General features: G+C 65.9%; 62 protein-coding genes, 1 tRNA gene and 1 pseudogene (1 of these 64 running past the window's edge). 35 read left to right on the top strand and 29 right to left on the bottom strand.

The window, feature by feature from the left end; all coding sequences use genetic code 11:
* From LDH66_RS11615 to LDH66_RS11580, 7 genes are all read left to right on the top strand, one after another.
* Positions 1-573, top strand: the 3' portion of a protein-coding gene (locus LDH66_RS11615) for an inositol monophosphatase family protein (protein ID WP_226481238.1). Its footprint begins 222 nt before the window's first position; 573 of the gene's 795 nt are visible here — the last part of the coding sequence; the start codon falls outside the window, past its left edge; the stop codon is at positions 571-573.
* A gap of 222 nt (positions 574-795) precedes the next feature.
* Positions 796-2,130 carry an extracellular solute-binding protein gene (locus LDH66_RS11610; RefSeq protein ID WP_226481237.1) on the top strand — a complete coding sequence of 445 codons (1,335 nt, stop codon included), beginning with the start codon at positions 796-798 and terminating at the stop codon, positions 2,128-2,130.
* A 28-nt stretch (positions 2,131-2,158) separates the two neighbouring features.
* Positions 2,159-3,064: a carbohydrate ABC transporter permease gene (locus LDH66_RS11605; RefSeq protein WP_226481236.1), complete on the top strand. Its 906-nt coding sequence runs from the start codon at positions 2,159-2,161 to the stop codon at positions 3,062-3,064.
* Between the two features lies 1 nt (position 3,065).
* Complete coding sequence (locus LDH66_RS11600) at positions 3,066-3,980, top strand: carbohydrate ABC transporter permease (RefSeq protein WP_226481235.1); 915 nt, start codon at positions 3,066-3,068, stop codon at positions 3,978-3,980.
* Positions 3,981-4,116: 136 nt separating this feature from the next.
* Positions 4,117-5,265, top strand: a complete 1,149-nt coding sequence (locus LDH66_RS22955; RefSeq protein WP_264182374.1) for an ABC transporter ATP-binding protein — start codon at positions 4,117-4,119, stop codon at positions 5,263-5,265.
* A gap of 150 nt (positions 5,266-5,415) precedes the next feature.
* Positions 5,416-6,933, top strand: a complete 1,518-nt coding sequence (locus tag LDH66_RS11585) for an RICIN domain-containing protein (RefSeq protein ID WP_226481234.1) — start codon at positions 5,416-5,418, stop codon at positions 6,931-6,933.
* A gap of 170 nt (positions 6,934-7,103) precedes the next feature.
* The gene (locus tag LDH66_RS11580) at positions 7,104-7,475 is read left to right on the top strand and encodes a HalOD1 output domain-containing protein (RefSeq protein ID WP_226481233.1); all 372 of its coding nucleotides are present in this window, start codon (positions 7,104-7,106) and stop codon (positions 7,473-7,475) included.
* Between the two features lie 50 nt (positions 7,476-7,525).
* Here LDH66_RS11580 and LDH66_RS11575 read toward each other — a convergent pair whose 3' ends face one another.
* Positions 7,526-8,356 (bottom strand): SAM hydrolase/SAM-dependent halogenase family protein, encoded by an 831-nt coding sequence (locus tag LDH66_RS11575; RefSeq protein ID WP_226481232.1) that lies wholly within the window; start codon positions 8,354-8,356, stop codon positions 7,526-7,528.
* A 93-nt stretch (positions 8,357-8,449) separates the two neighbouring features.
* On the bottom strand, positions 8,450-8,968 hold the full coding sequence (locus LDH66_RS11570; RefSeq protein ID WP_226481231.1) for a nicotinamide-nucleotide adenylyltransferase: 519 nt from the start codon (positions 8,966-8,968) through the stop codon (positions 8,450-8,452).
* A gap of 294 nt (positions 8,969-9,262) precedes the next feature.
* Here LDH66_RS11570 and lonB point away from each other — a divergent pair, with 294 nt between their 5' ends.
* Genes lonB through LDH66_RS11555 form a run of 3 tightly spaced genes read left to right on the top strand, consistent with a single transcriptional unit; the run spans position 9,263 to position 12,827 of the window.
* Complete coding sequence (gene lonB, locus LDH66_RS11565) at positions 9,263-11,419, top strand: ATP-dependent protease LonB (RefSeq protein WP_226481230.1); 2,157 nt, start codon at positions 9,263-9,265, stop codon at positions 11,417-11,419.
* Entirely contained in the window at positions 11,420-12,457 is a 1,038-nt protein-coding gene (locus tag LDH66_RS11560; protein ID WP_226481229.1) for a CPBP family intramembrane glutamic endopeptidase, read from the top strand.
* Positions 12,458-12,482: 25 nt separating this feature from the next.
* Positions 12,483-12,827, top strand: coding sequence for a hypothetical protein (locus LDH66_RS11555; RefSeq protein WP_226481228.1), 345 nt, complete (start codon positions 12,483-12,485; stop codon positions 12,825-12,827).
* Positions 12,828-12,861: 34 nt separating this feature from the next.
* Here the strand turns inward: LDH66_RS11555 and LDH66_RS11550 are convergent, their stop codons facing one another.
* Positions 12,862-13,515, bottom strand: coding sequence for a trimeric intracellular cation channel family protein (locus tag LDH66_RS11550; protein WP_226481227.1), 654 nt, complete (start codon positions 13,513-13,515; stop codon positions 12,862-12,864).
* A gap of 91 nt (positions 13,516-13,606) precedes the next feature.
* Positions 13,607-14,278, bottom strand: a complete 672-nt coding sequence (gene rnhB / locus LDH66_RS11545; protein WP_226481226.1) for a ribonuclease HII — start codon at positions 14,276-14,278, stop codon at positions 13,607-13,609.
* Between the two features lie 108 nt (positions 14,279-14,386).
* On the opposite strand from rnhB, the gene LDH66_RS11540 reads away from it, so the two are divergent.
* Together LDH66_RS11540 and LDH66_RS11535 are read left to right on the top strand one after the other, a co-directional pair.
* Positions 14,387-14,689: a hypothetical protein gene (locus tag LDH66_RS11540; protein ID WP_226481225.1), complete on the top strand. Its 303-nt coding sequence runs from the start codon at positions 14,387-14,389 to the stop codon at positions 14,687-14,689.
* Complete coding sequence (locus LDH66_RS11535) at positions 14,690-15,199, top strand: PIN domain-containing protein (protein WP_226481224.1); 510 nt, start codon at positions 14,690-14,692, stop codon at positions 15,197-15,199.
* A gap of 20 nt (positions 15,200-15,219) precedes the next feature.
* On the opposite strand, the gene LDH66_RS11530 is transcribed toward LDH66_RS11535, so the two are convergent.
* Entirely contained in the window at positions 15,220-16,593 is a 1,374-nt protein-coding gene (locus tag LDH66_RS11530; protein ID WP_226481223.1) for a tRNA pseudouridine(54/55) synthase Pus10, read from the bottom strand.
* Entirely contained in the window at positions 16,590-16,733 is a 144-nt protein-coding gene (locus LDH66_RS11525) for a hypothetical protein (RefSeq protein WP_226481222.1), read from the bottom strand. The genes LDH66_RS11530 and LDH66_RS11525 overlap by 4 nt, the downstream gene beginning before the upstream one ends.
* On the opposite strand from LDH66_RS11525, the gene LDH66_RS11520 reads away from it, so the two are divergent.
* The 4 genes from LDH66_RS11520 (at position 16,732) to LDH66_RS11505 (ending at position 18,785) form a co-directional block, all read left to right on the top strand.
* A complete protein-coding gene (locus tag LDH66_RS11520) occupies positions 16,732-17,844 on the top strand; it encodes a S1C family serine protease (protein ID WP_226481221.1) in 1,113 nt (370 codons plus the stop codon). The two genes, LDH66_RS11525 and LDH66_RS11520, sit on opposite strands and share 2 nt — an antisense overlap.
* Positions 17,845-18,115: 271 nt before the next feature.
* Positions 18,116-18,307: a DUF7511 domain-containing protein gene (locus LDH66_RS11515; RefSeq protein WP_226481220.1), complete on the top strand. Its 192-nt coding sequence runs from the start codon at positions 18,116-18,118 to the stop codon at positions 18,305-18,307.
* A gap of 7 nt (positions 18,308-18,314) precedes the next feature.
* Positions 18,315-18,503 (top strand): DUF8028 family protein, encoded by a 189-nt coding sequence (locus tag LDH66_RS11510; protein ID WP_226481219.1) that lies wholly within the window; start codon positions 18,315-18,317, stop codon positions 18,501-18,503.
* A 108-nt stretch (positions 18,504-18,611) separates the two neighbouring features.
* Positions 18,612-18,785 carry a hypothetical protein gene (locus LDH66_RS11505; protein ID WP_226481218.1) on the top strand — a complete coding sequence of 58 codons (174 nt, stop codon included), beginning with the start codon at positions 18,612-18,614 and terminating at the stop codon, positions 18,783-18,785.
* A 62-nt stretch (positions 18,786-18,847) separates the two neighbouring features.
* Here the strand turns inward: LDH66_RS11505 and LDH66_RS11500 are convergent, their stop codons facing one another.
* Positions 18,848-19,033 carry an HVO_A0556 family zinc finger protein gene (locus tag LDH66_RS11500; protein WP_226481217.1) on the bottom strand — a complete coding sequence of 62 codons (186 nt, stop codon included), beginning with the start codon at positions 19,031-19,033 and terminating at the stop codon, positions 18,848-18,850.
* 109 nt (positions 19,034-19,142) lie between these two features.
* Here LDH66_RS11500 and LDH66_RS11495 point away from each other — a divergent pair, with 109 nt between their 5' ends.
* The 3 genes from LDH66_RS11495 (at position 19,143) to LDH66_RS11485 (ending at position 20,551) form a co-directional block, all read left to right on the top strand.
* Positions 19,143-19,700, top strand: coding sequence for a metal-dependent hydrolase (locus LDH66_RS11495; protein ID WP_226481216.1), 558 nt, complete (start codon positions 19,143-19,145; stop codon positions 19,698-19,700).
* Between the two features lie 72 nt (positions 19,701-19,772).
* Positions 19,773-20,375, top strand: a complete 603-nt coding sequence (gene trmY, locus LDH66_RS11490) for a tRNA (pseudouridine(54)-N(1))-methyltransferase TrmY (RefSeq protein ID WP_226481215.1) — start codon at positions 19,773-19,775, stop codon at positions 20,373-20,375.
* A 103-nt stretch (positions 20,376-20,478) separates the two neighbouring features.
* Positions 20,479-20,551: transfer RNA gene (locus LDH66_RS11485), tRNA-Pro, on the top strand.
* 315 nt (positions 20,552-20,866) lie between these two features.
* Here the strand turns inward: LDH66_RS11485 and LDH66_RS11480 are convergent.
* The 4 genes from LDH66_RS11480 to LDH66_RS11465 all read right to left on the bottom strand — a co-directional run bounded on the left by LDH66_RS11480 (position 20,867) and on the right by LDH66_RS11465 (position 25,649).
* Positions 20,867-21,091, bottom strand: coding sequence for a hypothetical protein (locus tag LDH66_RS11480; protein ID WP_226481214.1), 225 nt, complete (start codon positions 21,089-21,091; stop codon positions 20,867-20,869).
* Between the two features lie 133 nt (positions 21,092-21,224).
* Entirely contained in the window at positions 21,225-23,342 is a 2,118-nt protein-coding gene (locus LDH66_RS11475) for a hypothetical protein (protein ID WP_226482006.1), read from the bottom strand.
* 143 nt (positions 23,343-23,485) lie between these two features.
* Entirely contained in the window at positions 23,486-25,066 is a 1,581-nt protein-coding gene (locus LDH66_RS11470) for an acetolactate synthase large subunit (RefSeq protein WP_226481213.1), read from the bottom strand.
* A gap of 193 nt (positions 25,067-25,259) precedes the next feature.
* Positions 25,260-25,649 carry a PPOX class F420-dependent oxidoreductase gene (locus tag LDH66_RS11465; RefSeq protein ID WP_226481212.1) on the bottom strand — a complete coding sequence of 130 codons (390 nt, stop codon included), beginning with the start codon at positions 25,647-25,649 and terminating at the stop codon, positions 25,260-25,262.
* 180 nt (positions 25,650-25,829) lie between these two features.
* Between LDH66_RS11465 and LDH66_RS11460 the strand changes: the two genes are divergently transcribed.
* From LDH66_RS11460 to LDH66_RS11450, 3 genes are all read left to right on the top strand, one after another.
* Positions 25,830-26,183 (top strand): hypothetical protein, encoded by a 354-nt coding sequence (locus LDH66_RS11460; protein WP_226481211.1) that lies wholly within the window; start codon positions 25,830-25,832, stop codon positions 26,181-26,183.
* Positions 26,184-26,254: 71 nt separating this feature from the next.
* Positions 26,255-26,983, top strand: coding sequence for a profilin-fold protein (locus tag LDH66_RS11455; RefSeq protein WP_226481210.1), 729 nt, complete (start codon positions 26,255-26,257; stop codon positions 26,981-26,983).
* A gap of 261 nt (positions 26,984-27,244) precedes the next feature.
* A complete protein-coding gene (locus LDH66_RS11450) occupies positions 27,245-27,499 on the top strand; it encodes a DUF7511 domain-containing protein (RefSeq protein WP_226481209.1) in 255 nt (84 codons plus the stop codon).
* A 78-nt stretch (positions 27,500-27,577) separates the two neighbouring features.
* Here the strand turns inward: LDH66_RS11450 and LDH66_RS11445 are convergent, their stop codons facing one another.
* On the bottom strand, positions 27,578-27,853 hold the full coding sequence (locus tag LDH66_RS11445; protein ID WP_222919920.1) for a PadR family transcriptional regulator: 276 nt from the start codon (positions 27,851-27,853) through the stop codon (positions 27,578-27,580).
* Between the two features lie 196 nt (positions 27,854-28,049).
* Between LDH66_RS11445 and LDH66_RS11440 the strand changes: the two genes are divergently transcribed.
* Positions 28,050-28,619 (top strand): NUDIX hydrolase, encoded by a 570-nt coding sequence (locus tag LDH66_RS11440; protein WP_226481208.1) that lies wholly within the window; start codon positions 28,050-28,052, stop codon positions 28,617-28,619.
* Positions 28,620-28,668: 49 nt separating this feature from the next.
* Here the strand turns inward: LDH66_RS11440 and LDH66_RS11435 are convergent, their stop codons facing one another.
* Complete coding sequence (locus tag LDH66_RS11435; protein WP_226481207.1) at positions 28,669-29,718, bottom strand: hypothetical protein; 1,050 nt, start codon at positions 29,716-29,718, stop codon at positions 28,669-28,671.
* A gap of 395 nt (positions 29,719-30,113) precedes the next feature.
* Entirely contained in the window at positions 30,114-30,305 is a 192-nt protein-coding gene (locus LDH66_RS11430; RefSeq protein WP_226481206.1) for an HVO_0649 family zinc finger protein, read from the bottom strand.
* 103 nt (positions 30,306-30,408) lie between these two features.
* Between LDH66_RS11430 and LDH66_RS11425 the strand changes: the two genes are divergently transcribed.
* The 4 genes from LDH66_RS11425 (at position 30,409) to LDH66_RS11410 (ending at position 35,636) form a co-directional block, all read left to right on the top strand.
* Complete coding sequence (locus LDH66_RS11425; RefSeq protein WP_226481205.1) at positions 30,409-32,301, top strand: bacterio-opsin activator domain-containing protein; 1,893 nt, start codon at positions 30,409-30,411, stop codon at positions 32,299-32,301.
* A 112-nt stretch (positions 32,302-32,413) separates the two neighbouring features.
* Positions 32,414-32,602: a DUF1328 family protein gene (locus LDH66_RS11420; protein ID WP_226481204.1), complete on the top strand. Its 189-nt coding sequence runs from the start codon at positions 32,414-32,416 to the stop codon at positions 32,600-32,602.
* A 264-nt stretch (positions 32,603-32,866) separates the two neighbouring features.
* Positions 32,867-34,795 carry an aldehyde ferredoxin oxidoreductase family protein gene (locus LDH66_RS11415; RefSeq protein ID WP_226481203.1) on the top strand — a complete coding sequence of 643 codons (1,929 nt, stop codon included), beginning with the start codon at positions 32,867-32,869 and terminating at the stop codon, positions 34,793-34,795.
* A gap of 244 nt (positions 34,796-35,039) precedes the next feature.
* Positions 35,040-35,636, top strand: coding sequence for a YIP1 family protein (locus LDH66_RS11410; RefSeq protein WP_226481202.1), 597 nt, complete (start codon positions 35,040-35,042; stop codon positions 35,634-35,636).
* 152 nt (positions 35,637-35,788) lie between these two features.
* On the opposite strand, the gene LDH66_RS11405 is transcribed toward LDH66_RS11410, so the two are convergent.
* Complete coding sequence (locus tag LDH66_RS11405; RefSeq protein WP_226481201.1) at positions 35,789-36,175, bottom strand: winged helix-turn-helix domain-containing protein; 387 nt, start codon at positions 36,173-36,175, stop codon at positions 35,789-35,791.
* A 248-nt stretch (positions 36,176-36,423) separates the two neighbouring features.
* Between LDH66_RS11405 and LDH66_RS11400 the strand changes: the two genes are divergently transcribed.
* A complete protein-coding gene (locus LDH66_RS11400) occupies positions 36,424-37,083 on the top strand; it encodes a helix-turn-helix domain-containing protein (RefSeq protein ID WP_226481200.1) in 660 nt (219 codons plus the stop codon).
* A 185-nt stretch (positions 37,084-37,268) separates the two neighbouring features.
* On the top strand, positions 37,269-37,418 hold the full coding sequence (locus LDH66_RS11395) for a DUF7560 family zinc ribbon protein (RefSeq protein WP_226481199.1): 150 nt from the start codon (positions 37,269-37,271) through the stop codon (positions 37,416-37,418).
* 48 nt (positions 37,419-37,466) lie between these two features.
* On the opposite strand, the gene LDH66_RS11390 is transcribed toward LDH66_RS11395, so the two are convergent.
* From LDH66_RS11390 to LDH66_RS11340, 11 genes are all read right to left on the bottom strand, one after another.
* On the bottom strand, positions 37,467-37,919 hold the full coding sequence (locus LDH66_RS11390; RefSeq protein WP_226481198.1) for a pyridoxamine 5'-phosphate oxidase family protein: 453 nt from the start codon (positions 37,917-37,919) through the stop codon (positions 37,467-37,469).
* Positions 37,920-38,040: 121 nt separating this feature from the next.
* A complete protein-coding gene (locus tag LDH66_RS11385) occupies positions 38,041-38,439 on the bottom strand; it encodes a DUF8048 family protein (protein ID WP_226481197.1) in 399 nt (132 codons plus the stop codon).
* Positions 38,440-38,700, bottom strand: coding sequence for a MoaD-like domain-containing protein (locus LDH66_RS11380; RefSeq protein WP_226481196.1), 261 nt, complete (start codon positions 38,698-38,700; stop codon positions 38,440-38,442). It abuts the gene before it with no gap.
* A 61-nt stretch (positions 38,701-38,761) separates the two neighbouring features.
* Positions 38,762-39,082 (bottom strand): AzlD family protein, encoded by a 321-nt coding sequence (locus tag LDH66_RS11375; RefSeq protein WP_226481195.1) that lies wholly within the window; start codon positions 39,080-39,082, stop codon positions 38,762-38,764.
* Positions 39,072-39,842, bottom strand: a complete 771-nt coding sequence (locus LDH66_RS11370) for an AzlC family ABC transporter permease (protein WP_226481194.1) — start codon at positions 39,840-39,842, stop codon at positions 39,072-39,074. The genes LDH66_RS11375 and LDH66_RS11370 overlap by 11 nt, the downstream gene beginning before the upstream one ends.
* A 117-nt stretch (positions 39,843-39,959) precedes the next feature.
* Complete coding sequence (locus LDH66_RS11365; protein ID WP_226481193.1) at positions 39,960-40,169, bottom strand: hypothetical protein; 210 nt, start codon at positions 40,167-40,169, stop codon at positions 39,960-39,962.
* 75 nt (positions 40,170-40,244) lie between these two features.
* Complete coding sequence (locus LDH66_RS11360; RefSeq protein ID WP_226481192.1) at positions 40,245-40,523, bottom strand: ubiquitin-like small modifier protein 1; 279 nt, start codon at positions 40,521-40,523, stop codon at positions 40,245-40,247.
* Positions 40,524-40,609: 86 nt separating this feature from the next.
* Positions 40,610-40,960 carry a hypothetical protein gene (locus LDH66_RS11355; protein WP_226481191.1) on the bottom strand — a complete coding sequence of 117 codons (351 nt, stop codon included), beginning with the start codon at positions 40,958-40,960 and terminating at the stop codon, positions 40,610-40,612.
* Between the two features lie 100 nt (positions 40,961-41,060).
* On the bottom strand, positions 41,061-41,546 hold the full coding sequence (locus tag LDH66_RS11350; RefSeq protein ID WP_226481190.1) for a hypothetical protein: 486 nt from the start codon (positions 41,544-41,546) through the stop codon (positions 41,061-41,063).
* A 170-nt stretch (positions 41,547-41,716) separates the two neighbouring features.
* Positions 41,717-42,103, bottom strand: coding sequence for a DUF7971 family protein (locus LDH66_RS11345; RefSeq protein WP_226481189.1), 387 nt, complete (start codon positions 42,101-42,103; stop codon positions 41,717-41,719).
* Between the two features lie 156 nt (positions 42,104-42,259).
* Positions 42,260-43,132: a GNAT family N-acetyltransferase gene (locus tag LDH66_RS11340; protein WP_226481188.1), complete on the bottom strand. Its 873-nt coding sequence runs from the start codon at positions 43,130-43,132 to the stop codon at positions 42,260-42,262.
* Between the two features lie 1,404 nt (positions 43,133-44,536).
* Here LDH66_RS11340 and LDH66_RS11335 point away from each other — a divergent pair.
* The 6 genes from LDH66_RS11335 to dpsA all read left to right on the top strand — a co-directional run bounded on the left by LDH66_RS11335 (position 44,537) and on the right by dpsA (position 52,948).
* The gene (locus LDH66_RS11335; protein ID WP_226481187.1) at positions 44,537-45,565 is read left to right on the top strand and encodes a Cdc6/Cdc18 family protein; all 1,029 of its coding nucleotides are present in this window, start codon (positions 44,537-44,539) and stop codon (positions 45,563-45,565) included.
* Positions 45,566-45,636: 71 nt separating this feature from the next.
* A complete protein-coding gene (locus LDH66_RS11330; RefSeq protein WP_226481186.1) occupies positions 45,637-46,506 on the top strand; it encodes a VOC family protein in 870 nt (289 codons plus the stop codon).
* 202 nt (positions 46,507-46,708) lie between these two features.
* Positions 46,709-49,996 carry a PAS domain-containing protein gene (locus LDH66_RS11325; protein ID WP_226481185.1) on the top strand — a complete coding sequence of 1,096 codons (3,288 nt, stop codon included), beginning with the start codon at positions 46,709-46,711 and terminating at the stop codon, positions 49,994-49,996.
* Positions 49,989-50,450, top strand: coding sequence for a response regulator (locus tag LDH66_RS11320; RefSeq protein WP_226481184.1), 462 nt, complete (start codon positions 49,989-49,991; stop codon positions 50,448-50,450). The genes LDH66_RS11325 and LDH66_RS11320 overlap by 8 nt, the downstream gene beginning before the upstream one ends.
* Positions 50,450-52,141, top strand: a complete 1,692-nt coding sequence (locus LDH66_RS11315) for a bacterio-opsin activator domain-containing protein (RefSeq protein ID WP_226481183.1) — start codon at positions 50,450-50,452, stop codon at positions 52,139-52,141. The genes LDH66_RS11320 and LDH66_RS11315 overlap by 1 nt, the downstream gene beginning before the upstream one ends.
* Before the next feature lie 261 nt (positions 52,142-52,402).
* Positions 52,403-52,948 (top strand): DNA starvation/stationary phase protection protein DpsA, encoded by a 546-nt coding sequence (dpsA, locus tag LDH66_RS11310; protein WP_226481182.1) that lies wholly within the window; start codon positions 52,403-52,405, stop codon positions 52,946-52,948.
* 47 nt (positions 52,949-52,995) lie between these two features.
* Here dpsA and LDH66_RS11305 read toward each other — a convergent pair whose 3' ends face one another.
* From LDH66_RS11305 to LDH66_RS11300, 3 genes and pseudogenes are all read right to left on the bottom strand, one after another.
* Positions 52,996-53,433, bottom strand: a complete 438-nt coding sequence (locus LDH66_RS11305) for a metal-dependent transcriptional regulator (protein WP_226481181.1) — start codon at positions 53,431-53,433, stop codon at positions 52,996-52,998.
* Complete coding sequence (locus LDH66_RS22950; RefSeq protein WP_264182371.1) at positions 53,430-53,561, bottom strand: hypothetical protein; 132 nt, start codon at positions 53,559-53,561, stop codon at positions 53,430-53,432. The genes LDH66_RS11305 and LDH66_RS22950 overlap by 4 nt, the downstream gene beginning before the upstream one ends.
* 156 nt (positions 53,562-53,717) lie before the next feature.
* Positions 53,718-53,939 (bottom strand): annotated as a pseudogene (locus tag LDH66_RS11300) (HdeD family acid-resistance protein); the annotation flags it as partial.
* Between the last annotated feature and the right edge of the window lie 436 nt (positions 53,940-54,375).

Below are 54,375 nucleotides of genomic sequence, written 5' to 3'. Positions count from 1 at the left end.
TTCACGACGAAACCGCGCTGGGTCATCGACCCCATCGACGGGACGACGAACTTCCTCAACGGAGTCCCCCACTATTCGATCTCGATCGCGTTCGAGGGCGTCAGCGCTGCCGACGTCGGTGTCGTCTATCACGTTCCGACCGAGACGATGTACACGGCGATCGAAAACGGCGGGGCCTACGCGAACGGGCAGCCGCTGTCGCTGTCGGCGACGACTGACCTGTCCGAGGCGCTCATCGTGACCGGGTTCGACCCCGCGTCGATGCAGGCGCAGGACTTCGAGCAGTTCCGATCGCTCCTCGACGTAACGCAGGGCGTCAGACGCTTCGGCTCGGCGGCGGGCGAGCTCTCGATGGTCGCGGCGGGACAGTTCGACGCGTTCTTCGAGCGAATGCTCTCCGTCTGGGACACCGCCGCCGGCGTCTTGATCGTCGAAGAGGCGGGCGGCGAAGTCACTCGGATCAAGGCTCTCGACGGCGATAACAGCGAGATGATTCTCGCGTCGAACGAATACCTCCATCAGGACCTCGTGACGCTGGTCTCCTCCGGAACCGTTCCGGAACCGTATCGGTGAATCGGCCGCCGAACGGTCCGCGACGGTGCCGACCCGGAGTCGAGCGCTCGAGTCGCCGGGTTCCGAACCGCGTCGTCTCGAGTCCGCTCGCCGACTGCAACGGGTCTGTCGCTGGCAAGTCTCGGGCGAGAGCGGGTTTAAGTCCCGTACTCCGTAGATATATTTGGCTATATACGAGAATATTATAAGCGCTTTTTCGGGTAATCCGAGTTTCACTCCCTGATGACATCCGACAGCGAGACGGGGCAGGGTCGAACCGATCGTCCGACGCGGCGAGCGTTCATCGCGACGGCCGGGGGTGCCGGGGTGGCGTCCGTCGCGGGCTGCATCGGGAGCGCCGGAGACAGTGAAACGCTTTCCCTCGCAGTGTCCAGCGGCGACGGCGAACTCATCGATCGACTCCTTAAGGACCACATCGAACCCGAGGTCGGGGTCACGGTCGAGACGACGGTGCTCCCGAACGCGAACCTCTTCGAGAAGCTGACGACGATGTTCCAGAGCGAGAACGCGACCTACGACATCGTCGAGATCGACGACCCGTGGATGCCACAGCTCGCACAGCACCTCGCGCCGATTCGAGACCACGTCGATGACCTGCCGACCGACCAGCTCATCGACCAGACGCTCGACATCGGAACGTGGCCGACCCCCGACGAAGCGACCCCGCCAACCGCGCGGGACGAGGACCCCGAGCTCAAGGCGCTGTGTGCGGTCGGCAACGCCCACATCTTCGTCGTCAACGAGCGCCTGTACGACGCGGTCGGCGAGGACCTCCCCGAAACGTGGGACGATGTCTACCGTGCGGGGCGAAAGATCTCGCGGCAAGTCGACGGTGCCGACGGCTACGCCATGCGCGGACAGAGCGGGAACCCGATCACGTCGTCGTATTTCAGCGTCGGCATGAGCATGGCCGGCGACATGTTCGACGAGAACTGGCGCTACGACTGGGCCGACGAGAGCGGCCTGGACGCGGCGTCGTTCTTCCTCGAGGACCTGGGATCGATCTGCCCGGACGGCGTCGCCTCCTTCGACAACAACGAGGTCCTCTCGGGGCTCGCGGACGGGAGCGTCGCCGCCGCGCCCCAGTGGCCCTCGGGCACCTCGCTCTTGCTGAACGAGGACAAAGCCTCGGCGTACGACGATATCACGTTCATGCCGGTTCCGGAGGGAGACGAACGGGCGGCACCGGTCCAGGGGAACTGGCTGCTCGGAATCAACGAGTACACCAGCGACGACAAAAAGGAGGCCGCGGCCGACGTGCTCCGGTCGTTCGTCTCGAAGGAGGCACAGGAGCGGTACGTCGACCTCGGGGGCGTGCCCTTCCGCCACGACACGTTCCAGGACAACATCGACGAGCAGCCGTGGTTCGAGGCGCTGTACGGGAGCCTCCAGAACGCGAAGCCGCGGCCGCGGACGCCGCTCTGGAACGAGATCGACGTCGCACAGGGCCAGCGACTGAACGCGGCGCTCGTCGGCGAACAGTCGGTCGACGACGCGATGGCCGAGTCGAAAACGCGGATCGAGTCGATCCTCGAGGAGAACGACTACTACGCCTGACTGCGGTCGACGCCGCTTTCACCACGCTATGGCCCAACGACACGTTTCCGATGCGATGGCGGACCGCGCCGAAGACATCCTGCTGTGGCTCGAGGACAACCTGCGGTGGTTCCTGACCCTGCCGGCGCTCGGGCTGCTCGCCGCGTTTTTCCTCTATCCGATCGGTCGCGCCGTCGCGCTCTCGGCGTATCAGTTCGACGGGACGGGGCGGGAGTTCGTCGGGATCGACAACTACGTCGCGATCCTGACGCAGGGGGCGTTCTGGGACTCGCTGTGGGTGACCGCGAAGTTCATGATCGTCGCCGTCTCGCTGGAGGTCCTGCTCGGTATCGGGATCGCGTTCGTGTTGAACAGTCGCGTCCGGTTCCGGGGACTCGTCCAGACGATCGGACTCGTGCCGCTGGTCATCTCGCCGACCGTCGTCGCGCTGCTGTGGCAACTCCTCTACCGGAACGGCGGAGTGTTAGATTCCCTCGTGCAGCCGATCACCGGCGGGCCGGTGCCGTGGCTGAGTTCGCCGTCGATCGCGCTCTGGGCGATCGTGATTCCGGACGTCTGGCAGATGACGCCGCTGGTGACGCTGATCGTCCTCGCCGGTCTCCAGTCGGTCCCGGATCACGTCCGGGAAGCGGCGATGATGGACGGGGCCGGTCGCGTCCGGCGACTGCTCGACGTGACGCTCCCCTACATCAGGGAACTCGTCGTTCTCGTCGTGATCCTCCGCGTCATCGGGACGATGCGCGTGTTCGCCAAGGTGTTCGTGCTGACGCGCGGTGGGCCGGCGGGCTCGACGGACGTCGTGAGCATGGCGCTGTATCGGGAGGCGTTTCGCTACGGGAACTACGGGCGAGCGTCGACGATGGCGTTGCTGCTGTTGGCGATCGCTCTCCTGATCACGTACACGTTCGCGAAGGTTTCGGAGGTGAAGTTCTGAGATGGCAACGACATCACTGCCCGGCCGCGGACTCGGTCGGGCGCTGCTCGACCGGACGGAACGGTGGTACGATCGACTCGACGAGTACGGCCTCGTGCCCGGCCTGGCACACGTCGTCGCGCTGGTGTTCGTCGTCTGGACCGTCTTCCCGGTCTACTGGATGGTCTCGGGCTCGCTCCGGACGCGGCGGGAGCTACTGGCCACGCCGCCGCAGTGGCTCTCGACCGCGCTGACGCTCGAGAACTATTCGGAACTGTTCGTGCAGCGACCGGCGTTCTACGAGTACCTGCTCAACAGCGTGGTGATCACGATCGGATCGACCGCGCTCGCCGTCCTCTTCGGGACGGCGGCGACGTACGGCTTCGTGAAGTACGAGTATCCGTACGATCTCGGGCGATTCCATCTCCCGTTTCTGGTGTTGGCGACCCGATTCCTGCCGCCGATCGTGACGGTGATTCCGCTGTACGTGATCTTCGACAACGTCGGCCTGCTCAACACGCAACTCGGTCTCACGTTGGCGTACGCGGCGTTCAACATCCCGTTCGTCGTGTGGATGCTGAAAGGGTTCTTCGCGGAATTACCCGATTGTATCATCGAAGCCGCCGTCCTCGACGGACACACCGAGATCGGTGCGTTCTTCAAGATCGTGCTCCCGATGGTCCGTCCCGGCCTGCTCGCGGCCACGATCTTCACGATCATCAACGCCTGGAACGAGCTGTTGTTCGCAGTCATTCTGACGAGCAACACGCGAGCCCAGACCCTCCCGGTCGCGCTCGCGACGTTCAAAACGGCCTACACGATCCAGTGGGAGCTGTTGACCGTCGCGGGGACGATCGCGATGGCACCGGTACTGGCGTTCGCGTTCCTCGTCCGCGAGAAGCTCCTTCGCGGGTTCACTATGGGGGCGGTCCAGTAATGAAGCCGAGACGGCCGCCGAACGGGACCGGTTCGGCGACGGGTTCCGCACATACTCGTCGGGAGCGGCGTCGAGCACCGACTCGAGCGACGGGGGTACAGGCAGCGAGCGACCGACCGACACGACAATCAGACCAATGGTTCGCGTAAGCTACGAGGACGTGACGAAGCGGTACGGTACCGAAATCGGCGTCGACGGCGTCGATATCACGATCGAAGACGGCGAGTTCGCGGTCCTGCTCGGACCGAGCGGGTGCGGCAAGACGACGACGCTCCGGAGCCTCGCGGGGCTCACCGACCCGTCCGACGGACGGATTCTCGTCGACGGGTCGGACGTGACCGATACCCACCCGAAAAACCGCGACATCGCGATGGTATTCCAGGAACTCGCGCTCTACCCGCACATGGGCGTCGCGGAAAACATCGGTTACCCACTCAAAGTAGCAGGGGTCGCAGAGACGACGCGCCGCGAACGGGTCGAAGATGTCGCCGAAACACTCGGCATCGCCGACCTGCTCGAGCGATCGACGGACGAACTGAGCGGCGGTCAGCGCCAGCGGGTCGCCATCGGCCGCGCCATCGTCCGGCGGCCCAGCGTGTTCCTGATGGACGAACCGCTGGCGAGTCTCGACGCGAAACTGAAAGTCGAGATGCGAAACGAGATCAAGAAACTGCAGCGCGAGCTCGGGGTCACGACGCTGTACGTCACGCACGATCAGGAGGAGGCGATGACGCTCGGAGACAAACTGATCGTCATGTGCGACGGCGAGGTCCAGCAGGTGGGGACGCCGCACGAGGTCTATCACGACCCCGAAAACCGCTTCGTCGCGGGCTTTATCGGCAGCCCGAGCATGAATTTCCTCCGCGTCCGCCGCGCGACCGGCGGGTCACAGCGGCTCGTCGGGGCCGATGGGACCGAGGAGTCCGACGACTTCTCGATCCGATACGACGGCGTTCCCGCGTCCGTCGACGGGACCGAGCCGTTCGTTCTCGGCGTCCGTCCGCAGTACTTCGACGTGTCCCAGTCGCCGGCCGACGGGACGGCCCGCGCCCGCGTCACGGTCACGGAACCGATGGGAGACGAGCAGCTACTGACGGTCGCGGTCCCCGAACTGGACGACCGAGAACTGACCGTCCGCGTTCCGATCAGCGTCGACGTCACGCGCGGGGACTCCGTGTGGTTGGGGGTCGACGACCGCGCGTTCGTCTTCGACGACGAAACCGGGGACCGAATCCAGCGCGTCGACCGCCGCGTCGCGTCGCCGGTCCCGAGAAACGCCCAGTGAGAACTGCCGGGATACATCGTCGTTCCCCTCGGCTTCCCGACCGCTGACTCCGACCGGGAACGACACCCCCACTCCGGAGCCGTATCCACGGCTACCGAAAACCAATATAATCTGATAAGTGCCGGCGACCGGACGATCCGCTCGAGACAGATGGAACGAAAACGCGATCCGAGAGACTCGACGGAATCAGCGAACGACCGCACGCCGACGGCCGGCGGGCGGACACCGAACCGACGGGCCGCGTTGCAGACGATCGGCCTCGCGATCACCGGAACGACGCTGGGAGCGACGACGATGACTGAGCGAGCGACCGCGCGGACGGCGACGGAGACGGCGGCAGATTTCGATCCGAAGACGTGGCAAAGCGACGCCGTCCCGGAGACGCCGATCCGCGAGTTGAGTTTCCCCGGGACCCATCACGCCGCGATGGTCGACACGGACCCGGAGTCGCCGGAGTACTGGGACTGTCAGACGAGGGAGGTCTACGCGCAACTGTGCGACGGGATTCGGTTCCTCGACGTCCGCGTCGAATCACAGGGAGACGGCGACGAGACGGAATTTTACGGCCACCACTCCTCCAGGACGGGCCGCTCGCTGGATCGCGAGGTCTTCCCCCAGATTTCGCGGTATCTCGCCGAGGTCGACGACGCCGGCGCGTCGGAGCTCGTCCTCCTCAAACTCTCTCACTTCCGGGACGCCGGTACCTTCAGCGACGAGGGGTTCGAGTCGGACGACTGGACCGCGCTGTCCGACCTCCTCAGACGGGAGTTCGGCGAGTACGCGATCGATCTCGGATCGATGACGAGCACCGACGAACTGCTCGCGGCGACGCCGTCGGACTACGACGGACCGCGGATAGCGATCTTCCATCGAACGCTCGACGACCACGACAGTCCGCTCTCGCTGCCCTCGTTCACCGATCGGTTCGCCGACTGGGTCTCGAGTTTCTATCCCGACACGTCGACGCCGGGCGACGTCCTCGCGGGCGGCGTCACGAACGAGCACGCGACCGCGTCGACGCTCGGCGAGACGCAGTGGATCATTCGCGCACCGACCGATCTCTACGAGGGCGGCCAGACGACGAACGCGATGCTCCCGCTGTACGAGCAGGTCGTCCGAGCGGACCGCGATAGCAATCCGAACCTCGTCCGCGTCGATTACTACGAGACCTCCGAGATCGTCTCGCTCTGCCGGCGATTGAGCCTCGACGGACTCCACGGGCCGATGGACGGCAGTATGCCGCTCGAGGACGGCGATTACTCGCTACGGTCCGTCGCGACGGGGAACGTCATCGAAGTCGCGAACGCCGACGAGAGCGACGGGACCGACGCGGTCGAAGCTGACTGGACCGGCGACAGCCACCAGCGGTTCACGATTCGATCGAACGACGACGGCACGTACCGTCTCGAAGCGGCACACAGCGGCAAGGTCCTCGGCGTCGAAGGGGCCGGCACCGACGACGGCGCAGCCGTCACCCAGCAGTCGTGGCGCGGGACGGACCGCCAGCGGTGGTACGCCGTCGCGCTCGAGGACGGACCGTACTGTTTCATCAACGCGAACAGCGGCCGGGTCCTCGACGGTGACCGATCGAGCGAGGCCGTCATCCAGTGGCACTGGACGGGCGACTCGAACCAGCGGTGGGAGCTCGTCGAACGAGACACTCGCTGACCCGCGATCGGTACCCCGCGGATGGACGGCGAACGGACCGATAGCGGTCCCGAAACGCGACCGCGTGCCGAACGGACCGACGGTCGGTGCCCGACTCACGACTCCGAGCGACGCGACCGTCTCAGCCAGCCAACAGTGTTATGTGTTAACATATTGTATTCCAATCTATTATGTCCGGAACCGCTCCGCGAGAGACACTGACGCCGATCGCCGACACCGACGGTCACACGGTCTACTACGACGACGATCGGGGCACCTATCACACGTGGTGTGACGACGGCGCGTACGAACCGGTGAGTACGGCGCTCCTCGTGACCGTCTCGTCGGTACTCGGCGTCGAACCCGACGATCTCGAGCCCCTCTCGGAGTGCGTCGAACCGGACGCGCTGAACGCCCTCTTCGTTCACTGGCGCGGTGACGAGCACCGCGTCGGTGACGGGGCGATCGCCTTCACGTTCTCACAGTGTGCCGTCACGGTGCGCGCCGACGGCGAGATCGTGATCGATCCGGCGCGGAAACGCGACGGGCCGGCCGGCGATTGAGGCCATCGCGGTGCCACCGCCGCGGTGTACACGCACGTGGTAATCACCGACTACCCGGCCGGTTCGAGGACGACCCGATCGCCGGGCTCGAGGTCGAAGGCCTCGTCGCCGCGGCCGCGATTAACGTCGAGTTCCACGTAGCCGTGGCTCCCGACGGTTGCGAGTCGCTCTCCTGCGGGAACGGCTGCGAACGTCTCCCCGACCGGGGCCGGATCGCCGTTCACCAGCACTCGCTCCCGGCCCTCGAGGACTGAGCCGGGAACGTTCGTGATCGCGTTCCCGAAGTCGTCGACCACCAGCACCTCGCCCGCTGCGTGCTCGTCCTCGAGTTCGGCCGCGGGAAGGTCGAGATCGACGGCCGCCGCGCCTGCCTCGAGCCACTCGAGCGAGCCGAGCGCGTCGGGGTCGGCGTCGTGGACCGCAGCGGCGGCGGGGGCGAAGACGTCCCGGCCGTGGAAGGTATTGCTCCGCGGTGCTCGTCGTTCGCTCGAGTCGGCGGCCGGGTTCGACGGCGTCGTCGGTTCGACGGGACCGATCGCCGCCTCGTCGATCACGTAGGTCTCGAGTCGGGAGTCGTCGCCGCCCGCGAGTCGCCGTGCCGCGGGGCGCAAGACGCCGTTGTCCGGGCCGACGAGCGCGTGGTCGCCGGCGCGGAGAACCAGCGCGTTCCTGTCGGTACCGACGCCGGGATCGATCACGACGAGGTGAGTCGCCGGCGGGAAATACGGCACTACCTCGCGGAGCCAGAACGCGGCCGTCCGAACGTCCTGTCGCGGAAAGTCGTGAGCGATATCGACCAATCGGGCGTCGGTCCGCTGTAACAGGACGCCCTTCATCGCCGCCGGATACGGCGTGCCGAAGTCGGACGCGAGCGTGATCACGGTCGGCCGTACGACGCGATCGCTCAAAGAGAAGGGGGATTCGACGGCGGTCGCTCGTCTCCCGTCGGCACTGTCGGATCGCCCGTCGGTCCGTCAGTCGCCGTTCGAGTCCGAGTCGCTGACCATCTGAATGCGTTCGATGCCGCCAATCTCCTCGACGACCTCGGCGACGGATTCGGGGACGAGCGACTTCCAATCGCCGCCCGTTATCATCCGTTCGCGAACTTCCGACCCCTCGAGCACCTCGCGGTTGAACATCGGCGACTGGCGGATCTCGATGCCGGCCTCGCGAAAGAGTTGGATCACCAGCGGGTTGTTCGAGTAGGCGACGTCGAAGTCGGGACTCATGCTCTGGACGTGGCTGACCCACACCGAGTTCCGTTCCAAGTCCTCGATCGGAACGGCGTAGGTGACGAGATCGGAGTCGACGAGCGACTTCGTGATCATCATGATTCGTTCGCCCGCCGTGAACGGGTTGCGGACGGTGTGCGAGTCGTCGGCGCTCCCGATCCCGAGGACGAGTTCGTCGACGTCGTCGGCGATCTGTTCGACCATGCTCCGGTGGCCGTTGTGAAAGGGCTGGAAGCGACCGATGTAGAACCCCCGAGTCATGCCGGACACTGCTCGGGCGCGGCGCTTAAGCGTGGCGAGTTTCCCTCGAGCCGATCGCTCTGGCGACCGGTCGCGCGACGACGACGTTCCGTTCGTCCCGACACTGGTCGATCACGACTGGTCACGCAACTATATATTCCGCAGATAGTAACTATGTATTAAATAAACTGTCCTCGTCGGCTGATTTCCGCCGTCGACCGCTGTTCCACCCGGTATCAGCCACTGACACCATCCTCCGCATGGAGAAAGTATATCAGTCGCAATCCCTTCGAATCAGGTACCGAACAGAGTTCTATGAGTAACGATACGAACGTTGACGACCCTCCCGAAGACGCTTCGGACACTGTTCCAGAGGGGGACGACCCCGCCGAGCAGCCCGAGCGTCAGGGAGACCGGTCGCCGCTCGAGGAGGACGGTGACCGTCGCAACGACGTCGACGATCCGATCGACGACTTCGAGCCGTCGTCCGACGAGGAGGACGACATCGAGACCGTCGAGGACCTCGGGAGTACGGTCGAGGTCGATCCCGGCGTCGAGGTCGACGAGGAGATCGCCGAGGACGATCTGCTAGGCGGTCTGAAGATCGATTCGACGGCGGACATCGAAGTCCCCGATCGACTCGTCGATCAGGTCATCGGCCAGGACGAAGCGCGAGATATCATTATCAAGGCGGCCAAGCAGCGCCGACACGTCATGATGATCGGCTCGCCGGGGACCGGCAAGTCGATGCTGGCCAAGGCGATGAGCCAACTGCTGCCGAAGGAGGATCTTCAGGACGTTTTAGTCTACCACAACCCCGACGACGGCAACGAGCCGAAGGTTCGAACCGTCCCCGCGGGCAAGGGCGAACAGATCATCGACGCCCACAAGGAGGAGGCCCGCAAGCGCAACCAGATGCGCTCGATCCTGATGTGGATCATCATCGCCGTCGTCATCGGCTATGCGATCCTCAGCCCCGCCAGCATTCTGCTGGGCGTCCTCGCGGCGGGGATCATCTGGCTGATCTTCCGCTACACCTCCCGCGGCACCGACGCGATGGTGCCCAACATGATCGTCAACAACGGCGATCAGCGCGTCGCGCCCTTCGAGGACGCGACCGGTGCCCACGCCGGCGCACTGCTGGGCGACGTCCGTCACGACCCCTTCCAGTCCGGTGGCATGGAGACGCCGAGCCACGACCGCGTCGAGCCCGGCTCCATCCACAAGTCCAACAAGGGCGTGCTGTTCGTCGACGAGATCAACACGCTCGACATCCGGACCCAGCAGAAGCTGATGACCGCGATCCAGGAAGGCGAGTTCGCCATCACGGGCCAGTCCGAGCGCTCCTCGGGCGCGATGGTCCAGACCGAACCCGTCCCCTGTGACTTCATCATGGTCGCCGCCGGAAACCTCGACGCCATGGAGAACATGCACCCCGCGCTCCGCAACCGGATCAAGGGCTACGGGTACGAGGTCTACATGGACGACACCATCGAGGACACCCCGGAGATGCGGCGCAAGTACGCCCGCTTCATCGCCCAGGAGGTCGAACGCGACGGCCGCCTGCCCCACTTCACCGACGACGCCGTCGAGGAAGTCATCCTCGAGGCCAAGCGCCGTTCGGGTCGGAAGAACCACCTGACGCTGCTGTTCCGCAGCCTCGGTGGACTCGTCCGCGTCGCGGGCGACATCGCCCGCGCCGAGGATCGCGAGAACACCACTCGCGACGACGTCTTGCAGGCCAAGCGCCGTTCGCGCTCGATCGAGCAACAGCTCGCCGACGACTACATCGAGCGCCGCAAGGACTACGAGCTGCAGGTCAACGAAGGCGGCGTCGAGGGCCGCGTCAACGGCCTCGCCGTCATGGGAGAGGACTCCGGGATCATGCTCCCCGTCATGGCCGAGATCGCCCCCGCACAGGGCGGCGGTCAGGTGATCGCCACCGGCCAACTCAAGGAGATGGCCGAGGAGTCGGTCCAGAACGTCTCCGCGATCATCAAGAAGTTCTCCGACGTCGACCTCTCGGAGAAGGACATCCATATCCAGTTCGTCCAGGCCGGGCAACAGGGCGTCGACGGCGACTCCGCCTCCATCACCGTGGCGACCGCCGTCATCAGTGCCCTCGAGAACATCCCGGTCGATCAGTCGGTCGCGATGACCGGCTCGCTGTCGGTCCGGGGCGACGTGCTCCCGGTCGGCGGGGTCACCCACAAGATCGAAGCCGCCGCGAAGGCCGGCTGTACGAAGGTCATCATCCCCGAAGCGAACGAACAGGACGTGATGATCGAAGACGAGTACGAGGACATGATCGAGATCATCCCCTGCTCGAACATCAGCGAGGTCCTGGACGTTGCCCTAATGGGCGAACCCAAGAAGGACTCGCTGGTCGACCGCCTCAAGTCGATCACCGGCACGGCGTTCGACCAGGGCACCGTTGGCTCCGCCGGCGGCTCGAATCCGAGCCCACAGTAAATGCCCCAGTGGGCGACGTTCGTCGGCATTACGGGCGTCGTCCTCGTACTGCTGCTCGTTTTATCGCATCTGACACAGTCCGCGTTTACCGACGGCGATCCCGACTCGAGCGACGCCGTCGGGGAGCCGTCCGACGCGACGACCGCCACTGACCCGGTCGATGTGCCGAGCCGCTCGCGTCCGCAAGACGCCGAGTCGGCGGTCGGTCCGGACGAGGGGACGGCCCCACCGAAGGGGGTCGATTCGACTCAGGACGGTCGGTCCGCCGGTGCTCCGACCGACGCCGGTCCACGATCGAATGCGAAGAGCGCTGACGCCACCGATCGGGACGCACTGAGCGCCGAGTCCGACGCCTCGAGCGAGCCACGGGGCGTGCCGCTCGAGGACCAGGGGCAGCGGCGACCGGCCGACCGCGGCGTCGATCCGGACTCGCTGTCGACCGGGATGGTCCTCGCGAACGTCGCCTTCTCGCAGGGTCTGTTCGCGCTCGTCTTGCTCAGTGCAGCGGTCTACACGGCAATCCCGGCCGCGGCGCTGGGGATCGAGTTCTCCGTCGCGTACCTCCGGACGGGACTGCTCTGGGGGACGGCCGCTGGCATCGTCTTTTACGTCGCGAACGAACTCGCCGCAGCGGCCGCGACCCACTTCGGGTTCGACCACGACGAGGACCTCCGGGAACTGCTATCGCCCGACTCGACCCAGGGATGGCTCATCCTGTTGGTAGGCGTCCTGCCGCTCATCGCTCTCTTCGAGGAGTTCCTCTTCCGGGCGGCGCTGATCGGCGTCCCCGCCGCCGGCTACGGGCTCTCGCCCTGGCTGCTCGCGGTCGGCTCCTCGATCGCGTTCGCGCTCGGCCACGGCATGCAGGGCTCGGTCGGCGTTGTCGTCACCGGCCTCCTCGGATTCGTCCTCGCGGCCGTCTACATCGTCACCGGGAGCCTGCTGGTCGTCGTCGTCGCCCACTACCTCATCAACGCCCTCGAGTTCGTCGTCCACGAGGGGCTAGGCCTCGAGTGGGCGGAAACCCTCGAAGGCTAAGGGTCGGGAGCGGCTTGGTCGAGCCATGGATCTGACTGCCGGGTCGACGGCTCGCTCTCGAGCGATTACCGCCCTGATTTTGGGCTACTTCGCCGTGTTAGCCTACGCGACGATCACGAACGATCCGCTGGCGGCGACCGTCACGGAGATCGGGTTCGGGATTATCGCGATCGCCGTAGGGGCGATGCTGTACGAGCAGCGGTCGGCGTCGCGATCCGTGTTGACCGTGGCCGCGGGCTGTCTCGTCGCGGGCGGCGTATTGACCTTCGGTGCCGTCCTGACGCGGTCGGCCGCCGTCAACGCGCTCTCGTCGCTACTGGTCTTTCTCGGGGTCGGCTGCTACATCTATGCGGTCTGGCGCGCGAACTGACTGAGGATGGAAGAGACCGGCTACCGGTCGTCGATCACGCGCTCGTCCGAAACACCTGTGCCGTGGGAAGCGTCCAACCGTAGGCGACGGCGGCGATGCGCGTTCCGACCGTCACCGCTGCACAGATCGCCGCGGCGACGCTCCCGGAACCGCCCAAGAGAACGACGACCCAGTACGTCCCACCGCCGAGTACTGCACAACTCGCATAGAAGTCCTCGAGCAAGATAAACGGCGATCGGTCGAGTAGGATGTCCGCGAACGCTCCGCCGCCGACCGCGTTGATCGTCGCGATCGCAACGACGCCGAAGCCCGAGACGCCGACGTCGGTCGCGACGATGGCACCGGCCGTGGTGAACGCGGCGAGTCCGATGGCGTCGGAGCACAGCGTCACGGGATGATCGTCCGCCGACTCGAGGGCGACGCTCACACCGATCGCCAGGGCCACGCCGAACAGCCCGAGGCCGATCTCGATCGGCGACTGGAGCGCTAACGGAACCCGATCGACGAGAATATCTCGCGTCGCACCGCCGGCGAACGCCGTGACGAGCCCGACGACGGTGACGCCGAACAGGTCGAACTCCTCGCGGATCGCCTTGGTCGCCCCGACCAGCGCGAACGCGACGAGTCCGATCGCGTTCATCACGGCGAACGGATCGACGACCAGCGCTGCAGCCAACTCTCGTACCACTGTTCTCGAGCAGGCCGGCGAGAGCCTTGAGCGCTACGCATCGGCCGTCGCGTTCCGATTCGCGCTTCTCGTCAGAGAGACGGGACGCCCGCTAAAACTGCTCGAGGCCGGTCTGCTCGGCCGCGGCGAGCGCGTCTTCGCAGGTCGACCACGACTCCCGTGCGAACGGCGGGAGGTCGCCATGTTCGTCGACGTAGGACGCGAGGAACTCGCGGGTGGTCGCATCGCCCGGATAGCCGCTGCCGACCTCCCCGTACTCGTCGGCGAGGGCGGCGACGTGGGCGTCGCGTTCGACCTTGGCGACGATGCTGGCCGCCCCGACGAGCGGCGAGTCGTCGTCGGCACCGTGGCGGGCGTCGACGGCGAGGGCCTCGAGCGAGCAGGCGTCGGTGACCCGCCGGGCGAAGCGCTCTGCGTCGGTGTCACAGGCGTCACAGAGTCCCGAAATCGAATCGGTCGCGTCGGCAGCGCGCTCGAGCTCGCCGACCGCTCCCTCGATCGCCGCGGCGTGGGCCGCGACCGCGAGCGAGTTCATGTCGGTCTCGGGGTCGTCGATCCGCGCCGGCGTGATCTCGGCGACGCCGACCGCGATCCGATCGTCGCTCCGCAGAGTCGCCGCCAGTTCCTCGCGGCGCTCGGGCGCGAGCCGCTTCGAGTCCCGGATTCCGCCAGGGAGTTCGTCGGGGTCCTCACAGTGGACGGCCGCGGCGAACATCGACCCGAACGCGGGTCCCTTGCCGGCCTCGTCGACGCCGAATGGCATACCACGTGGATCCATCGCCGGATGCTAAATTGTTGCGTTTCATCCGGATAGGACGGTGAATCCGCCACGGCGAACGGTATATGAGGTTGGATGTACAACGTACACATCGTGAGTTCGGATAAGAAACGAGTGCAGTTTCGGGCACCGCATCGACTCGTCGATCGAGCGGATGCGCTGGCGACGGTTCTCGGTTCGGACCGGACCGAGGTCCTCGTTACCGCTCTCCGGGAGTATCTTCGAGACGCGACGCACGATGATGATCTCAAACAGGAGATCGCCGCTGCGTATTACGATGACGAAATCACGTTCGAACAGCTCACCGAACTTGTCGGGCGCGAGGAGGCCGCGAACTTCCGAGTGCTGAAACGACAGCTCGACGACGAGTACATCAACGAGATTGCAGAGCTGTAAATGACGGAGCTGGTCGCGGATACGTCGGCACTCGTCAGTCTCGGAATCGTCACCAGCGAACCGACTCCGCTTCGTCTTCTCGAGGCGGAGTACGACCTCCTCGTTCCGGACGAAGTCTACCGCGAACTCGAGGAGCTCGCATCGTACGAGGACGATCACGGACGGGCTGCGACTCGTATTCTAGACCGTCTCGGCGACGATCACCGACAGTCGGTCGAGCTCGATCACGAGTTTCCCCTCGACGACGGTGAAAACGCTGCTGTCAGTCTGGCAAACGAGCGGGGATCGAATCTGTTCCTCTGCGACGAGTTCAACAGTCTCGGCTTGATTCACGCATCGCTCGCGGACACGCGTCTCGTGACGACACCGACGCTCCTCTCGTCGTTTACGCAACGGGGGCTGCTCACTGCAGCGGAGACCGTCAGTGTCCTGGATTCGATCACTGCCGCTCGAAGCTGGGACGGAAACAGCTACGTCCAGCGAGCGCGCTCGCGTCTGGAAACCGACTAACCGGCGAGTAGTCAAGCCGGTTAGACGTCTCCCGACACCGCCTCACCGCCATCGCGCGGCCCGTCTATGAAGTACTCCTCGAGCTCGAACGGCTCGTCTTTCCCTTCCACGCTAGTCACGTCCAGCGCCGTCACCTCGGCGTCGGTCTCGAGCAGGCCCGCCAAGCTCGGCTCGGTCCGGCCGTCGTCGCTGCTGATGAGTTCCTTCACGTAGAGGCCGCCTTCGCCGTGAATCCTGACTTCGGCCTCGGTCGACGATTGCAGATCGCCGTCGATGCCGTAAACGGTCCGCTCGCGGGTCAGTCCCGCTCGCCGGTGGTCGACCCGTTCGGGCGTGTACTGGTCGACGGTCGTCCCCTCGAGTTCGGCGAGCGCCGTTTCGAAGGCGTCCTCGTCGATCGGGTCCGCGAACTCGACGTCTGCTCGGTAGCGTTTGCTCGCGTCGTGTTCCTTGACGCGCTCGACCATCTCGTAGGTCGCCAGCCGCAGGCCCTCGACCTCGACCGCGCCCTCGGCGGCGCCGTTGATCTCCGCCTCGAGCGCTTCGGGATCGGGATCGCGCATCTTCGGCCGTTTCACTTCGAGGACGAACGGCCGGCCGCCCTCGAGCATCCGGGCGTCGACGTCCTCCCGGCCCGCGCCGTGGAAGGTGCCCTCGTCGCCGTCCATGGCCTCGACGACGTGGGGGCGAACGACCTGTTCGACGCTGGTGTCGTACATGTAGCCCGACCCGCCGCAGTAGTCACAGGGCTCCTCGCCGTCGTCGCCCAGTTGGATCCCGCTGCCGCCACACTCGCGGCAGGGCCACTCGGTCTGGGGAATGTCTCGCTCGAGTTTCCGATAGCGGCCGTAGACGAACGCGGGGTTGATCTGGACGTCGACCGCGTGGCCCGTGACGTCGCCCGATTCGAGAGTCTCGAGCGGGTCGAACCCCTCGAGGTCGACGACGGCGAGCACGTCGGGCCGGTCGAAGTCGACCTCGGTCTCGGTCAGCGCGCCGACGCGCCGCCCGACTTCGCGGTTCATCTCGCGCTTGATCGACTCGCCGACGTCGGGCTCGAGGCCGGCGTCCTCCCGGAGGAGGCGTTCGTTCTCCTCGACCAGCGGCGGGACGCGGGTGCCGACCTGATAGGTGGCGAACTCACACCCCTCGAGGGCGTCGACGATCGTCTCGGCGACGGCGTCGAACGTGCCGCAGTACCCCTCACAGACCCAGCAGTCACCGGGATCGGTCGACTCGAAGTCTTCGTCGTCGGCCAGCGCGACCGTCGTCCGCAGCGCCCGGCCGCGCTCGGCGTTGGTCAGCCCGAAGCTCCGCTCGGCGAAGGGCCGTCCCAGACAGGAGTCACAGACGGCTCCGGTCGCCAGCAACGCGCGGGCGTCTTCCGTGATCATGTCTCGAGCATCGGGGAGCCGCGGGTAACACGTTTTCCCTTCGCGGGGGCGATCCGCCCTCGCGGGACGGTCGTTCCCGCTCGAACGCGCCGGCCGCCGGTCCGGAGGTTCAAATGGGTCGGGTCCCATCCCCCGTTCATGCACGATTTCCGACCGGATCGGCGCTCGTTTCTCGCCGCCGCGAGCGCCGGACTCGCGAGCGTCGCCGGCTGTGTCGAGCCCCGGGCCGAGAGCTCGATCGAGGGCGACTCCTCGCACGACATCGACCGGGAGAATCTCGCCGAGGGCTCGGCGTTTACCGACCTCTACGACGCGATCATCGAATCGGTCACGCAGATCCGCGTCTTCGGTATCGAGGATCCGAACACCGGTGCCGAGGGCCGCGGCCAGGGCTCCGGTTTCCTCTACGACGATCGCCATATCGTCACCAACGATCACGTCATCGCGACCGGGCAGGCGGCCGACGTCCGGTACATCAACGGCGACTGGACGAGCGCTACGCTCGTCGGTCGCGACTACCATAGCGATCTGGCCGTCCTCGAGGTCGATCACGTTCCGAAGGGGGTGACGCCGCTCTCCCTGAGCGAACGGCGTCCCGTCGTCGGGCAACAGGTGGCCGCCGTCGGCAATCCGCTCGGCTACGAGGGATCGATGTCGGCGGGCATCGTCAGCGGCGTCGATCGGACGCTCGATTTCCCCGATCGGGCGTTCTCGTTTCCGAACGTCATTCAGACCGACGCCGCCGTCAACCCCGGGAACAGCGGCGGCCCGCTCGTCGATCTCGACGGCAATATCGTCGGGGTGATCAACTCCGGTGGAGGCGACAACATCGGATTCGCCATCTCGGCGGCGCTCGCCGGGCGCGTCGTCCCATCGCTCGTCGACGACGGCTCCTACGAGCACTCGTATATGGGGATCGGCCTCAGGTCCGTCGATCGACTCGTCGCCGAGGCGAACGACCTCCCCGAGGCGACCGGCGTCCTCGTCACGGACGTCTTCGACGGCTCGGCCGCCGATGGCGTGCTGAAACCCGCCTCGCGGACCGTCCCGCGACGCGGCGAATCGATCCCCGTCGGCGGCGACGTCGTCCTCGCGATGGACGGGGAGCCGATCCCCGATCGCCACGCCCTCTCGACGCATCTCGCGCTCGAGACCAGCCCCGGCGACGCGCTCGCGATTCGGCTCCGGCGAGATGGCGAGACGATCACCAGAGAACTCACGCTCGGTGCCCGCCCGTCGGTCTCGTGGTAGCGAGCGTCGCGGGTCTCGAACGGCGCTCGGTCCGGACGCGATCGGCGGAAACACGTTGTTACGCCGTCCAATATTCCGCTCGCTGACCCGAATCGTGCCGTAGCGAGGTCGTACACGTCAGTTTCCGTTGAGTTCATCCACGAGCGATCGAACGGTCCGAATCGGCTCGAACTCGAACGCTATCGTCCGGATTCGTCCATTATAGAGTCGATAACAATAGTAGCGGATCGGGTAGCAATCGTCGGCGCGAGTAGCCGTCGCCCGATACACCATGACCGACGCCGACTTTCACGCACCAGACAGCGAGGAACCGACTGCCGAGCTCGATCACGTCACCATCGAGAACGACGACGCCCCGGACGAGTGTGCTATCTTCCCCCACGAGGCGAGCGAGGACGAACAGATGACCGCCTGGATTTCGGCTCACGACGACTCCTTCGTCTCCCTCGAGTCGATGCGCTAGTCAGACGATGCATCTGAGCCACACCGTCACGGCCGCCGGCTTCTGGCTCGGGACCCTCTTGCCCATCGTCTATCTGCCCGTCATCGTCGCCGGGATCGACTCGATGAGCCGCCTCTCTCTGTTCGTCGGCCTCATGGCGGTCCACGCGCTCGCCCTCGTCATCGGCCACGACTATTCGGGGTCGCGATCACGGTGACTCTCGACCCCGTTTTCCTCGGTCGTCGACTCCGAGATCCCTTGATCAGCCCTCCGTCTCCGCTCGAAACGAGTTAGTGACGTGCAGAAAAGCACTAAGTGGTGTTTTGTGGTAGCAATTCACATAGAGACTCGCTGTCCGCTCTGTCACCGATCAGTTCCCGGCGACGTACAGCACTGGTGTCGGTGCGGGAAAGCGATGGATCCGCGGTGTTACGACGCCCACGGCGACTGGTGTGCCGTTCGGGGCGACGACGGCTGGATCGGCGCGCTCGAGCGGTAGTACCGATCCAATCCCGGTAGCGGCCCGACCGCTGGATCCGCGTCGTTGCTTGACCGTAGCAGTCAGTCGAGCGAGGGTGACCAGACCTGCACCCGCGGCGTCCCGCAGCTGTCACAGACGATCGCCCGCTTGTCCTTGTAGCGGCCCCGCTCGAGTTCGCCGTTCGGACAGTGTTGACAGTCCCGTCCCTCGAGCATCGCGAGTAACTGCTGGTGACCGCCGGCGTCCGATGACTCTGATTTCGCCATGTAGTCACCACATACCCGATATCGGGGAAACGGTTGGCCATGCCTATGCAGCGTCGGGACGCGATTCGAGTCGAAGCGCCTATGTCCGTCTCCGATGTACGGCCGCGGGATGTGGCCCTGGGGACACCTCGCCGTCGCGTACCTGTTGTACTCCGCCGTTACGAATCGCCGGTTCGACCGGCCGCCGCGCGCCCTCCCGGCGATCGCCCTCGCCGTCGGCTCGCAGACGCCGGACCTGATCGACAAACCGCTCGCGTGGAACTTCGGCGTTCTGCCCGGCGGCCGAACCCTCTCCCACTCGCTGTTCGTCGTCGCCCTCCTCGTGCCGGCCGTCCTCCTCGTCGCCGATCGGCTCGCGGCCCGACCGATCGGCGTCGGCTTCCTCGTCGGCTACTGCTCGCACCTCCTCGCGGACGTTCCGCCGGCGGTCCTCTCCGGGGAGTTCGCGGGCGCGTCGTACCTCCTGTGGCCGGTCCTCGAACAGCCCCCCGAAGCGCCCGTCGCCGGCATCCTCGACGCGTTCCTCCACTACTACGCGCTGGGACCCTACGAGTGGGTCCAGTTCGGCCTCTTCGCCGCCGCCGTCCTCGCCTGGTACCGCGACGGCGCGCCCGGGCTCGGACTGGTTTTCACCTCGCTCGAGCGGCGACTCGGGACCCGGTCCTGATCGACAGGCGGCGATGAGACGAGGCCGACGCCGAATCGTGGCGGCTATCCCGTCGGCCGCCGTTCCGCCGGTATGCGCCAGTTCGTACTCATCGGTCACGACGTGCCCACGGAGCCCGACTTCTCGCTGGACGACCTCGCGGGCGGGGCCGGTCGCCTCGACGCGCTCTGCCGGTCGATCACCGCCGCGTTCGTTACCTCCCACGGCATCCGCGAGGACGTCCGCGTCCACCTGATCGCGCAGAACGAGCTCACCATCACCTTCGACGGCAGCGACCTCCAGCGGCTCAACCCCGACGAGCGCAGCACCGCCGCGCTGGTCCGCAAGGCCCTCGAGCACCGCGACGAGGCCATCGGCGCGCTCCCCGCGGAGCCCAGTCCGGGGATCGAAGTCTACCGCCGCGGCTTCGAGGGCACGCTCGAGGAAATCGCCGACGACGGCCCGATCGTCCAGCTTCACGAGGACGGCAAGGCGGTCATCGACGCGGACGTAGACGCGCTCGAGAACGGGATCTTCGTGCTCTCCGATCACCGCGACTTCACCGCCGAGGAGACGGCGCTGCTCGAGGACGTCGCCAACCAGCGGCTTCGATTGGGACCGAAACTGCTGCACGCCGATCAGGCGATCACCGTCGCACATCACGTTCTGGATACGGACGGCTACGAGCGGTTTTGAGGGGGATTTCGGCGGATCTCGGATCTCGAGAACAGGTTCCCGTCGGGCGGTTCGACGCCCGATCCGGAAGCGTTAAACGACCGGACGCGTACACTCAGAATGCGGGCCGGTGGGGTAGCTTGGTATCCTTCGGCCTTCGGGTGGCCGTAACCGCGATTCGAATTCGCGCCGGCCCACTACCTTTCCCGCACTCTCCGAACGCCGAGCGACAGCGAGGCGTTCCAAGTGCGGGGAAGTCGTTTCGCCAAGCGAATTCGAGCCAGCAAGCCGCAGCACGCGAACGGAGTGAGCGCGACCGTCTTGCCCAGTTCGAATTCGCGCCGGCCCATTTTCACCCCACTTCGCAACGACGAGCGCTAGCGGGGAGTCCGTAGTGGGGGCCTTCCATCGCCCCATCAGTACCGTTCGCTGACTGGTTTTAGAAAGAATAGTTTTCGAGGTCAGTTCATCGCCGACTATCGCGTCGATGACCGAGCCGCTCGCCGACGCGATCAGACATCGGGCCACTCCTCCTCGTCCGCTCCGACGGCCTCGTCCACGCCGTCGAAGACCTCGTCCTCGTCGACGACCCGATACGACGGGTCGTCGCACGAACAGGCGTTGTGGGGACTGACCGGTCGAACCGTTCCGTCCCGGCACGCCCACACGGTAAAGAGTTCGCCGCAGTTGGCACAGATACCGGCCGCCTTCTCCCTCTCTCCGTCGGATTGTGTCACTGAAATGGATCCACTCGCAGTACACTGTTAACGGCCCCCAAACGGAAAGTACCCCGGGTTTCGCGGGCCGACTATCGGTCGGTGGCGGTCTCGAGGCGACTCGACTCTCGCTCTCGAGACGCCAATCCGCCGATTAGAGTTTCTCAGCCTGCTGCGCCTGCTCGGAGCGCCGATCGGCCTGCTCGAGTCGCTTCCCCGTCGCGTTCGAGAGCAGGGCCGGAACGTCGCCCCGCGCCTCGGCGAGTCGCTCCTCCGCCCGCCGGAGGCGCTCGAGGACGTTCTCGAGTTGCTTGTCGGTGTTCCCGCGCTCTTTGGCGCGCGCCCGCTCGGCGGCTCGCTGTGCGGCGTCGACGACGGCGGCGAGGGAGCGCTCGAGTCCGGTGACGGCGTTCGACGAGCCGCGACCCCTGCGCCCTTTCTCGTCATCGTCGTCGTCATCGCTATCGCCGTCGTCAGCATCGTCCTCGTCCCCGAGCGCCGCGATCTCCGCTCTGGTCTCCTCGGCGACGTCGGCCACGTACTCCGCGAGCGACGCTTTGCCGGTCTCCGGACGCTCGATGCGGACCGCCGATTCGGCGTCGGGGTCCGGGTTGACTCGATAGGCACCGACGGCGTCGTCCCCGTCTCGCACCTCGGTCGTATAGGCTCCGCCGCGGTCGACGTAGATGGCGTCGCTCCCATCGACCGACGACTCGTAGAGGCGTCCGGCGAAGTCGTCCTCGACGGCCACCCTCGAGAGGTCGCTCGCCCCCGTTTCGTCGCCGACTTCCAGTTTCGTCGCCCGATCGCGGGCGACCAGCGGGATCTCGCCGTCGACGCCCGCCGCCGTCGGGGCCCCGTCGCCCGAGACGCTGACGCGCTCGCTGTGTGGCGCTCGCCCCGCACCGTTGACCGTCAGCCGGTGATCGCCGGCCGGAACGTCCCGCGCGACGGCGATCCCCCCGAACGTCGGGACCGCCTCGGGCTCGCTCTCGAGCAGGACGACCGCCTCGAGATCGACCTCGGTCGTGGTCAGCCCCTCGTCCGCCGGCGCGTCGTCGCTCGCGATCACGTCCGTGACGCGGCTGACGACGGTGTTGATCGGTGCCGCCTCGCCGATAGCGTCGTAGCGCTCGGCCAGCGCCGTCCGGTGGTTCGGCACGGAGATGTCCGCGGCCGGGTTGTCGTACCGGGGCTGGCTCCACGGCGTCCCCGTCGCCGTGAGGTGGCCGGCGACGGCGTCCTCGACCGCCGTCGGCACGGAAAACTCGAAGCTCAGTTGCGGCCCGGTGAAGTCCGCGATGTGCTCGAGGTCGCTGCTCGGCACGAGGTCGTACTCGATATCGGCCTCGCCCTCGTCGTCGTTCGCCCGTTCGCGGTGCCGGAAGACGAGCCCCGTTTCGCGCGTCGGGAGATCCGTCGGCGGCGACGTCAGTGCGTCGAACGACCGAACGGTCAGGTCGTCGTCGATCAGCGACTCCCGCGTGACGGAGGGCAGTCGCTCGTGCTCGTATATCGGCTCGCCCTCGTACTCCGGGACGAGATAGGGGAGCCGCGAGCCCTCGTCGCGGGGCAGGCCGTACGCCAGCGGCACGTCGGCGAGGTCCTCGATGCCCTCGATTGCCGTGTTCGTGATATCCGCGAGCAGGTCCTCCACGGCGACTCGCTGGAAGCGATCGGCGACCTCGTTGACCGAGAGCGCACTCGAGTGCGAGCCCAGCTCCGAGAGGATGCGGGGGATCATATCGGGGTCCGGATCCAGGAACTCGTTGTTCGGGACCGTCCGCGAGTGAGAGCTGGCGACGTACAGTTGGGGCTCGTCGGTCTCCGTGTCGACGAAGACGTGCAACACTTCCCAGTCGTGCCAGTGGAAGTTGGTCGTGAACTGATCGAACGCCGAGTAACACCAGAACTGGACGACGGCGAGCGGCGATTCCTCGTACTCGACGGCGTGATAGAAGACGGTCGGATTCGGCGGGCTCCCCTCGCTGACGCGCTCGTGGTAGCCGTCGACGGCGTCGAAGCCGGTGACGACCGTCTCGCCGTCCCGCTCGCTGGTGTACGGCCGCGGATCCGTCGGAAACCACGGTTCGCGACTGTCGAAGTACAGCGTGGGCGCGAACCGCGTCGCCAGCGATCGAGCGGTCTCGTCGTCGACCTGATTCGTCCGACCATCGGCCTCTCGTTCGAACGCCGAACAGCCGGCGAGCGCGGCCCCGCCGACGCCGGCGAGCGCGCCGAGGACCGTTCGCCGGTCCACGTCGGCCTCCATCCCGTCGGTCACGGGGTATCACGATCCGTCGCCGAATCGACGCCTGTCGCCCGCGCGACCGCTCCTGTCTCGGTCATACCCCTCCATGAGCGCATCGGCTCAAGAATCCTTCCGTCCGTGTCCGCGCCCGACCGCGGGCCGCCTCACTCGAGCCCGATTTCGATCAGCGCCAACTCGTCGGACGGCACCGCCTCCGCGAACGCCGACTCGATCTCGGCCCACGTGTCGGGACGATAGGCGTCGATCCCGAAGCTCTCAGCGAACGTCACCAGATCGGGGGTCGTCAGATCCGTCCCGGTGTGTTCGCCGCGATGGTCCTCCTGTTTCTCCGAGATCAGTCCGTAATCCTCGTCGTCGAACACGACGGTCGTAAAGCTACAGTCCAGCCGCGTCGCGGTCTCGAGTTCGGCCGCGTTCATCATGAACCCGCCGTCGCCGGTGCCCGCGACGACGTTCGAATCCACCGCCAGATCGGCCGCGAGCGCGCCCGGGACGGCGATCCCCATGCTCGCCAGCCCGTTCGAGATCACGCAGGTGTTGGGCTCGTAGGTCGGGAACGACTGCGCGATCGCCATCTTGTGGCTGCCCACGTCCGAGACGAGCACGTCCGAGTCGGCCATCGCCTCGCGCAACAGTGGCAACGCGTTTCTCACCGTCACCGGATCGTCGTCTGCCGGCGGCTCCGTCACCGACTCGAGCAGGCGGTCGTGGAGGTCGCCACACCACAGCGAACACGCGCCCTCCGAGAGGCGCTCGCCGATGGCCCCGAGCGCCGCGCCGACGTCCGCGACGATCTCCACATCCGGGTTGTAGTGGCGATAGACCTCTGCGGGCTCGTAATCGACGTGGACGATGGTCTTCTCGAGGTCGGGATTCCAGCCCGCCGGATCGTGCTCGGCGATGTCGTAGCCGACCGCGACGACGCAGTCGGCCCGCTCGATCGCTCGCGCGGCCTCGCTCTCGGGTCCCGAGTCGAGCGTCATCAGCGAGGCCGGCTCGCGGTCGGAGATCGCCCCCTTGCCCATGTACGTCTCGACGACCGGGAGCCCGACGCGGTTGACGATAGCGCGGATGTTCTCCGAGGCGCGGGTCCGAACCGCGCCGTTGCCCGCGAGGATGATCGGCCGCTCGGCCTCGGCGATCAGCGTCGCCGCCCGCTCGGCCGACTCGTCGTCCGGATCCGGCCGGCGGACCGGATCGCGCGTCTCGATCGGCTCGGCGTCGACGGTCGCCGCGGCGACGTCCTCGGGGAACTCGAGGTGGGTCGCCCCCGGCTTCTCGTACTCGGCGAGTTTGAACGCCTTGCGGGCCGATTCGGGCGTGATCTCGGGCTCGGCGATCTGGGTGTTCCACGTGACGATCGGCTCGAAGATGTCGACGACGTCGAGCGCCTGATGGCTCTCCTTGTGGAGTCGCTCGCGGTCGCCCTGGCCGGTGATGGCGACCACCGGGCTCTTGTCGAGTTGCGCGTCGGCCACGCCCGTCATCAGGTTCGTCGCACCGGGGCCGAGCGTCGAACAGCAGACGCCCGCCTCGCCGGTCAGACGGCCGTGGACGTCGGCCATGAACGCCGCGCCCTGTTCGTGGCGCGTCGGCACGAAGCGGATCGAGGAGTCCCGCAGCGAGAACAGCAGGTCCTCGATCTCCTCGCCCGGAACCCCGAAGACGCGGTCGACATCCTCGGCCTCGAGACAGGTGACCAGCAGGTCGGCTGCCGTTTGCATGGTCGACCCGTCCACACCGCCGTCCATTAATCGCCCGCCCGTCGAAAATTTGACGTGGCCGACCGCGCCGAGAGCGCGACCGTCTTCGGGTGACCTCTCGATCCGGCCCGGCGGCTCGAGGAGCGGGAGAGGACTTGAAGGCGGGAGAGAGCGAGATAGCGGGAGAGGCTGCAGTTACGGTGTCCGAGCGGCCTCAGAGGACCTGATCCGCTCGAATTCGCAGAATCACGCGCTCGGTTTCGATCGTCGGCTGGTACTCGTCGACATCCTGATAGCGCCGGGCCAATTCATCGATATGTTCACGAGCGCCCTCGGTGGTGAGCTCCTCGACTTCGCCGATCACCGAGAGAAACCGGTAGGGATCGTCGGGGTCGGTCATGCTGACGCCGACTCTGGGATCGTTCCGGACGTTGCGTTCCTTCTGACGGCCGCGTTCGGTATTGACCAGGAGTCGGTCGTCGTCCTCATCGTAGTCGATCCAGACCGGTGTGACGTGCGGGAGCCCGTCTTCGGTGAGCGTCGCGACGTGTGCGAACGTCTCCTTCTCGAACAGATCGTGGAAATCGTCGGGTATCGAAGCCATGTGCATCGCGTCGTTTGCCGGCCCCGTTCTTGGGCGTGATGCCTACACCCGCTATGATTGACCGATCTCGAGGTCGCCGGACCCGATCGCCTGCAGACGAGCGGATTCGGGGCTGAGAGCGCCAGAGACCACGCAAGTGTCGGCTGACGGCTTATGCACCTCGATACCGACTACCTCCGTATGAGTGATCGACAGCCGTCGACCCGTCGACGAGTGCTGAAACTAACAGGCGCAGCGGCCTCGACTGCACTCGTCGCCGGCTGTGGCGGCCCAGGTGGCGGCGGAGAAAACGGGACCGAGGAAGACGACGAGACCGAAGCCGAGGAGGGAACCGGCAACGGGCAAGACATCGAAGACGAGCCGGCCGGTGATAACGAAACCGACGTCGGAACCGAAAACGAGACGAACGAGACCGATATCGGCGGCGAGAACGAGACCGAGACGAACGAAACGAACGAGTCCAACGAGACCGAGATGAACGAGACCGAGATGAACGAGTCCAACGAAAGCAACGAGAGCAACGAAAGCGAATAGCGTCCGCGCTCGTTCTCGGTCCACCGAGACGGGACGTAACCGTTACCGGTCCTCGCTCCCTTCCTCGAGTAATGACCGAGGGACTCGAGACGGACGTCGAAGAGACGGACGAGATCGCCGAGCGACGGGACGAACTGGCGGCCCGCGTTCGAGCGCACGCCGGCGAGATCGCGCGGGAACTCGCCGTCTTACAGGGCGGTGACTACGGCCAGGAGACGTTCAACACCGACGCCGGCAGCTGGACGCTCAAGTACGAGGCCGGCGACGTGCAGTACCTCCGATTCGACCCGAAGTCCGGCTCGGAGATCTACGTCGTCTCGAGCAAGCAGCCGCCCGAACCCGAGCCCCTCGAGCGGGCGATGGCCGACTACGGCGCGTTCGTCGAGGCCTACAACGAGTACGTCCGCTCGTTCGACGGGATGCTCACTGACGTCACCGACGAGTTCCCCGAGGCCGAATCGACGGCTGAACTGGTCGCCGAACGGGATCGAATCGTCGATCGCATCCGCGACGTCTGCAACGCGATGGCGAGCCAACTTCACCGCTACGACGGCGAGTACGGCACCTATTCGACGACGATATCGGGCACCCGCTGGGAGCTGAAGTGGGAGGAAGACCGCGCCTCCTACCTGCGGGTCGGCGGCTCCGACGGCGTCTACCTCCTCTCGCAGTACGGTCCGCCGCCGGCCCCCGAAGTCCGCCGACTGGCCGACGACGTTCCCGCCTTCGTCGCCGACTTCAACGACCACGTCGCCGATCTCGAGGCGGACCTCGAGGGCGTCAGCTTCGACGATATCTAGACGCCACACCGCAGGGACCCCGTCGCAGCGTCTCGCTCGGACTGTACGGTGTCCTTTCTCTCGTTTGTCGATCCCTACACGGGCGACGGCGACCGCATTTGGCGTCTCGATCGGCGGCCCAAAACCGAACCGGATTCAGCGGTCGCCGGTCGAGTCCGTCCCAGGGCAGTACGCGCGAGCGTTTCGGAGAGATACCGAGCGGACCCGAACGCTCTATACCCAAACTAGTAGTCGTTTTGTACCGTCTCGGTCTATCGGACGGTGGCGACGACGCTCGCCTGGACTATCATGGATGGCTCTGCCCACGCCGACGAGGGAACTGCCCACGAGTATGCGGCCGACACCGACGAGACCGATCCCGGGGGTCCGGTCCTGTTCGACGCGATCGTCGTCCGCTACCAGTCCGATAACGATCGCTGTACGCTCGTCCCCCGCGAGGGGTCCACCGAGAAGAAACTGAACGCCTGGCTCACTGCGAATCTGGAGGCGGTCGTCGATCTCGATGACGCCCGCTGATGACGCTCGGGAGCCGCCGAAGCGGTCGAAGCGAGACGCTCTCGACGTCTCGTCCTCGAGAGAGAACACGGCCAGGAGCTATACGTCGACGTACTGGTCGACCCACTCCTGACGGCGCTGCAGCGCGCGTCGGCCCTTCGGCGTCAGCGCGTAGTAGTTCGTCCGCCGGTCGAGTTCGCCTTTCTCGACGAGTTCCTTCTCGACGAGCGTGTCGAGATTCGGATACAGCCGGCCGTGCGTGACCGGTTGCTCGATGTAGCTATTGATATCGTCGAGAATCTCCTGCCCTGACGGCCGGTCTTTCCCTGCGATCACGTACAACAAATCGCGCTGGAAGCCAGTTAGCTGGTCCATGGAGTATCCTCTGAGTGAGGACGTTCACCGTTCCGTGGCTTTGTTATAGAGATTGTACGTCGCTCTCGCGACCGGGAACGCACCGCGTAGGATCGGCGCTGACCGACAGTTCGAGGGAGTCTTGATTCTCCTCGCCCGCAGTCGAGCTCGTCCGCGTGACGCGGCGTTTTTGACGGTGACCGCCGTACCGGCCGGTATGCCGACCGATCCACTCGCCTGGGAGACGCGCGAGCGACGGGTAGCCTACTCCTGTCCGGGATTCGACGTCGTTAACGAGTCCGTTCGACTTCCCGACGGAACCGACACCGAGTTCGATTACCTCTCGGAGCCGGCGAGCGTCTGCGTGCTGCCGTTTACCCCCGACGGCGACGTCGTCTGTATCGACGAGTGGCGACAGGCCGTCTCGCGGATCAGCCACGGGCTCCCCGTCGGCGGTACCGAACCCGAAGACGACGATCTCGAGGCGGCGGCCCGGCGGGAACTCGCCGAGGAGACCGGTCACGAGGCCGAGGAAGTGGAGCCGCTGGTGACCGTCGAACCGGCGAACGGGATCGCCGACGCCGTCTTACACTTCTTCGTCGCTCGCGGCTGTCGGCCGACCGCCGAGCAGCGACTCGATCACAACGAGAGCATTCGGGTGCGAGAGCGCTCGCTCGCTTCCCTGACCGACGCGGTGGCCGACGGCGAGATCCGCGACGGTCGGACGGTGCTCGCCCTCTCGTACTATCGGCTGTTCGACGAGGACGGCGGCTCGAGCCAAAAATAGCGAGGCGAAACGCGAAACCGATTGCGAGCCGGCGGTGCCGGTCGGCCCGTCACTCCGTCTCGTTGGTTTCGTTGGTATCGTCAGTCGCGTTCGATTCGGTCGCAGTTTCGTTCCCTTGGGATTGCTGCAGCGATTCCTGCAGTCCCTGGGTTTCGCCGAGGGTGACGGTCTGAGCGGAGCTGTTCTCGACGGTGATCGAACCCGCGTCGACCGACGAGATCGTCTCGCCCGTCGCCGTTTCGTTCATCGCTGTTTCGTTCATCGACGTCTCGTTGTCGATCGCATCAGTGCCCGTCTCATTGTCGGTCGCATTGGCACCCGTCTCGTTGGCGGCCGTTTCGTTCCCGGCCTGCGTCTCGATGCTTCCGACGGTCATGGATTCGAACGTGAGATCGCCGACGTCGAACTCTTCGATGGTGAGCGACTCGATCTCCTGGCTGCTGGCGTTCTCGTCGGTCGCGTTCTGGCCGCCATCGTCACCGCCGTCGCCGCCGAACAATCCACCGATGAAGTCGGAGATTCCCGAGAGGATTCCGCCGCCGCTGTCGTCGACGGTGAGGTCCTCGATCGCCAGCCGATCGGCGTTCATCGTCTCGATCGTCATGTTCTGTACCGTCACGTTGTCGGCGTCCTCGTCGATCACGTCCTGGAGGCCCGACGACGCGTTCTCTCCGTCGGTGCTCTCGTTGTCGGTCGCGTTTGCACCGCCGAGGTCTTCGATCGAGACGTTCCCGAGCGCGAGCGATTCGAACGCGACGTCCGAGATCACGACCTCCTCCGAGGTCTGATTGGCCGCGGACTCGTTGGCCGCGGATTCGTTCGATTCGCTCTCGTTCAGTTGCTGCTGGAGCTCGTCACCGCCCTGAATATCCAGTTGCTGGACGGTAAGTTCCTCGATCGTGGCGTTCTCGACGGTGAGGTTTTCGAGTTCGAGTGTGCCAACCTGTACGTTCTCGAGCGTTGCGCTCGTGTCGCCCATGTCTCCGGCGTCGTCCACGGCTGTGTTCGTGGTCGCTCCACCGACGAGGGCGGGACCCCCCGAGAGCAGGACCAACAGCGCGACGAAAGCGACGCCGATCGTTCGCGGTCGTGAAACCATACGCGCCGACGTAGGGTCGTCGCGGGGCTAAAACAGGCCGACTGTTACGGAATTACCGCGGAGAAAACCGATGTTTCGGGCACGGGAGCGATCGGTTACGGCCGATTCGATCGTCCCTTGTTCGACGAAAACCCTCGGCCAGTGACGGTACCGGGCGGAGACGATGTGCCGATAGCACAGCTACTCCATCACACGGTCGCACAGGGCCGTGAGACGCGTCTATCCATCCTCAGCGATCCGTTACCGCGCAAAGCAGCGATTTCCGTGACGAAACGGGAGAAGCGTGCGGACGGCCGAGGCCGTTTCCGTGACGGCGGCCCGGCGTACGGTCGTCACTACCGGTCGATCGCCGACGCAGTCGCTCGAGAACGGCGTCGAAAGCCGGTTCCGTTCCGTTACTCGAGTCGGAGCTCTCTCGTCTCGACGGCGTCGCAGGTGGGACAGACGAACTGGTAACGGACTCGCCCCCCCGAGGTGGTAACGCGCCAGCCGCCGTCGGTGTCGACGTAGCCACAGGCCGGACAGCGCAGCTCCGACTCGTCGAACTTCTCGCGGAGACGCTCGAAGGGCGATCGGTACACTGACATGTGTTACCGTACAACGCGGTACCATATAACACTAGCCCGGCCCGTGCCGGTCCGACCGTCGACCGATCACAACGGTTCTTAGGGAGCCATCCGTAGGGGACGTATGGACGATGTCGACACGGAGCGTGGCGGCTCCGTCGGCGACGCCACGGCGGCGGCCCGTGCCCTCGAGCACGTGGTCGATCCGGTCGTGGCGGTCGCCGACGGGACGATCACGTACGCGAACGAGGCCGCCCGCGACGCGTTCGAACTCGGCGACGCCGACCGCGAGGCGACGACCGCACTCGGCGCGCAGTGGGATCGGCTCGCGGCGGCGATCGACGAGACGACCGTCGGGACCGCCCGGCGGGTCGACCTCGAGGGCGACCGAGAGAGTGCGCGTCTCCACCGCGGGGCGAGCGGTGCGACGATTACGTTCGACCGCGGTGACGCGGGGGCCGACGCCAGCGCCGATAGCGTGACCGACTCGCGATCGGACGCGAGCGATCGGCTGGTGAAAGACCGCGCGCTCGAGGAAGCCCCCGTTGGGATCACCATCTCCGATCCGGACCGCGAGGACAACCCGCTCGTGTACGTCAACGAAGCCTACGAGGCGATGACCGGCTACACGTACGACGAGGTCGTCGGCCGGAACTGTCGGTTCCTCCAGGGCGAGGACTCCGACGAGGCGGCGATCGCCGAGATGGCGGCGGCGATCGACGAGGACCGTCCCGTCACCGTCGAACTGAAGAACTACCGCAAGGATGGCACCGAGTTCTGGAACGAGGTGACCATCGCCCCCGTCCGCGACGAGGACGGCCGCGTGACCAACTACGTCGGCTTCCAGAACGACGTTACCGCGCGCAAGGAGGCCGAAATCGCCCTCGAGCGCCGGACCGAGGAACTCGAGTACATCCTCGATCGCGTCGAGGGACTGATTCAGGATGTCACGGCCGTCGTCGCTGGCTCGACCGACCGCTCGGAACTCGAGAGCGAGGTCTGTGAACGGATCGCCGCCGAGGACGCCTACGACGGGGTCTGGATCGGCGAGCGAAATCCCGCGACCGGGACGATCGACGTCCGCTCGAGCGCCGGCGACGGGCCGGACGACGAGACCGTCGCAACCGACGCGGATCACCCCGCCGCCGAGGCGCTCGCGACGACCGAACCCGCCGTCGACACCGTCGACGGACGGACCCGCGCCGCGTTCCCGCTGTCGTACAACGGGATCGAATACGGCGTGGTGACGATACGGACGGATCGAACGATCGACGACCGCGAAACGGTAATCCTCTCCGCGCTCGCCCGCGCGGTCGCCAGCGGCGTCAACGCCCGCGAGACCAGCCGCGTGCTCGCGACCGACGCCGTCGTCGCCGTCGAACTCGAGGTGACCGATCGCACTCTCGCACCGGTCGCCCTCTCGGCGGAGGCGGACTGCCGACTCGAGTACCGCCGGTCGGTCCACCGGACTGACGACGAGACGGCGTCGCTGTTTACCGTCACCGGCGCGAGCGCCGACGAGATCGCCGCCGTCGCCGACGATCTGGCCGACGTGGACTGTCGAATCATCGTCGAGCGCGACGAAGAGTGTCTCGTGGAATTGACGGGCGGACACGACCTCGTCGGCTGGCTCTCCGAACGCGGCGCCCGAACGAAGGCGATCGAAGCCGAGACCGGCCGCGCACGCATTACGTTGGAAATCCCGCGCTCGGCGAACGTTCGCTCGGTCGTCGAGGCGATCGAGGACCGCTACGAGGGAACCGACGTCGTCTCCTTCCGGCAGCGCGAGCGCGACGGCGAAACTCGTCAGGAGTTCGCCGCCCGCCTCGAGGAGGCGCTGACCGACCGCCAGTTCGGCGCGTTACAGCGGGCCTATCTCGGCGGTTACTTCGAGTGGCCCCGGCCGACGACCGGCGAGGAACTCGCCCAATCGATGGGCGTCTCGCGGCCGACCTTCCACGAACACCTTCGGACGGCCGAGGCGAAACTGTGTCGGGCCTTCTTCGGGGACGCGTAGCGGTCCCGTCGCAGTGACTGTCACGGCTCGAGACCTGTAGCCGCGGCTTAGCACCGAGAACGGTAACGGACGGTCGCCGAGATTTATGTGGGTCGTCGTGGGAGCCGTTGGTATGTTCGCGTTCGCAACTCCGCTGCAGATGGGCAGCGGTGGCTTCCTGTACTGGGCGATCATCTTCTTCGTCCTCGCGATCGTCGCCGCCGCCGTCGGCGCCCGCGGCGTCGCCGGGATCTCGATGGAGATCGCACGGATCTTCGTCCTGATCTTCATCATCCTCGCGGTGGTCGCGCTACTGTTATAGCCGCCGCGACGCCGGACACCGCCGAGACTGGTCCGCACGTCGTCCGGCCGGACTCTCTCGTCGATTGCCCGCGCAGACGTGAGTATTGACGGTTACGTTTCCGCAGTACTTGCCAGCGCGGCCGGCCGTTCGTCTCGAGTCGCTGTCGATTCCGTCGAGCGATGAATACTGTGTTTTCGCTCTCGATCACGTAACCAGTATCGGTTATATGTGGCTGAGAACGACTAACACTTTGGAGGACGTATACAAGAGCGAACGGTTACCATGACAGAACTCGGCGGATTTCAAGACAGGGTCGCCCGCATCGATCTCTCGGACGGGGAGGTCGCGTACGAGTCGATCGACGACGAGGACGCAGAGAAGTATATCGGCGCGCGGGGGCTCGGGGTAAAGTACGTCTTCGAACAAGGACCGGAGGTCGATCCGCTCGGACCCGACAACCTGCTCGCGTTCATGAACGGGCCGCTGTCGGGCACGCAGGTCACGATGAGCGGCCGGATCGCCGTCTGTACGAAGTCGCCGCTGACCGGCACCGTCACCGACAGCCACCACGGCGGCTGGTCGGGCGCTCGGCTCAAGTGGGCCGGCTTCGACGGGCTGTGCTTCGAGGGCGAGGCCGACGAACCCGTGTACGCCTACGTCGAAGACGGGGGGGTCGAACTGCGAGACGCCTCCCACCTCTGGGGCGAGGGTGTTCACGAGACGCGAGATCAGCTCGAGGAAGAGCTCGAGGGGTCCTACGGCAAGAACCTCTCGCTGATGGCGATCGGGCCGGCCGGCGAGAACGGCGTCAAGTACGCCTGCATCATGAACGAGGACGACCGTGCCTCGGGACGGGGCGGCACGGGCTGTGTGATGGGGTCGAAGAACCTCAAGGCGGTCGTCGTCAAGTCGACTACGAAGATGCCCAAGCCGGCTGATCCGGAGACCTTCAAGGAAGGCCACCAGCAGGCGATGCAGGCCATCACGGAGTCGGAGGTCACCGCACCTAACGAGGGCGGACTCTCGATGTACGGGACGAACGTCCTCATGAACATCGGCGAGGAGATGGACGGACTCCCGACGAAGAACGGGAAGTACACCTCGACGGAGAGCATGCGCGACGCGGAGGGCGTCGACATCGACGCCGAGCGCGTCTCCGGCGAGAACGTCCGCGAGAACATCCTCGTCGACGAGCCGACCTGTCACTCCTGCCCGGTCGCCTGCAAGAAGGAAGTCGAAGTCGACGTGATGCACAAGGGCGAGGAGCTGAACGTCCGCACCGAGTCCTACGAGTACGAGTCGGCGTACGCGCTCGGCCCCAATTCGGGCCACACTGACCGCGACGAAATCGCGGTCATGCTCGAGCGCTGTAACGACATGGGCGTCGACACCATCGACGTGGGCAACATGATGGCGATGGCCATGGAGATGACCGAAGAGGGCAAACTCGAGGGCGTCGGCGAGTTAGAGTGGGGAGACTCCGAGACGATGATCGACATGATCGAGCGGATCGCCCGCCGCGAGGACGACCTCGCCGATCTGCTGGCCGAGGGGCCCCGCCGGGTCGCCGACCGCAGAGACGCCCACGAGAACTCGCTGGCCGTCAAGGGCCAGACGATCGCGGCCTACGACCCGCGCTGTATGAAGGGGATGGGCATCGGCTACGCCACCTCGAACCGCGGGGCCTGTCACCTGCGCGGCTACACGCCCGCCGCCGAGATCCTGGGCATTCCGGAGAAGGTCGACCCCTACGAGTACGAGGGGAAAGGCGAACTCACCGCCCAGTTCCAGGACCTCCACGCCATCAGCGACTCCTTCGATATCTGCAAGTTCAACGCCTTCGCCGAGGGCATCGAGGAGTACGTCCTGCAGTACAACGGTATGACCGGCCGCGACGTTACCGAGGACGAACTCCTCGAGGCCGGCGAGCGAGTCTACAATCTCGAGCGCTACTACAACAACCTGAACGGCTTCGACGGCAGCGACGACTCGCTGCCCGAGCGCTTCCTCGAGGACGGCATCCCGGGTCAGGGCGCTTCGGAGGGCGAGTACTGCGAACTCGAGGAGATGAAAGAAGAGTACTACGACCACCGCGGCTGGGTCGACGGCGTCGTCCCCGACGAGAAACTCGATGAACTCGGGATCGACCTCGGTCCGGGCACGGGCGTCAGTGCCGACGACGGCGGTGCGGCCGCACCGAGCGACGACTAGTCGCGGTCTCGACCCGTTCGGGTTCGGCGTCGTTTTTTCACAGGGCGTGACGACTGGAAGTCGATCTCATGTCGAGGCGGTCGCCCGTCCAATACGAGTGAACAGTTCGAACAAGCAATACGTATTAGAAATTGTCAGTAGATATCTGTGAGTATCTATTCGGCGCTGTTCGCCCCTCGAGCGGCCGGGACAGAGAGATGACCTATTTCGATACATTATTATAATCTTACTCGTACGTGGTTGTATGAGTCTACTGAATCAATGGAAGGAGGTAAACGGCTACATGATCAAGGATCCGGGAACGTTCTTCTCGGCGTACGACGAGACCCACGGGATCGGCTATCCGATCGCGTTCATGCTGCTCTCGTATCTCGCCGTGATGCTGCCGGTCGCGGTACTCTCTGCGGCACTTAACATCACGTCACCGAGCAACGCAGCGATCGGTCTGGGACTCTTTCTGGGACTCGGCGTCGTATATTGGATCCTGGGGCTCATCGAGGCGTTACTCGCTCACGGGATCGCGTATCTCTTCGGCGCACGCGGGGTGTCGAAAACGCTCGAAGCGTACGCGTTCCCGACCGTCGTTCGGTACTGCCTGTGGTGGATCCCGCTCGTCAACCTCGCGGTCGGACTGTACGGTCTCTACCTGCAGATCAAGGGACTATCGTCGTTTCACGACATCTCGACTGGAAAGGCCGCGATCGCCGCGATCCTCGCTCCGATCGTGTTCCTGATTCCCGTTACCGTCGCCCTCGCTGCCGTGATTGCCGCGTTCGTCCTCGATATGGGATCACAGCCGCAACCGGAGCCGGCCATGCTCCTGTTCGAACTCGTCGCATAGCCCAATCACGATCGTCGCTCGAGTTATCGCGCGAATACGACCGCTGACGTCCGGATGATTACTCGAGACGAACCGATCGGGACATCACCGTCTCGTCCACGCTGCTACGATCCGAACAGTGCCGGCGGCTACCCGCAGAGATGCGCAGAGAATCAGTCGTCCGCAACGGCGTAGGACGAACCGGCGTCGGGTTCGGCGTCGGGTTTGGTCAACTCGATTTCGACGCTGCCGTCGGCGATCGAGACGAGCACGTCGTCGAAGCTCGTGGAGTACTCGGTCGCGTGCTTGCCGGAGGTGTTGATCCGGACCTGCTCGTCGACCAGATCGGCCTCGGTCAGCATCTCGACTTTCCGGTAGGCCGTCGACATCGGAATGTCGCACTCTTCGGAGACTTCCGTCGCGGTCAGGGACTCCTCGGTCGTCGCCTCGAGGATGGCTCGACAGGCGTCGTCGTCCAGCGCGGCGAGGATCGCCTGCGGGTCGGTCGACTCGTCGCTCTGCCAGCCTCGTTTCCGGGATTCAGGGTTCGTAGCGGGCATCTGTTACACTTCGTAGTACAGACCCTGACCCCTCCAAATGAGTCCCAATAAATACAGGGTGCTTTATATGGGGTCGCTGAATCGTCGCCATGAGGCTGTCTCGCACGGGTTCTCGAGCGGGCGATCAAGGAGACGCCCCTCACTGGACACACGCCGCGGCGGCCGTCTCACCGATCGGTTGCCGTGACCGACGCGGTCACAGGTCGCGGACACAGGGTTTAGGGGGACTGACTTCCCAGCAGTGAGTAATGGCTTCGGGGATTCGCGCGGAAGTGAAGATCGATGACCCGCCCGACTGCGTCGTCGCGCAGGCCTCGGCCGAGACGAGCGGGCGGGTCCACTCCGTCTCGCGGAGCACCAACCCGTCCGCGCCCGAGCGCGTGACAGAGGAGTTCATGCTGGAGGCCGACAGCTATCCCGACGCGTTCGATGTCGACGCGGACCTGTCGCCGATCTTCTCCTACGGCTCGAGTTCGGTCTACCGGTTCGAGCGCGAACTCGGCCGCGGCTGTCCCTGCGAGTGTATCGAGGAACACGACTGCCCGGTGGTCGACGTCCGCACGCAGGGGGCGGCGCTGTACCTGACCTTTCACGCGCCGGATATGCACGCGCTCCAGGCCATCATCGGCGATCTGCGCGAGCGGTACGCGACCCTCGACGTCCAGCGGCTGCTCCAGTCCCAGCAGGACCACGACGAACGAAACCTCGTCTTCGTCGATCGGAGCACGCTGACCGACCGCCAGACTGAGGTCCTCGAGACGGCCCACCGGATGGGCTACTTCGAACACCCGAAGCGGGCCAACGCCAGCGAGGTCGCCGACGAGCTCGGGATCACCGGCACGACGTTCACCGAACACCTCGCGGCGGCCCAGACGAAGCTGCTCGATGCGATTCTGGATCACGAGTAGCCGTCGTCTCGAATCCCGTTCGACTCGAGGCGGTCGAACGCGATCGGACCGAACGGAAGCCACGACTCGAACCCTATGAACGTAACGGGACCTACAGGGGACCGGCACCGAACCGCAACCCTATATATACTGGGCGCACAGCTATACGGTAGACAACCGAAGTTTCGCGCGACTCACCCCCTGACATGAGTAGATACGAGTTCACGTGCCCGGAGTGCGGGCAGGAAATCGAGGTCAACGAATCGATGCGTGAGGCCACGATATCGCATGGCTGTCCGGTCTGCGGGGCGTCGGTCACGTCGTCGGCGTTCGTCGGCAAACAGGAGACGAACTGACCTCGCTCCCCTCGCGATCGATCCCGTCCGCGTCTCGGTCTCCGCGTCTCACTCCTCGCGGTCGACTTCCGTCCGCCGCCCGTTGAGCGTCGCCGGGGTGAGTCGGTAGAGTTCGATGTTCAGCGCGTCCTTTCCTTCGGCCCAGATCTCGAACAGCGGCCGCTTCGCGTCACCGTACTGGGCGATTTCGTCCGGCGTCAGTTCCGACGGCGCGATGCTCTCGAGGTCTCCCGTGGCGATGACGCTCCGGTAGGTCGAGTCGACTTCGTCGTACACGACGAGGCGCGCTTCGGGTTCGGACTCGAGGAACTGGCGCTTTTCGCTCTCCGGCGTCGATACCATCCGCATGTAGAACGCTCGATCGCCGTCGTCGTAGCCGTACGAGATCGGAATCGCGTAGGGTTCGTCCGTGCGCGCGAGCGACAACACCCCCGTCTCGTGACGACTGAGGAAGTCGTCGATCTCCGCGTCGGTCATCTCGGTTTCCTGGTCGATAGCCATCGTCTCAGTGGTTTGCCAAAGGTGAAACACGATCTTTATAGTTGCCATCGACCGCGAGGAGCGTCGCGAGCGCGGCGTCGGTCGCGTCACGGTGGTCGTCGTCCGCGAACGGTCGGTTCGGCTACTCGAGGCCGTCTCCGTCGTCACCGGCGGATTCGTTTCCGCCGGTCCCGACGACCACCGGTTCCCGAATCTCGAGCGCCGTCTCGAACTCGTCTTCGCGATCCGTTCGCCGGCCGATCCGCAACAACTGCTCCTCGTGTGCGCGGCGGACGGCCGACAGCTCGCGGTCGCTCAGCCTGATCTCGTCGCCGAGGGCCTCCCAGTGGCCCCAGTCGACGAGGAAGATCTCGCGGTCGTCGGCCGCGTAGAGCCGCTCGTACTCCCGACGATACCGCTCGAGTTTCGGTCCGAGCGCTACCTGCGCGCGCTCGACCAGGTCGGGCAGCCGGGTCGGTGGGACGCTCGCCTTGGCCGCCGTGAGCACGAGCACCTGCCCCTCGATCGGCTGACCCGCCATCTAGCCACCCGCGCGCATCGCCTTCTGGGCGAACTTCTCGACGAGCGGCTCGAGGGTCTCCTCGTCGCCCTCGAAGACGATCGTCACCTCGGTCAGTTTCAGTGAGGGACCGATATCGACCGTTTCTGCGGAGAACGTCGCCGTCCAGTCGTCGCCCGCGACGGTGTCATCGTCGACCCGTTCGCCGCCCAGATTCGTCAGGTAGCGGACGACGAGCCGTTCGGAAATGCCGCGAAAGGAGCGCTCGAGACGAGTTCCCATACCGCACGTTCGGCGGCCGAACGGATAAATTCGTGTTCGTCGGCACCGAGTGTGACTGACGCTACACGATCGCGCGGAACAGGACCACGGCCCCGATGCCACCACACAGCGACAGCAGGATGTTCTCCGTTCGCCACATGATCAGCAAGACGACGCCCGCAGCGCCCCACTCCGGCGGCCCACCGGCCGCCAGCTCCGGCCCGAGAATTGCGATCACGATCGCTCCCGGCAGGACCGAGAGCCCCGCCTCGAGGCGCTCACTCACCTCGATCCGGCGCAGGAGCCAGAAGCCGCCGATCTTCGTGACGGCCGTCACGAGCGCCATCGCGAGGACGGTCCCGACCACCAACGGGTCGAGCGCGAGGGCGCCCTCACTGATCATGGCGGATCACCTCCACGGTGGCCGCTACGACGCCGCCCAACAGGATGTACCACTGGCCGGGGACCAGTTCCGCCGCGACGACGGCGGTCGCGAGCGCGACGAGCCACGGGACGAGCGTCGAGCGCCCCTCCCAGAGTTCGGCCGCGAGCGCGACGAAGACCGCCGCGAGGACGAAGTCGATGCCGTACCGAGTCGGATCGCCGATCACGCCGCCCGCGGCCGCTCCGACGATCGTCGACGCGACCCAGAAGACCCACATCGCGATGCCGGTCCCGAGCAGGAACGCCCCCCGACCGCTGCCGGATCGGAGGTCGCGCATCGTCAGCGCCCAGTTCTCGTCGGCCATCAGGAGGAGGCTCCCGTAGCCTCGCAGCGCCGAGAGCCGCTTGAGCCAGGGTCCGAGCGCCGCGCCCATCAGCGAGTAGCGGAGGTTGATCGCGAGCGTCGCGAGGAGAATCGTCGCGACCGGCAGCGGTTCCGCCCAGAGCTCTACGGCGACGATCTGGGCGGCACCGGCGAGGACGGTTGCGCTCATCAGCGCCGCCTCGGCGACGCTCAGCCCGGCCCGGCGAGCGAGCATGCCGAAGGCGATTCCGTAGCCGCCGACGCCGAGCGCGACCGGGAGACAGGTGAGAAAGCCGGCCCGGATCCCCGAGCGGTCGAACGTGACCGTCTCGCTCCCGTCGCTCGCGGCGTCTGGAGTATCGGCGACAGACGGTCCCGCAGTAGGCTCGCCAGGTGGACAGGGGCGTCCGGCCAATTAGCGAGCGGCAGTTCCCGTCACGGATTTCTGGAGTCGAACGAAGCGTAAAGCGTTCTCGAAAACGTCCGCAGACACTGCGGTGGGACACCGCTTTCCGGTCCGGACAGCGGGCGATCACAGGCCGTACCAGAGCAGCCCCAGTGCGACGATTCCCAGCGCGGCTCCGTACAACGGTCCGCTGACGACGGCCAGCGCGACCGCGAACAGTCCGAAGACGATGCCTAAGAACAGACAGAACTGCTGGGTCATCGTGCGGTGTTCGTTCCGGTGGAGGAGCCAGTCGAACCCCAACTCGGCCACCAGTTCCGCGACTGCGTCGAGCATACGCGATACTCTTACGGAATTGATAAAAATACGGGGGTGATCCCCGTCGCCGCCGAAGCGGATCTCCGCCGGCCGTTACCCGCCGGCGACCGGCGGAAACACCGACACCACGTCGCCCTCCTCGAGCGACGTGTCGACGCCCTCCATGTGCACCACGTTGCGGCCGTTCTTCAGCACGCTCAGTTGCGGTCGGATCGCTCCGTCCTCGAGCAACTGCCCCTCGAGGCCGTCGTACTCGCTCTCGAGGGCGGTAAGGACGTCGCCAACGGTCGCGTCGTCGTCGACAGCGCGCGTTCGCTCCTTCTCGCCGACGGCTTCCCGAAAGGTAGCGAAGAACCGGAGATCGATTTCCATACGCCACAATCGTGTTCGGACGACATAAGTCCGGGCGATACCCGCGACTCACGGTCGAGCGACCAGCGGCCGTGATCGGGTCCGACTCACGCCGCCGACGTCGTCGGCGACGACGTGTACGAGACGGAGTCGACATCGGCGTCAGCGAGCGCCTCGTCGATCGCGCTCGCGCCGACCTCGGCCGCGTCCTCGGCGTCGGCGGCCTCGACGGTCACCGTCACCGCGAACTCGAGCGCGATCGTGTACGGATCGAACGGGCCGGTCGGATGTTCGTAGACGTCTGCGTCCCCGACTTCCCAGTCGGTTATCGTCTCCTCGGCGGCGAGCGTCTCGAAGGTGTCCGCGAGCGTCGTCGTCGCCTCGTCACGGGCGGTCGTGTCCGAGCCGCCGTGGAGCGTGACGAGCGTCGTCCCAGTTCGGGACACAGCGAATTCCATATCTCCTCTAGTCTGGCACGGAAGTTCAACGCTTGGGATGGCTGTGCACCGCTCGAGACATTTATCGTCTCGAGCGGCCGCCGTCCGGCCACCGACTCGCTCACTCGATCCAGAACGGAACGCCGTGTGTCGACAGCAGCGACCGCATCCGCTCGACGCCGCCGCGGACGTCCCATCCCGCCTGCGTGTAGTGCTTGTAGGGGTGGCGAAGCCACGAGTGCTCGCGGTGTGCGAACACCTCGACGGCACCCTCGTCCGTCCGGAACAGCGTGACGTGGAGTTGCCACGTCGCCAGCGGCGACTCGCGCCGAACCCAACTGCCCGCCGAGAGCCGCCCGTCGTCGTGGACCTTCAGCGACGCGATCGGCTCCGACTCGAAGGCCAAGTCCGCGAGCATCGCTCGAACGGCATCCAGACCGCGCTTGATGGTTCCGACGTACTCCGCCGGGTGTTGCCGACAGATCGCGTAGCCACCGAACGGTTCCTTGAGCCGATGGAGCGCCGGGAGGACGCGACGGCGCACGCGCGTCGTCAGGTCGACCGCGCCGGTCTCGTCCGAAGCCGTCCCGTCGGTCGTCGTTGCCACACCTCTATCTCTCGAGTGCGACCACAAAACTGTTTCTCTACTATACATTTCACAGTATCGCTCATAGTTTCGATCCTCGACCGCTGTCGGCTCTATTCCGCCCGGTAGGACTACGGAGAACTAAATCGAAATCTGATAGGCGATCGGTACTCGGTGAGCGGCCGGCGGCCCTACAGGTCCTGCAATCGAATCCCGTCCTCGACCAGCCGCGCGTTCCGCTCGCGATCGAGGTGCTCGCCGAGTTCGTCGTGCTCGTGGAGCTGTGCGATCACGTCGGCGTACAGGGTCCGCCACGCGATGGCGTAGATCGGCGACTGTCCCCACGCTCGCAACTCGGGAACGAACGCGTCGTAGGTCTCGTAGCGCTCCTCGAACCGGTCGATCGCCTCGAGCACCTGTCCGGCGGCCTCGCGCTCGTCGTCGGCCTCTTCGAGGATCCGATTGAACTGCTCCTCCCAGCCCGCGACCGCCTTCTGCATGTCCGCCGCCACGGTCTCATCGTCGGCCGGCAGTCGATCGAGTATCGGTTCCGGAACGCCGAGGGAAATGTCCTCCATACGGTCCGGTACGGGATAGTCTGCCAAGAAAATGTTCCCGATTCGATCGACGCTCCGACGGGGACGGGACGCGGTAGTCGTTTCAGCTGTCCGAGAGCGGACGAGACAGTCACTGGCGTGCGGTCGCGCACGCCGTGGCGCGGTATACGTCTCGGACTAGGGCCACGTCGCCAGCATGATCTCGTCGACGAACTCGCCGTCGAGACGGTACTGTTCCTCGTGTTCGCCCTCTCGCTGCCAGCCGTTGTCCTCGAGGAATTCGATCGCGGCCTCGTTGGTCGCGGGCACGTTCTGGTAGCACTTCCGGTAGCCCGCGTCGGTCGCCCACTCGAGGCCGTACTCGAGCAGTTCGGAACCGATGCCCTGCCGCCGGACGTCGGTATCGACGCCGACGGTCACCTCTGCGGTGTGGCGCAGCGCCGGGAGTTCGGGCGCGTCGAAGTGGAGCCAGCCGACGACGTCGCCGTCGGAATCGACGTCGGCGTCCGACGCCGACGAATCGGCCGCCGGATCGCTCTCGGCCGCGTCCTCGTCCGCCGGCCGCTCCCCGCGGACCGCGACGAAGAAGACCCGCGAGCGCTCCTCGTTAGCTCGAACGAGCGCCGACTCGCGCTCGAGTTCCGTCGCGACGGTCTCGGCGACGACGTACGCGCCGTCGTCGGCGACCGTTCGCATCGTCTCGACGACGCCGTCCCGGTCCTCCTCGCGGGCCGGTCGGATGGTGACGACGCAGTCCTCGCAGTCGATATCGGTCGTCGTCGCCGAGAGCGCGAGCCGATACTTGCCGTCGACTTCGGTCAGATAGCCCGCCGCCTGCAGCGCCTCGAGACACGATTGGAGTTCGTCCGGATCCGGCGCGACGGTTTCGGTGTAGGTCCCCGACCGGGCGGGCTTCGAGTGCGCGCGGCCGTCGTCGATCTCGATCGATCGGGCCAATTCAGCCGGCGTGACGGCACCGTTACGCTCGACGTACTCGTAGACGCGGCGCTGGACGTCGTCCTCGAACGAGCCCGTCGGATACATGCTCATACGACTCCGCCACCGACTGCCGGCATTAGTATGCGATCCGTATCGATCGCTACTCGCGACCCGCCGCGACGAAGCGGTCGATTGCGCTCGATCACGAATCGTTTCGGGCCGCGCTCGCACCCGCCGCCTCCGGCCAATCTCCGATTAGTTCGGACCGCCGGTGCGATCGGCGCGGTGCTCGAGTTCGGCCGGAATTGATATATCGATATATGATTTATGGAGGAAGAGGGAGATTCTGATAGACGAGGGCTCGGCGCTCGAGCGCCGAATCGACTGGGAGACCGAATTACGGGGTCACAGCGCACGGTCGGTTGTTTCGACGCGCTCTCTGCCGAACGACCGCTCGGTATCGTCTCCGGCGAGACTCTCCCGCGGTACTCATCGACGGTCAATAGAGACTGACCGAGTTCGTTCCGAGGCCACTGCGTGATCGGTCGACGCCGAGCGGGCCCGGGGAGCGATCGCGAGTGCCACACGACTCGATATTCGCTGCGTTCGATCGCGACCGTGGGTCAGACTCGATGATCGGACGGGTCAGTTCAACCAAATCGATCGGGAGCGACCGAATCGGTCCGAGGGCACGGTTTCCTCGCGATGACTCTCGTCGCTCGCTCATCACTCCGTTCCGGAGCTCCCGTCTGCGGCCCTGTCACGAGCTGAGCCCGGCTCGGATACCCGGAGCGTCGGCAGTAGATCATCGTTTCCCCGCCGCAAACCCCCGGAGTGGGACGCCGGATTCCCGGTCCACGCTCGGGACCCAGCTGACGCGATCCCGATTTGCGCAGCGCTCACCGAAGCGCGTCGATGGGCGGCGAATCCGCGCCGATTCAGGACCATCACCGCTGACTCGGGCGACCGCGAGCGATCGAGCGGTCGCGCGGAGTGCCACCGCGGACGATCCCAGGTCCGGACGAGTCGGACGGCGATCGGTGGTGCACCGGGACCGCCAGCGGAGTGCGGCGGACGGCAATCGTCCGGCCGCCGGAGTGTGGCGGACGGCGACCGACCGGCCGGCGGAGCGCGGTCGATCCGGACCCGTCGGTCGTCGAACGGGTCGATACGGACTCGAGTCGACGACGGCGGAGCCGAGCGAGACCGATGCGGGGTACCGGTTCGCGAGATCGTCAGGAACTCGAGCCGGACCGACCCGTTTCCGGACTCGCCTCGGCCGGCGCGACCGTCAGTAGCACGGACCGCGGTTCGAGGTTTCGGCGCAGTTTCCGATAATCCGTCGTTCGTCGACTCTCGCTCTCCGACACCGTCCGAGATCGTGCCGTCGTCCCGGCGCAACGGGCCCGATCGCGGATGATAAACCAAATACTGCGATATCAAATAGTCGCCGTTTCGGAAGAATCGGAACCGCCCCGGCGTCGTTTAATAGCACCGAGACCGAACCGATCCGGTGTGATCGTCGACGGCCGCGTCCTGCGCGAGGATTTCGTGCCCAGCGAGGTGGTCCACCGCCACGACGAGGTGACCCTCCTCTCGGAGAGCCTCGAGCCGCTGCTGTCCGACGGGCGGCCGAATCCGGCCTTCCTGTTCGGACCGACGGGCGTCGGCAAGACCTGTATCGCTCGCTACGCGCTCGCCCAGCTGTGCGAGCGGGAGCCGACGGTCCGGGTCGCCTACGTCAACTGCTGGCAGGAATACACGCGGTTTCGGGTGCTCTGCAGCGTCCTCGAGGCGATCGATCGGGCAGTCGGCGTCCATCGATCGACGCCGAAAGACGAACTGTTCGAGCGGCTTTCCCGGGCGGACGACGGGCCGATCGTCGCGATTCTGGACGAGGTCGACCAGTTAGAGGAGACGGCCGCGCTGTACGACCTTCATCGGTTGCCCCACGTCTCGCCCGTGTTGATCGCCAACCGCGAGGTAGAGCTGTTCGCGGGCTTCGACGACCGCGTTCGGTCGCGGCTCCGCGCCGGGACCCGCGTCCGGTTCGATCGCTACGGCACCGACGAACTCACCGCGATTCTCGGCGAGCGGGCGGAGAAAGCCCTCGAGCCGGGAGTCGTGGCCGACGCGCAGTTGCGAACGATCGCCGACGCGGCCTCGGGCGACGCCCGCGTGGGAATCGGGATCCTCCGGTCGGCCGCTCGCCGTGCGGAACGACGGGGAGTGGAATCGATCACTGACGGAATCATCGAGGCGGCGATCCCGGACGCGCGGACGGCGATCCGCCGGAAGACGGTCGAGGGGCTGATCGAACACCAGCGGGTGCTGTACGACGTGATCGCCGAGGCGGGCGAGATCGAACCCGGCGACCTCTACGCGGCGTACGAGCGCCGCGTCGAGGAGCCGAAAACGAGGCGGACGCTTCGCAATTACCTGACGAAGATGGTCCACTACGACCTGATCGAGGCCGTCGGCGAGCGTCGCGGGCGGACCTATCGGCTCGTCGACGAGACCGGTGAAAAACGCGGTGAACAGTAACGACGACTCGGCCCCCAGTCCCCGCGGCGGCCGAAAGAGCCACTTACGAGGCACACTCCCGTAGGAAACGTATGAGCCGATCCCCGGCGCTTCCGGACGAGACTCGCCCCGGTCGGACCGCACTCTCCGTCGCCGACCGGGCGGCGATGATCGAATTCTATCGCGACATCGTCGGCCTCCGCGTCCGGAACCGAGACGAGACGAGGGCGACGCTCGGCACCGGCGAGACGCCGCTACTCGAGTTGCTCGAGGACCCGAGCACCGAGCAGCGCGGCGAGCGAGAGACCGGGCTCTATCACAACGCGTTCAGGGTCCCCTCGCGCGAGGCGCTGGGGAGCGCACTGGCGCGGATTCGCGACCGCTGGAGCCTCGAGGGAGCCTCCGACCACGGCGTCAGCGAGGCGCTGTACTGTACCGATCCCGAGGGCAACGGCGTCGAGATCTACCGCGATCGACCGCGGGACGCGTGGCCGCGGACCGAGGACGGCTCGATCCGGGCTGCCGGGGGTCCGCTCGACCTCGCCGATCTCGCAGCCGCGGCCGACGACGGGACGGGTTCGAACGGCCCGCAACTGGTACCCGACGGAACGACCCTCGGCCACGTCCATCTCGAGGTGTCCTCGCTCGAGGCGGCGCGCTCGTTCTACGCGGAGACGCTGGGATTCGACGTGTCGATGTCGTTCGCGCCGGGCGCGTGCTTCTTCGCGGCGGGCGGCTATCACCATCACATCGGGGTGAACACGTGGGGTGAGCGGTCGACGCCGGCCGACGGCCTGGGGCTCGAGTGGTTCGAACTCCTCGTGCCGGACGCGGACGCGATCGATGCGATCCGGGAGCGGTTGATCGATGACGGCGTCTCGGTCACTGCCGACGACGACGGCGACGGCATCGAATGCACGGATCCGGACGGAATCACGATTCGACTGCGAGCGACCGACTGACGTATCACGCTCCGTTCGGAACCGTCGGAAACCACGCAATCGCGTCGCGTCGGGTCGGCCCTCGAGTCGTCGCGTCTGCACCGGTCCGAACTCGAGGAATCACGATCGATCACTGATCCCGACCGTCACCGCGACGCGAGCGTTCGTTTCGAGAGGGTCCGGCGCTAGGTTTACACCGTCTGATCGCGTTTTGGATCGTACTATGGCTGCCGCCGATTCTTCGTCAGATACTCCTCGCTCTCGGATCCGGTGTCAGGAAGCCGTCGCCGAGCTCGGCCGGACCGCTCTGGAGTCGAGCGATCTCGACAATCTGCTGACCGACGCGGCCGGTATCGTCCGGAGCGTGCTCGAGGTCGACGCCTGCTCGGTCCTCGAACTGCGTCCGGACGGCGACACGGCGGTGCGACGTGCGGGCGTCGGCCGAGACGGGAACGCGGCGGGTTCGGCGACGCTCCCCGCCGATACCGATTCGTGGGTCGGCCGGGCGCTCGAATCCGCAGCGCCGGTCGTCGTCACCCGTGACCCCGACGAGCGGAGTCGCAACGCGTCAGCGCTCGCCGAGCACGACGATGCCGGCGTACTCGGCGTCGGTATCGGCTCACCGGCCGACCCCTGGGGAGCGTTCGGCGTCCGAACGACGGGCGACCGGGAGTTCGCCGAGCACGAGATCGAGTTCGTCGAAAGCGTCGCGGCCCTCCTCGCAGCGGCGATCGAGAATTACCGAGCGCGGCGACAGGGGCCGGCAAACGATGCGGTCGCGAACGGTATCGTCGAAACGAGTCCGACGGGAATCACCGTCGTCGACGCCGACGGTGGCATCGCGTTCGCCAACGAGCGCGCCGCGGAGATCTTCGGCCGAACGCGGACGGAGATCACCGCGCTCTCCGCCGACGATCCCTGCTGGGACGCCAGAGGCGAGACCGGCGAGCCCATTCCCGCGGACGAACTGCCGTTCGAGCGAGTCATCGATACCGGGACGGACGTCTTCGACCATGAAATGAACGTTCGGCGACCGGACGGGAGCCGCGTCTGGCTCTCGATCAACGGTTCGCCACTGGAGACCAAGAACGGCGAGGTGACCAGCGCCGTCTTCGCCGTCGAGGACGTCACCGAACGCAAACGCCTCGAGACGGAACTCGAGACGACGTTCGACCGCGTCACGGACGCCTTCTTCGGGCTCGATTCGGAGTGGAATTTCACGTACGTCAACGGGCGAGCGCGAGAACTGATCGATCCCGACGGCCAGGGGCTGCTCGGTGAGAACGTCTGGGACGCGTTCCCGGCCGCCGTGGGGTCGACGTTCGAGACGGAGTATCGACGGGCGATGGACGCGCAGGAGCCGACCAGTTTCGAGGAGTACTTCCCGCCGCTCGACGCGTGGTACGAGGTCCACGCCTATCCCTCCGAGACGGGACTGTCGGTCTACTTTCAGGACGTCACCGAGCGCAACGAGACCGAACGAGAATTGGCGGAGACGAACCGGACCTTACAGCGGCTCTACGCGATCACCGCCGACAGCGAGCCGAGCTTCGATGAGAAGATCGACGACCTGCTCGCGCTCGGCCGCGAGCGGCTCGGGCTCGAGGGCGGCTTTCTGGCCCGGATCGACGAGGCCGAGGACCGCTTCGAGGTGACACACGCGACCGGCGGCATCGACGGGCTCCAGCCGGGAGAAGTGATGCCGCTATCGACCGCTTACTGCAAGCAGACCGTCGAATCCGACGACCTGCTCGCGTTTACCGACTCACCGGTCGAGCACGGGGTCAGCGAGGACGCCTACGATGAGTGGGGGCTCGACTCGTATATGGGCGGACGGATCATCGTCGACGGCGAACCCTACGGGACCCTCTGTTTCGAGGACGAGTCGTCCCGATCGGAGCCGTTCACTCCGGCAGAGCGGTCGTTCGTCGAACTCTCGACCCAGTGGGTCAGCTACGAACTCGAGCGACGGGCCCGCCAGCGCGACTTAGAGGAGAGCGAGTGGCGCTACCGGACGCTGGTCGAGCAGTTCCCCAACGGGCTCGTCGCGCTGTTCGACGAGGAGATGGAGTACACGCTCGCCGGCGGCGAGATCCTCGACGAGATCGACCTCTCCGTCTCGGAGTTCGTCGGACAAACGGTCCAAGAGCGCTACGAGGGCGAGACGCGCGAGACGTTCGAATCGAACTTCCGGGCCGCGCTCGCGGGCGAGCATCGCTCGTTCGAGTTCGCCATGCACGACCGCGAGTGGACGGCCCACACGTTGCCGGTCGAAGACGACCGAGGCGACGTGTTCGCCGGGATGCTCATGGTGCAAGACGTGACCGAGGTCAAGGCGAAACAGCGCCAACTGCGCGAGCGGGAAGCGCGTCTCGAGCGGTTCAAGGAGTTCACCGACGACGTCCTCGACGCGGTCGATGACTTGTTCTACGTGCTCGACGAGACGGGGGACCTCAAACGGTGGAACAAGACCCTCACCGAGGTAACGGGCTATACGAACGCCGAGGTCGAGTCGATGCACGCACTGGAGTTTTTCGAAGACGAGGACGCGAACAGGGTCGCGACCGCGATCGGGGACGCCTTCGAAACGGGCCATACGCGAGTGGAAGCGACGATACGGACGAAAGACGGAGCCGAAGTCCCCTACGAGTTCATCGCGTCGACGCTCGAGAATCCCGACGGGGACCCCGTCGTCACCGGGATCGGTCGGGACGTGACCGACCAGCGAGAGTCCCAGCGCAAACTCGAGGCACTCGTCGACGACCTCGAGGAGTCCAACCAGCGCCTCGAGCAGTTCGCCTACGCGGCCTCACACGACCTGCAGGAGCCGTTACGAATGATCTCGAGCTATCTCACGCTCGTCGAGCGGCGGTACGCCGACGCGCTCGACGACGACGCCGAGGAGTTCATCGAGTTCGCGGTCGACGGTGCCGACCGGATGCAGGAGATGATCGATGGTCTGCTCCAGTACTCGCGAGTCGATACGCAGGGCGATTCGTTCCGGCCCGTCGACTGCGAGACCGTCCTCGCGGACGTGCTGGCCGACCTCGAGGTGCGGATCGACGAGACCGATGCCGAAATTACGGTCGACTCACTCCCACAGGTGTACGGCGATCCGGGCCAGCTCCGCCAGCTGTTCCAGAACCTGCTCGATAACGCGATTACCTATTCGGGAGACGGAACCCCACGTATATCCGTATTCGCCGAGAAAACAGACGCAAAATGGATGATTTCAGTTCGCGATCGGGGGATCGGGATCGAGCCGAGCGATGCGGATCGCATCTTCCAGGTGTTCGATCGCCTTCACAGCCACGAGGAGTACGCCGGAACCGGTATCGGGCTCGCGCTCTGTCAACGCATCACCGAGCGCCACGACGGCGAGATCACCGTCGCCTCCGACCCCGGCGAGGGATCGACGTTCACGGTCGAACTGCCGGCCGTCCCGGAGACGGCGACACCCCTCGAGGGCGACGACGGTGCGACCGACGCGGATTTCCCGACCGATGAGTAAGCCAGACAGCCCCCGAGCCGAGCCGGCACAGATCCTGCTCGTCGAGGACAACCCCGGTGACGTCCGCCTGACCAAGGAGGCGTTCAAACAGGGGCGGATCGAGAACGACTTGCACGTCGTCTCCGACGGGACCGAGGCGCTCGACTTCCTCTCACAGCGCGACCCGTACGCCGACGCACCGCGGCCGGATCTCGTCCTCTTAGACCTCAATCTGCCCGGCAAGGACGGCGAAGAGGTCTTAGAGGAGCTCAAAGACGATCCGGCGCTGCGATCGATCCCGGTGATCGTCCTGACGAGTTCGCGGGCGGAGGAAGACATCGTCAAGTCCTACGAGCTCCACGCCAACGCCTACCTCACGAAGCCGGTCGATCCCGACGAGTTCATCGAGACGGTCCGGGCCTTCGAGAAGTTCTGGTTCTCGGTCGTGCGGCTCCCGCCGGAGGTCGATAAGTGATGAGCGAGACGGACGTCCAGACCGAGGGCGAGCGGGACGCCGAGACCGCCGACACGCTTCGCATCCTCCTCATCGAGGACAACCCCGGCGACGCCCGACTGATCGAGGAGATGCTCCGGGACACCGAAGAGCTCGCCCAGCGAGTCAGCCCCGTCAAATCGACCGGGCAGACGCCGGAGATTTCGCGGGCGACGCGCCTCGAGGAGGGGCTCGAGACGGCCGAGTCCGAGTCCACCGACATCGTCTTGCTCGATCTGAACCTCCCCGATAGCGAGGGGCTGACGACCCTCGATCGGGTCCACGAGGAGACCGGCGAGACGCCGATCGTCGTCCTGACGGGCGTCCGCGACCAGCAGGTCGGCGTCGAGGCGATCCAACGCGGGGCTCAGGACTTCCTCGTCAAAGACGAAGTGACGAGCGAACTGCTGGTGCGGACGATCCACCACGCGATCGAACGCGCCAGACAGGAGCGAGAGCGCCGCCAGCAGCGCGAACACCTCGAGGCGCTCAACCGGCTCAACCGGATCGTCCACGACATCACCCACGCGGTGATCACGACCGAAACGCGGGCGGAACTCGAACAGGAGGTCTGTGAGCGCCTCGCCGAGTCCGACGCCTACCGATTCGCGTGGATCGGTGGGGTCAATCCTGGCAGCGACCGCGTCGTCCCGAAGGCGGCGGCCGGCGTCGAGGACGGCTATCTCGACGAGATCGACGTCTCCGCCGACGAAAACGACGAGGCCGGGCAGGGACCCTCGGGAACGGCGATACGAACCGGGCAGGTCCAGGTCATGAGCGATATCCAGACGAACCCCGAGTTCGAGCCGTGGCAGGAGCAGGCGCGCGCTCGCGACTACCGGTCGTCGGCGGCGATCCCGATCGTCCACGAAGACCTCGTCTACGGCGTGTTGAACGTCTACTCGTCGTCACCGCAGGCGTTCGAGGGGCCCGAGGCCGGCGTCCTCTCCCGGGTCGGCGACGTCGTCGCCCACGCGATCACTGCGCTCGAACGGAAGGACGCGCTGGTCAGCGACGCCGTCGTCGAACTCGAGTTCCGCGTCGAGTCGATGGCCGAGGAGCTGATCGAACTCTCCGCGACCGAGGAGTGTACGATCGAGGTCGAACAACTGGTCGGCGGCGACGAGGCGCTGCTGGCATACGGCTCGGCACAGGGCGTCTCGCAGGAGGCGTTCGCCGACGCCATCGAGCGGACCGACGGGATCGGCGACGTCCGATTCCTCTCGGTCAGGCGCGACGAACTCCAGTTCGAACTCGTCGCACCCGCGGCCGTCTCGCTGTTCGAGACGATCGCCACCCACGGCGGTCGCGTCGCGTCGGCGACGATCGTCGGTGGCGAGTTCCGGTTCGTCGTCGAACTCCCGCGCGGCCGGGACACCCGCCAGATGATCGAACTCATCAGGTCCCAGCGCGACGACGTCACCTATCTCGCCCAGCGGACCACCGAACGCAGCGACCGTAGCGACGCCGGCTCGTCGTCGGTCCTCGAGGAGGACCTGACCGAGAAACAGCGAGCGGCGCTCGAGACGGCCTACTTCGCCGGCTACTTCGACTGGCCACGGGGCAGCACCGGCGAGGAGATCGCCGAGCGGCTGGGGATCGCACCGGCGACGTTCAACCAGCACCTCCGGACGGCCGAACGGAAGTTCTTCACCTCCGTCTTCGGCGAGTGACGAGGGCCGGGTTTTTGCAGACCCGTCCCTCGGGTCGGACCCGACGCGGACTCGCCGTTCGAACCCCCTCGATCGATGACGTATTCTGACCGCCGACGCGGTGAGTCGAGCGGACGGTAGTAGACTCGAACCATCACTGCAGACGCGCAGCCGACCGGACGCGCCGTCATCGAATCGGCCGCGACCGAGGTTTAGGTCGCACGAAAAAATATAATTAAATTGAAAAGTTATATGTGGGAGCGACCCCATCTCTCTACCGTGATGAACACGCAGAAGACCGTCCAACAGGAAGCCGGTACCGTCGAAGAGAACGCGCTCAGGCTCGAGTCCGAGAAGGCCGAACAGATCATCGAGGCGCTAAACCGCGACCTCGCGGACTCGTACGTCCTCTACCACCAGCTCCACAAGCACCACTGGAACGTCGAAGGTGCGGAGTTCCTCGACATCCACGTCTTCCTCCAGGAGGTCTACGAGGACGTCGAAGACGCCGCCGACGATCTCGCCGAACGGCTCCAGGCGCTCGGCGGCGTTCCGCACGCGAACATGACGACGCTGGCCGAGAAGGCCACCGTCGAGCCCGAGGACGAGGACGTCTACGACATCCGGACGTCGCTCGCCAACGACCTCGAGATGATGGGCGACATCATCGAGAGCAACCGCCAGCACATCGAACTCGCCGAGAACCTCGGCGACCACGCGACCGCCCAGATGCTCCGCGAGCAGCTCACCACCATCGAGGAGCACGCCCACCACATCGAACACTACCTCGAAGACGACACGCTCGTCCTCGAGTCGGCGACAAACTGACGGCCGATCGCTCGGCAGGGTCCGCCCTGTCGGGCCGATCGCACTCTCTACCCGTTCTCTTCTCGGCTTCTCGAACGCTCGCTCGCGATCGGAGACGATAGGGTCGAAACGTCGGCGGATTCGCCGTCCTCGGCCTCGAGGAGCGTTTCGGCGACGCGATTGGCGACGAGGGAGCTGACGCTCCCCGCGAGCGCCATCGCCTCCCGGTCGGGGTCCTCGAGCTCGAGCACGTCCCGGAAGAACGTCGACAGGACCACGTAGGTCTCGTACAGGTCGGCGGCCGTCTCCCGTCCCTGCGCGGTGAGCGTCGCTCCGTCGTACGGTTCGTAGGTGAGATAGCCCCGCGTCTCGAGTCGCTGAAGGGTCTCCGTCGCGACCGCCGGCGATCGGTCGAGTTCGTCCGCGACGTGTCCCGGCGAGACCGGCTCGCCGCCGTCTCGGGCGGCGAGATAGCACACGAGCAGGTACTGGGACGCGTCCGTCATCCGTCTCGAGTGCAGCGGTCGCGGCCGGGTCGCTGGCGGTCCTCGCGAAACGCGTCGAGACGGGAGACGAGCGACGACGCGACTGACGGCCGCGTCGACCGGCGATCCCCCGGCGGATCGTCTTCCATACGTTTTAGGGATGCCTAAATTATTAAAATAGTTGCGACTGGTCGGTGACTCGGATCGGTCGCCCGTCGGCGGATCCGGAATCGTGACTCGGCGTCGGCGCGGTCGGTGATCGAAAACGGACTGCTGACGGTTCGGATAGCGGGGCCGAAACGAGATCACGCGCCGCGAGATTCGGTCGCGGGCGGGGCCACGTCATCGATCGAGCGGGCGGCGAGAGCGACGGTCATCATCGAGAGGCCAGTCACGAGGAGGTTCGCGCCGACCAGGAGGCCGACCGCCCAGGCCGCGGTCGCCGGGAAACCGACCCAGAGGAGTTCGGCGAGAACGATCGGGATGACACCGCTGACGGCGATCGAGGTCCGACCGGCGAACCGCGGCCGTTATTTCGGTGCGGGTGGCAGGTCCGCCCGTGACGGACGAACGCGACGATCACCGCGACTGTGAACTCTGCGGGGAGCGGGTTCCGGCGGCCGTCTATCGCGAACACCTGCTCAAGGAGTGTCCGGGCCGGTGACCCGGCCGCCAGTGCTCGGCGAAGAGCGGTCGGCACCCCGCTCGAACGAACCGGGGCCCTGAGGGCGGCCGAGGCGGTGTCTCTCGTCCGCGACTGAGCGACGCCTCGCTTCGATCTCTCGCCTCGAGACACAGGGAAACACCTTTCAGCCTCGTCGGAATCACGGAGAGACAGTGACGGGTGGATTGCAATCGGGAATCTGGCAGTGTCCGGAGTGCGGGCGCTCGGTCAACGGATTCGTCAACGGCTGTCGGTGCCCGTCCTGTCGGACGGACGTCTCGGAGGACTGTCCCTGCGAC

The organism is Natrinema amylolyticum (assembly GCF_020515625.1).
Taxonomy (GTDB): domain Archaea; phylum Halobacteriota; class Halobacteria; order Halobacteriales; family Natrialbaceae; genus Natrinema; species Natrinema amylolyticum.
The sequence above is the reverse complement of the archived record's forward strand: the minus strand, read 5'-3'. Positions and strand labels throughout refer to the sequence as shown.

What these genes read in the sequence shown, in the direction of transcription:
- LDH66_RS11605 (WP_226481236.1), top strand. Translation starts at nt 2,159, where the DNA reads ATGGCCCAACGACACGTTTCCGATGCGATGGCGGACCGCGCCGAAGAC.
- LDH66_RS11345 (WP_226481189.1), bottom strand. Translation starts at nt 42,103, where the DNA reads ATGGAGGACATTTCCCTCGGCGTTCCGGAACCGATACTCGATCGACTG.
- LDH66_RS22950 (WP_264182371.1), bottom strand. Translation starts at nt 53,561, where the DNA reads ATGGAAGACGATCCGCCGGGGGATCGCCGGTCGACGCGGCCGTCAGTC.
- LDH66_RS11400 (WP_226481200.1), top strand. Translation starts at nt 36,424, where the DNA reads ATGGCTTCGGGGATTCGCGCGGAAGTGAAGATCGATGACCCGCCCGAC.
- LDH66_RS11460 (WP_226481211.1), top strand. Translation starts at nt 25,830, where the DNA reads ATGAGTGATCGACAGCCGTCGACCCGTCGACGAGTGCTGAAACTAACA.
- LDH66_RS11570 (WP_226481231.1), bottom strand. Translation starts at nt 8,968, where the DNA reads ATGACTCGGGGGTTCTACATCGGTCGCTTCCAGCCCTTTCACAACGGC.
- lonB (WP_226481230.1), top strand. Translation starts at nt 9,263, where the DNA reads ATGAGTAACGATACGAACGTTGACGACCCTCCCGAAGACGCTTCGGAC.
- LDH66_RS11445 (WP_222919920.1), bottom strand. Translation starts at nt 27,853, where the DNA reads ATGGACCAGCTAACTGGCTTCCAGCGCGATTTGTTGTACGTGATCGCA.
- LDH66_RS11530 (WP_226481223.1), bottom strand. Translation starts at nt 16,593, where the DNA reads ATGATCACGGAAGACGCCCGCGCGTTGCTGGCGACCGGAGCCGTCTGT.
- LDH66_RS11510 (WP_226481219.1), top strand. Translation starts at nt 18,315, where the DNA reads ATGCATCTGAGCCACACCGTCACGGCCGCCGGCTTCTGGCTCGGGACC.
- LDH66_RS11435 (WP_226481207.1), bottom strand. Translation starts at nt 29,718, where the DNA reads ATGGTTTCACGACCGCGAACGATCGGCGTCGCTTTCGTCGCGCTGTTG.
- LDH66_RS11585 (WP_226481234.1), top strand. Translation starts at nt 5,416, where the DNA reads ATGGAACGAAAACGCGATCCGAGAGACTCGACGGAATCAGCGAACGAC.
- LDH66_RS11465 (WP_226481212.1), bottom strand. Translation starts at nt 25,649, where the DNA reads ATGGCTTCGATACCCGACGATTTCCACGATCTGTTCGAGAAGGAGACG.
- LDH66_RS11325 (WP_226481185.1), top strand. Translation starts at nt 46,709, where the DNA reads ATGGCTGCCGCCGATTCTTCGTCAGATACTCCTCGCTCTCGGATCCGG.
- LDH66_RS11305 (WP_226481181.1), bottom strand. Translation starts at nt 53,433, where the DNA reads ATGACGGACGCGTCCCAGTACCTGCTCGTGTGCTATCTCGCCGCCCGA.
- LDH66_RS11430 (WP_226481206.1), bottom strand. Translation starts at nt 30,305, where the DNA reads ATGTCAGTGTACCGATCGCCCTTCGAGCGTCTCCGCGAGAAGTTCGAC.
- dpsA (WP_226481182.1), top strand. Translation starts at nt 52,403, where the DNA reads ATGAACACGCAGAAGACCGTCCAACAGGAAGCCGGTACCGTCGAAGAG.
- LDH66_RS11520 (WP_226481221.1), top strand. Translation starts at nt 16,732, where the DNA reads ATGCACGATTTCCGACCGGATCGGCGCTCGTTTCTCGCCGCCGCGAGC.
- LDH66_RS11410 (WP_226481202.1), top strand. Translation starts at nt 35,040, where the DNA reads ATGAGTCTACTGAATCAATGGAAGGAGGTAAACGGCTACATGATCAAG.
- LDH66_RS11560 (WP_226481229.1), top strand. Translation starts at nt 11,420, where the DNA reads ATGCCCCAGTGGGCGACGTTCGTCGGCATTACGGGCGTCGTCCTCGTA.
- LDH66_RS11405 (WP_226481201.1), bottom strand. Translation starts at nt 36,175, where the DNA reads ATGCCCGCTACGAACCCTGAATCCCGGAAACGAGGCTGGCAGAGCGAC.
- LDH66_RS11390 (WP_226481198.1), bottom strand. Translation starts at nt 37,919, where the DNA reads ATGGCTATCGACCAGGAAACCGAGATGACCGACGCGGAGATCGACGAC.
- LDH66_RS11320 (WP_226481184.1), top strand. Translation starts at nt 49,989, where the DNA reads ATGAGTAAGCCAGACAGCCCCCGAGCCGAGCCGGCACAGATCCTGCTC.
- LDH66_RS11355 (WP_226481191.1), bottom strand. Translation starts at nt 40,960, where the DNA reads ATGGAATTCGCTGTGTCCCGAACTGGGACGACGCTCGTCACGCTCCAC.
- LDH66_RS11420 (WP_226481204.1), top strand. Translation starts at nt 32,414, where the DNA reads ATGTTCGCGTTCGCAACTCCGCTGCAGATGGGCAGCGGTGGCTTCCTG.
- LDH66_RS11385 (WP_226481197.1), bottom strand. Translation starts at nt 38,439, where the DNA reads ATGGCGGGTCAGCCGATCGAGGGGCAGGTGCTCGTGCTCACGGCGGCC.
- LDH66_RS11515 (WP_226481220.1), top strand. Translation starts at nt 18,116, where the DNA reads ATGACCGACGCCGACTTTCACGCACCAGACAGCGAGGAACCGACTGCC.
- LDH66_RS11340 (WP_226481188.1), bottom strand. Translation starts at nt 43,132, where the DNA reads ATGAGCATGTATCCGACGGGCTCGTTCGAGGACGACGTCCAGCGCCGC.
- LDH66_RS11455 (WP_226481210.1), top strand. Translation starts at nt 26,255, where the DNA reads ATGACCGAGGGACTCGAGACGGACGTCGAAGAGACGGACGAGATCGCC.
- LDH66_RS11535 (WP_226481224.1), top strand. Translation starts at nt 14,690, where the DNA reads ATGACGGAGCTGGTCGCGGATACGTCGGCACTCGTCAGTCTCGGAATC.
- LDH66_RS11600 (WP_226481235.1), top strand. Translation starts at nt 3,066, where the DNA reads ATGGCAACGACATCACTGCCCGGCCGCGGACTCGGTCGGGCGCTGCTC.
- LDH66_RS11580 (WP_226481233.1), top strand. Translation starts at nt 7,104, where the DNA reads ATGTCCGGAACCGCTCCGCGAGAGACACTGACGCCGATCGCCGACACC.
- LDH66_RS11555 (WP_226481228.1), top strand. Translation starts at nt 12,483, where the DNA reads ATGGATCTGACTGCCGGGTCGACGGCTCGCTCTCGAGCGATTACCGCC.
- LDH66_RS11330 (WP_226481186.1), top strand. Translation starts at nt 45,637, where the DNA reads ATGAGCCGATCCCCGGCGCTTCCGGACGAGACTCGCCCCGGTCGGACC.
- LDH66_RS11470 (WP_226481213.1), bottom strand. Translation starts at nt 25,066, where the DNA reads ATGCAAACGGCAGCCGACCTGCTGGTCACCTGTCTCGAGGCCGAGGAT.
- LDH66_RS11500 (WP_226481217.1), bottom strand. Translation starts at nt 19,033, where the DNA reads ATGGCGAAATCAGAGTCATCGGACGCCGGCGGTCACCAGCAGTTACTC.
- LDH66_RS11440 (WP_226481208.1), top strand. Translation starts at nt 28,050, where the DNA reads ATGCCGACCGATCCACTCGCCTGGGAGACGCGCGAGCGACGGGTAGCC.
- LDH66_RS11425 (WP_226481205.1), top strand. Translation starts at nt 30,409, where the DNA reads ATGGACGATGTCGACACGGAGCGTGGCGGCTCCGTCGGCGACGCCACG.
- LDH66_RS22955 (WP_264182374.1), top strand. Translation starts at nt 4,117, where the DNA reads ATGGTTCGCGTAAGCTACGAGGACGTGACGAAGCGGTACGGTACCGAA.
- trmY (WP_226481215.1), top strand. Translation starts at nt 19,773, where the DNA reads ATGCGCCAGTTCGTACTCATCGGTCACGACGTGCCCACGGAGCCCGAC.
- LDH66_RS11365 (WP_226481193.1), bottom strand. Translation starts at nt 40,169, where the DNA reads ATGCTCGACGCAGTCGCGGAACTGGTGGCCGAGTTGGGGTTCGACTGG.
- LDH66_RS11375 (WP_226481195.1), bottom strand. Translation starts at nt 39,082, where the DNA reads ATGATCAGTGAGGGCGCCCTCGCGCTCGACCCGTTGGTGGTCGGGACC.
- LDH66_RS11360 (WP_226481192.1), bottom strand. Translation starts at nt 40,523, where the DNA reads ATGGAAATCGATCTCCGGTTCTTCGCTACCTTTCGGGAAGCCGTCGGC.
- LDH66_RS11475 (WP_226482006.1), bottom strand. Translation starts at nt 23,342, where the DNA reads ATGGAGGCCGACGTGGACCGGCGAACGGTCCTCGGCGCGCTCGCCGGC.
- LDH66_RS11315 (WP_226481183.1), top strand. Translation starts at nt 50,450, where the DNA reads ATGAGCGAGACGGACGTCCAGACCGAGGGCGAGCGGGACGCCGAGACC.
- LDH66_RS11495 (WP_226481216.1), top strand. Translation starts at nt 19,143, where the DNA reads ATGTGGCCCTGGGGACACCTCGCCGTCGCGTACCTGTTGTACTCCGCC.
- LDH66_RS11380 (WP_226481196.1), bottom strand. Translation starts at nt 38,700, where the DNA reads ATGGGAACTCGTCTCGAGCGCTCCTTTCGCGGCATTTCCGAACGGCTC.
- LDH66_RS11415 (WP_226481203.1), top strand. Translation starts at nt 32,867, where the DNA reads ATGACAGAACTCGGCGGATTTCAAGACAGGGTCGCCCGCATCGATCTC.
- LDH66_RS11525 (WP_226481222.1), bottom strand. Translation starts at nt 16,733, where the DNA reads ATGAACGGGGGATGGGACCCGACCCATTTGAACCTCCGGACCGGCGGC.
- LDH66_RS11610 (WP_226481237.1), top strand. Translation starts at nt 796, where the DNA reads ATGACATCCGACAGCGAGACGGGGCAGGGTCGAACCGATCGTCCGACG.
- rnhB (WP_226481226.1), bottom strand. Translation starts at nt 14,278, where the DNA reads ATGCCATTCGGCGTCGACGAGGCCGGCAAGGGACCCGCGTTCGGGTCG.
- LDH66_RS11395 (WP_226481199.1), top strand. Translation starts at nt 37,269, where the DNA reads ATGAGTAGATACGAGTTCACGTGCCCGGAGTGCGGGCAGGAAATCGAG.